A 57,671-nucleotide genomic window follows, 5' to 3' on the forward strand; every position below is an offset into this window, starting at 1 on the left:
ACCAAACTTGGGACATGGAGCGACGAGGAAGTTGAGTGCGTCAAAATCATGCCTTTTTCAGCAGCCTGCTAAAACGGGGACTTTTCACAATCGATGCGCGCACCACCGGCTGCGACATACAAGCAAGAATTTTAGTGGTGCGAATGCTTTTAGGAGACCTGGCGGCGGTATCAGGCCGATTAAAGATAAAAAACAACGTAGCTGTATTCACCGAGTCACAGTATGTAGAGGTATCCATCACGGAATGTCGATCTTTTCGTCTCTGAAAAACAATGTATTCATCTGCTTGGCGTAGAACCCATACTGTATATCTTGCATAAACTGCCCAATCGGACTTTCATTAAGGCGTTCCGGATCACAATTCAAGATCTCTGCCAGCACATATTTCGGCCGGTACTTGGACCAATCATTGGATTTGAGTACTTCAAGATCTAATCCCTCTACATCCACCGTAAGGAAATCGATTTCTATATCATTCAGGTGAGTTGCCAAAATATCAGCAAGTGGCTGAACTTTAATATTAATTACCTCTTTGATCCTGTACGAACTGTCTCCCTGGTCACGCTCCTGCGATAGCTCGGCGGAAAACCCATTGAGAGCGGGCTCATTGAATACATAGTAGCCAAGGGTTCCCGTCATCTGCGCAACACCCACTTCCAAATTGATGTCTCTTGGCCGCCATTTCTCGAAAAGGTCCATGCTACCCGGCATTGCATCAACGTTGATACCCGACCACCCCCTCCTATAGAAAAGATAAGTATTGGAGAAACGTTTAGGATGATGAGCTCCGACATCCACATAAAACCCCTTCTCCTTGTTGTCGAAGATGCGGCGCAACACCATATCCTCACCTTCCTGTGACCAAGAACGATTGGCCCACGGGTCCCAAGTCAAGCAATCGATCAGTCGCTGGATGAGGTTCTTGAGAGGCGCCGGCACACGGCCTTTGTACCTCATTAGTGTCTGCAATGGAAAGTTCATCGGCTTTTTCAACGATTACATCAATCTGGATATCGACTTAAATACGTTTAGAGAACTCGATTTCATCATGAAGGTCTCTTTGGTTTCTGCTTGCAAACAGTCCGAAAGGTACGCTGCCATTGCGTATGAAACGACAGTCGTAATTGCTGCCCCTCCTGGCCCATGAAGAGGAATGAGCCAACTATTCAGCCCAACATTAATAATCGCACCCAGAACCGTTCGTTGCATATTGAGCACTTGGCGGTTCTCGGCAAGAAACCATTTGCTACTGGCAACTCCAAGAAAGACAAATACTGACGCCCAGATATGAATAGCCAATACTGAGCCAGCGGGCGCGTATGCATCGCCAAACAATAATGTGACTACTGGTGTGGCGAGGAACGACATGGGCAGCGCCACTGAGACGCTTACTAAAACCATCAAGTCGTACAGCTTTTGCAGGCGCGCGTAATATTGTGCTTCGCTGTGCTTCTTTGCTTCCAGAATTGCCGGAAATACAGATGCAACAATCACCATTGGGATAAAGTACCAGACCTCACTGATCCGCACCGCCGCGCTATAGACGCCTACCGCTTCGTCGCCGAGCATCTGACCAAGCATAATCTGGTCGATCTTCATGTAGATGACAACGGCCATACTGGACATGATCAGTGGCCAGCTGTCGCGAAGCAGCGTCTTTCCACGGGAGAGGCTCACACCAAGCTGGATTAGGGGAACGCCACGAACACTCATCAGGACGAGTAGGCCCATTGAGGTCACTACCAATTCGCCTAGCATGGCCCACACAAAGGCAGTGAGCGGCGCGTCTTGCAAAATCAGCAGCACCTTGATTGCGGCAAATACGAGAAAGATGCTGTTTTGTACCCAGACAACGTATTTGGACTGCACTTGCGATTCGTACCAGTACACCGCGACTTCGCTGGCTTTGAAAAACATAATCGAACCCAGGATAGCCACGATACTACGTGCTAACGCGTCATCCGGGCGTAGAAGAGCAATTACCCATAGGATCAGCAGATAGGCCACGACTCCACCGACAAGTTGCAGCAGTGCAGCAGTGCCGAGAGTGAGCCTGGCGCTTTGGGGATCACGGACTATGTCGCGTACGACTATCCCCTGCAGGCCTAACGCGGCGATTGCACCGAACAACCCTGTGAATGCCAATGCGAAATTCAGCAGACCGAACTGCTCCGGCCCAAGGTAGCGCGCAATCCATACGCCTACAAACAGGCCGACCCCCAAACGCAGTATTTTGTCTAAGAATAGCCAGCCTATGTTATCGACGATCTTGACCAGATTCGGCCGGTGCGCGATGCGGCGGTGGATGACATTGGGGATGAGTTTCATTGATGTCTGGGCAGCGCCGGATTCATCTGATTAACCGTTCTGTGAGTTGCTGCGCTGCAGTTTCACCTAACCACCCTTGAACACATAAAACGGCACTTATGGCATCAAAAGTCTATCACATACCATTTGGTCCTTCCCGTGATTGGCCTTGGCCCATTTGACTTTTTCATTATTTCGTCATCCACTCTGGCCCGTGTAGGATGCGAGCTGCATCAGACCAAAAAACAGAGCCATCTATGCAGCACTAATCACCGGTGTCACCGGCCAGGACGGCTCCTACCTGGCCGAGTTCCTGCTGGAAAAAGGTTACGAAGTCCACGGCATCAAACGCCGTGCCTCGCTGTTCAACACTCAACGCGTGGACCACATCTACCAGGCCCCCCACATCGACAACCAGCGCTTCATGCTCCATTACGGCGACCTGACGGATTCCTCCAGCCTTACCCGCATCATCCAGCAGGTCCAGCCGGATGAGGTCTACAACCTGGGCGCCCAGAGCCATGTGACGGTCAGTTTTGAGTCACCGGAGTACACCGCGGATGTCGACGCCATGGACACGCTGCGTATCCTGGAAGCCATTCGGCTGCTGGGCCTGGACGCAAGACACGCTTCTACCAGGCTTCAACTTCCGAGCTTTATGGCCTGGTACAGGAACCCCCCCAGCGCGAAACCACTCACTTCTATCCCCGTTCGCCCTATGCCGTCGCCAAACTTTACGCCTACTGGATCACGGTAAACTACCGAGAAGCTTACGGCATGTACGCCTGCAACGGTATCCCGTTCAGTCACGAATCTCCCCGGCGCGGCGAGACCTTCGTAACCCGCAGGATCACCCGCCGCCTGGCCAATATCGCCCAGGGGCTGGAAGACTGCCTGTATATGGGCAATATGGACTCACTCCGCGATTGGGGCCACCCCCGGGACTACGTGCGCATGCAGTGGCTGATGCTGCAGCAAGAGGGGGCCGAAGACTTCGTGATCGCCACCGGCAAGCAGTATTCCGTGCGCGAATTCGTGCGCTGGAGCGCCGCTGAGATTGGTCTGCAACTTCGCTTTGAAGGCCAGGGCCTGGATGAGGTGGGCATTGTGGAGAGCATCGAGGGCGACAAGGCTCCCGCCCTGGCGATCGGAGATGCCATCGTGCGCGTAGACAGGCGCTACTTCCGCCCGGCAGAGGTCGCAAGCCTGATGGGGGACGCCACTCGCGCGCGGGAAGCACTGGGTTGGGAGCCTGAGATCACCGCCCGGCAGATGTGTGCGGAGATGGTTGCAGAGGATCTAAAGGAAGCCCGGAGGCATGCCTTATCTATGTTGCCGGGCATGCCGGCATGGTTGGTTGGCTCCGCCCTGTGCCGGCAATTGGAGAGCCGCGCAGACTGTACCCTGATTACCTCTCCCCATGCGGAGTTGAATCTGACCCGTCAAACCGCGGTGGAGGCCTTTTTCACGGATCACACTATCGACGAGGTTTACCTCGCGGCCGCAAAAGTCGGCGGCATTCACGCCATCAGCAGCTACCCAGTCGATTTCCTCTACGACAACCTGCTGATCCCGGCCAACGTGATCCACGCAGCGCATCGGGCGGGTGTACAGAAGCTGTTGTTCCTTGGCTCCTCCTGCATTTACCCCAGAATGGCGGCCCAGCCGATGGGTGAAGGCGCCCTGCTCACGGGTGTGCTGGAACCCACCAACGAACCCTATGCCATCGCCAAGATCGCCGGTATCAAGCTCCGCGAGAGCTACAACCGCCAGCACGGCCGCGATTACCGCTCAGTCATGCCGACGAATCTCTATGGCCCCGGCGACAATTACCACCCAGAGAACAGTCACGTCATCCCCGCACTTACTGGCTTTGGCGGCCGCTTGGTTTTCGATTCCAGCAAGCCCGATGGTGCGCCGCGCAAGCTGCTGGATGTGTCTAAACTTGCGGCAATGGGGTGGCAGGCAACCATGGGCCTGGAAGATGGGCTCAGAGAGGCCTATGCCTGGTTTCGGGAGCATGGACCGGACACTCGGTCCTGAACACGCCCGACGAATCCGTAACCATCGCAACTGTAATCATAATTTTGTGAACCATCAATCAACCAAATGCGCACTATAGAATAAATATACTACGCATTTCGCCAATATTTGAACTATCCTTGTTCCCTATACGCGGCCCCATTTACCCGACCGGGGACCGTTCGAATAATAGAGGCTTGCTGCACCATACCAAGGCGACAGTCCATGACCACTACCCGGCCCAGCATCTGCCGACTGTGTATCGCCCACTGTGGCATCCTCGCCACGGTCGAAGCGGGCAAGCTTACCCGGGTCACCGGTGATTCGGACAATCCCCTGTTCAAGGGCTATACCTGTCCCAAAGGGCGGGCCCTCCCGGAACTGCATAACCACCCCGATCGCCTGCTGCAAAGCCAGAAACGGAGCGAGGAAGGCGATTTGGAGCCTATCCCCAGCACACAGGCAGCGCGGGAAATTGCCGATCAACTGGGGGCACTTGTCGCCAAACACGGCCCCCGGTCAGTAGCGGTATACATAGGCACCAACTCCCTGCCCTATCCCGGCGGCCCCCTGGTGGCATATGCCCTGCTGCGCGCACTCGGTTCGCCGATGTTCTTCACCGCCAACACGATTGATCAGCCTAACAAGCAAATTGCCCAGGCCCTGCACGGCATCTGGCAGGGCGGTGATCAGGATTTCGAGCGAGCCGATACCTGGCTGCTTATCGGTGTCAACCCGGTAATCTCCAAAGCGGCCGGCATCCCTTGCCAGAACCCTGCCCAGAAGCTGAAGGACGCCGTTAAACGCGGCATGAAACTGATTGTGGTGGACCCCAGGACATCCGAGACCGCCAGCCGCGCCGCTATTCACCTGCAGCCGCGCCCAGGTGAGGATGCGACCATTCTCGCGGGTATGATCCGGGTCATTATCCGGGAGTCCCTCTACGATCAAGATTTCGTCGCCCAGCACTCTGAAGGTATGGATTCACTGGCCGCGCAGGTTGAACCGTTCACGCCCGAGGTGGTGGCGCAACGGGCTGGTATTGATGCAGAAACGCTGGCAAGGGCGGCCCGGCTGTTCGCCTCAGGTACATCGGGTGGCGTAAACACCGGTACTGGCGCCAGCTTTTCCATGAACAGTAATCTCACCGAGTACCTCGCGCTGGCCCTGACAACCCTGTGCGGGCGCTGGCCACGGGCCGATGAGCCCGTCACCCGCCCCAACGGACTGCTGCCACCCTGGCAGCCCAGGGCGCAGGCATGCGCGCCATTTCCGGCCTGGGGCTTTGGCGAGCAGATGCGCGTGCGCGGCCTCGGTGATTCGGTCGCGGGCATGCCCACGGCGGCACTGGCCGAGGACATTCTGTTGCCAGGGCCTGGCCAGGTGCGGGCGCTGATCTGTCTTGGCGGCAACCCCATGACCGCCTGGCCGGACCAGCGCAAGACCATGGCCGCCATGGAGTCACTGGAGTTGTTGGTGACCTTTGATCCGCAGCTGTCGGAGACCTCGCAACTGGCCAACTATGTCATCGCCCCCAGGCTGACGCTGGAGACGCCCGGGATGAGCCAGCCGGCGGAAACCGGCAAATACTATGGCCTAGGCATGGGGATACCGGGCAGCTACGGGCAGATCAGCCCGGCCATCGTTGATCCTCCCGCCAACGCGGACCTAGTGGAGGAATGGCAGTTTCTGTGGGATGTCGCCCGCCATCTGGACCTGGACCTCGATCTGGGAATGGCCTACGGCTTTGGTAGTTATGCTGAGTCGCGAATGAGCGGCTTCCAGCTCGGCCGCTACGAGGCACTGGACACGGAAGGACTCTATCGGCGCATGTGCGCCAACAGCCGGCTGGACTACGACGAGGTGGCAGCACATCCCCATGGCCTTCTGCGGCAGCAGGACGTGCTGATTGCGCCAGGGGAAGCTGACTGTACGGCGCGCCTGCGCCTGGATGACCCAACAATGATGGCGGAACTCCAGGTGTGGTCCACCAAGGCTTCCGCTGCCAGCGCTGATGACATCGCGTACCCCTTCCGACTGATACCCCGCCGCAGCAACAACTTCATGAATTCAACCGGAAGGAACATAGCGAAGCTCCGGGCGGGAAAGACCTGGAACCCTGCCTTTATGCATCCCGAAGATATCGCTCGCCTGGGGATCGAAACGGGGGCGACTGTTTGCCTGCGGTCTCCCTGGGATCACATCCAGGCAATCGCGGAGGCCGACCCAACGCTGCGACCGGGTGTAATAGCAATGACCCACGGCTTTGGCGGGCTGCCGGGGCAGGAGGCGCAGTTCCGGGAACTGGGCAGCAACACCGGCCGCCTGCTCAATACCGAGGTGGACTTCGATCCCTACACCGGCATGCCCAGAATGGGCAATGTTCCGATTGCCGTAACACCTAGTTCAGACCAATAACAATTCGCATTTCCACGGAGAGTCACAATGAAAAAGAAGTATCTCATAGCCGCCATTGCCGCACTGACCACTGGCCTGCCCGCAGCCACCCTGCCCCTGCCCGCCCTGGCCGCCACCCTCGAAGAGGTGGTCGTCACTGCCCGCAAGCGCGCGGAGAGCCTGCAGACCACGCCTGTATCCATCACCACCCTCAGTGGCGAAGCCCTGGCCCAGGCCGGCATAAACCAGCTGACCGCCATCGAGCGGCAAACCCCGAACCTCAACTTCACCGTGGGCACCGGCGGCGGCAGCTCCACCGTCAACGCCTTCCTGCGCGGGGTGGGGGAGTTCGATTTCATCCTCACTACGGACCCGGCAGTGGGCCTGTACCTGGATGGAATTTATCTGTCCCGGGCCTTCGGCGCCAACCTGGAGCTGTCTGATGTGGAGCGCATCGAGGTGCTGCGGGGCCCCCAGGGCACGCTGTTTGGCAAGAACAGCATCGGCGGCGCCATCAGCGTGATCACCCGCAAGCCCACGGGGGACACCGACGCGGAGGTCAAGCTGAGCGCGGGCTCCCGGGACCTGCGCGGCATCTCCGTGTACGGCCAGACCGCCATCAGCGATACGCTGGCAGTAAGTGGATCCTACCTCCAGCGCAAAGCGGATGGCTGGCAGAAGCGGCCAGGAGATGATGCCGGCGATGTGGACCTCGCCACCGCCCGGGTGATCCTGAACTGGACTCCCGGCGACAGTTTCGAGTCCACCCTGTCTGTGGACTGGCACGAGCAGGACCAGACCGGCTACCCCAATGTGATGCTCACCTGGCAGGACGGCACAACCTTTGGCGACCTCTGGAACCTGGTCAACCCGGGCAACCCCTGCTGCACACCCAATGTCGATATCGACCGCTCCGGTGCCGGTGGACCACTGCCCAATGACGATGTCGAGGGCCTGGGGGTGAACTGGACCAACACCTGGCAGGTCAGCGAGGCCCTGGAGCTGAAATCCATCACCGGCTACCGGGAAGTCGAAGCCCTGTTTGGCCGCGATGGCGACAACAGCCTGGTGAACTACAACGGCGACGTGCACGACCAGGACCACGAGCAGTTCAGCCAGGAATTCCAGTTGGTCGGCACCCACGGCCCACTGGAGTGGGTCGGGGGCCTGTACTACTTCGAGGAGGATACCCAGGACGACACCGACCTGATCATCATCCAGGGCCTGGGCACCTCGGTTTCCTTCGACAACCGCCAGAAAACAACCAGCTACGCTGCCTATGCCCACGCCAGCTATGCCGTGAGCGAGCAGCTGGATCTGTTCGCCGGCATTCGCTATACCCGCGAGGAGAAGGATTTTACCCAGCAGATCAGCAACTTCGATTTCGGGGTGCCACACGTGTTCTTTATCCCCGGCCTGCCGGTGGACAGCTGCGCATTCGATGAGCCCACGGCCTACTTCGACTGTTCCCAGGACTGGTCCAACACTTCACCCAAGGCGGGCCTCTCCTGGCAGTTCAATGACGATGTCATGGCCTTCGCCCACGTCAGCCGCGGTTTCCGCAGCGGTGGTTACAACGGCCGGGCCTTCGGCAGCGCGGCAGACCTGCAGGAATATGAGCCGGAGATCCTCACCGGCTACGAGATCGGCCTCAAGGCGGACCTGCTGCAACGCACCCTGCGTCTGAACGGGGCAATGTTTTACAACGACTACGAGGATATCCAGGTTCTGATCACCCGCGCAGGCTCGGTAGCGGTGGAGAACGCCTCCAAGGCAAGCATCGAGGGGGTGGAACTGGAGGCCACCTGGTTGCCTACGGACAGCTGGCAGATACAGGCCGGGCTGGGCTACCTCAGTGATGATTCCGATGGCTGGGTGGATGTAACCGGCGACTATACCGACACCGAGCTCAAGCATACGCCGGAAATGACCTTCAACCTGGGCCTGGACTACCTGTGGAATCTGGGTGACCGTGGCAACCTGCTGCTGCGCGGCGACATGCGCTACAGCGACAGCTACTACCTCAACGCGGTCAACAGCCCCACCCTGGAGGTGCCCGGGCACAGTCTGTTTGGCGTCGGGCTGATCTACAGCGCGCCACGCGAAAACTGGGAGCTGGCGCTGATCGGCACCAACCTCGGCGACAAGCGGGTGCTCAATTCTGGCTTTGACGGCAGCGGCTTCTTCGGCTACTTCGAGGGCAGCTACAACCGGCCCCGTACCGTGGAGCTGAGCCTGACCATGCGCCTGTGAAAGCGGCGTCGCGCGCGGTACCCTACCAGCCTGACGATCTGGATGCCGCCATCATGGCGGCCCTGGACGGGGGCCTGCGGCGCTCCACCCAGGACATTGCTGAGTGCGTGGATGCGACGCCGGTCACGGTCCGCCGCCGCATTGACCGGCTGTTGGACGCAGGCGCGATCGGCCTGGCACCGCTGGTGGACCTGTACGCGGCGGGCTACCAGTACCTGCTGCTGATTGGCATCAATGTGGAGCATTACTCGCCCTTTGAGGTAGCGGCGCAGATTGCGGCGCTACCCGCGGCGCTCACAGTCAATGTGGTGCTTGGGCGTTACGACATCGAGTTGGTGGCGGCGCTGGCCTCGCGGGAAGCGGTGAGCACCTTTCTTACCGAAACCCTGCCGGCACTGCCGGGGGTGGCCCGGCTTGCACCGGCGCTGGCCCTGGATGTATGGAAGTTCCGCCGCGGCTATCAACCCCACTCCGCCAGCGACACTCCGGAGCAGCGCAAACTGCTGGATGCACTGGACCATAAAATCGTCGCCAGCCTGCGCCAGAACGCCCGCAAGAGTAACCGCGCGGTTGCCGCCGAGATTGGCGCGTCGGAATCCGCGGTGCGCAACCGCATCCGGCGCATGCAGCAGGAAAAGCAGATCAGCTTTGCCTACCTGCAACTGCACCCGGGCGGGCCCATGAATGCGGCCTTCGTCGGCATTGACGTCCACGGCGGCAGCGGCCGCGCCGTCTGCAAGGCCCTGGCCGGAATCCCGGAAGTGAGCTTCGTTGCCACCACCCTGGGCCGTCACGACCTGATCTGCACCCTAAACGTCAACGAACTGGAGCAGCTGACCCACCTGCTGCATGAGCGGATTGTGCCGATCGAGGGCGTGAAGAGCACCGCGCCCTCGCACTGCCTGCGGCAGATTACCCACCAGTCGGAGTTGGGGTTTATTCTTTGAGGTCAACCTTGCCCGAATAGCTTTCCCACAGCCTCCCGCACCCTGCTCGCGTCTTCGGCATGCAGAGCGCCGGCCTTGCGGATCACCAAGCGTAGGTCCAGGGTAAACAGCTTCATCCGCACCAAAGAGGCCGCCGATAGCCCCGTGTTTTGCAGGTGCTTGATTTCGACATCCAGGGGCCAGCTTGAGTGACGGGCGCTGGTGATCATTGCCATCACTGCGTGGCCCGCAGCAACGTTGAAGCGCGCACCAGCGGAGAGCACCAGCGCCGGGCGCCGTTTTTCCGTCGACCGATCGGTAAACGGGAACGGCACCACAACTACATCGAAGCACTCAAAGGTCACGGTAGGCCGCTTGATCCTCGGCGGTATTCCACTCGCTCAGGGTCCCTTCCAGTGCCCGACAGTACTCCAGGTCAAGGGGAACGGCCTTGCGCAGACGGATCACGCCATCCTCAATATCGAAGGCAATGCGGTCGCCCGCCTGCAGGCCTATTGCCTTGCGTACCGCCTCCGGAATGGTCGCCTGATACTTGGAAGTCAGCTTGCTGGTCTCGGTTTCCATGGTTCCTCCTCTGAGGCACTTTGGTAATACCCGTATTACCATCAATCCCGTAGCGATACAATGCTTCGACACCCTTAATAACACGGCGGCCCCAATAGAGGCAGGAATATGCCCGCTTTTGATGTTTGCCCACACCGTGCTGCTCAGTATCATTACCCTCGCGGTGGTGATTCCGCTAGTCCAATCGACGGTCGCCGGCTCGGGGTAAAAGCGTCCGCGGAGACGCTTTTCGGTTATGAATGGCGCCCAGAGAAGAACCGTAAAGATCTAAGACACACTGCTGGGCCCAATGTCACGCTGGCGGTGGTGATTCCACTGGTGCAGTCGATGGCGGCGGGCTGAAAATCTGGCGTGTTTACCGGTCAGCGGTTTATCCGCCAACCCCCAACAATGCGGCACCCTTGCGCTGCACCGCTAAAGCGCCGCTCGGCCTTCCCATGGGCCAATACGGTGGTCCTGACCTCACCCAAAAGCGGGCCTCCCTGCTATAGTACTGCGCTCACGCGATTCAACTCAGCGAGACACCATGCCCAAGAAGCCCACCACCCCCACCTTCGCCGACACCCTGACCCAACTCGAGGCCCTCACCACGCGCCTGGAGGACTCGGAAACCAGCCTCGAACAGTCCCTCCAGGACTTCGAACAGGGGGTACAGCTTATCCGTCAGGCCCAGCAATCACTGCAGGAAGCGGAGCAAAAGGTGCAATTGCTGCTGGAGAAGGATGGCAAGCCTGTAGCCCAGGCCTTTGAGGACCCGGGCGCGGCGGAGAACGACGGGGAGTGAGCGACGCTCTTCTCGCGGAGTTCATGGCGCGGTGCCGGGAGCGCTGTGAGGCCGGCTTGCAGGCTCACGGGGGCCTCGGGGATCAGCCTGAATTGGCGCGCGGTCTGGCGGATTTCGAGCCCGCGGTGCGCTATGCCCTGGAAACCAGCGGCAAGTGCATCCGCCCCTGCCTGCTCTATGCGGCGGCCCGGGCCGCCGGTGCCGGGCCTGAGCTGGACAGCGCGCTAGACAATCCCGCCTGCGCCCTGGAGCTGATTCACACCTACTCCCTCATTCACGATGACCTACCGGCCATGGACGACGACGACCTGCGCCGGGGCCGCCCCACTCTGCACAAGGCCTTCGACGAGGCCACCGCGATTCTGGTCGGGGACGGCCTGCAGGCGCGGGCGTTCGAGCTCCTCGTCGATGCCCACGCTCTCTCGGCAGAGCAAAAAGTGAGCATGATCAAGGCCTTGGCCCAAGCTGCAGGATTGGGGGGCATGGTCGGCGGGCAGTTCGTGGACATCGCCAGTACCGGCCGGCCGCTGCAGCTTGAGGAGCTTCAGGGCATGCACGCCCTCAAGACCGGCGCCCTGATCCGCGCCGCGCTCAGCCTCGGGGCCATCGCCGCCAGCGCCTCCGCCAGCCAGCGGGCGGCGCTGGAACGGTATGGTGAGCATATCGGCCTGGCCTTCCAGGTGGTGGATGACATCCTCGATGTGGAGGGCAGCACCGCCACCCTGGGCAAGACCGGCGGCAAGGACGCAGCGGCCAACAAGACTACTTATGTCAGCCTGCTGGGCCTCGCCGGGGCGCGGGAGAGTGCTGAGCATCTATTGGACGGGGCCCTGGAGGCGCTGGAGGGGTTTGGGGATTCGGCGGATATGCTGCGGGGGTTGGCGCGGATTGTGGTGGACAGGAGGGTTTAGGGTTTGTCGCCCGGAGGACCGGGCTCCCACAAGCGAGGCTCCGCACACCTTCTGTGGGAGCCCGCCCCGCGGGCGATGGGGGGGGTTATCGCCCGGGGGACCGGGCTCCCACTGGGGGGCGTCTCCTACGGTTTTTCGGCGGCGAAATGGCCCATCTTGGCGCCCTTGGTCTGCAGGTACTTTTCGTTGTGCGGGTTGCTGTGGCAGTGTAGCGGCACGCGCTCGACCACCTCCACGCCGTTCTCTTCCATGGCGGTGACCTTGCGGGGGTTGTTGGTCATCAGCCGCACCCGGGTGATGTTCAGGTGGCGCAGCATGGGGCCGAGGATGCTGTAGTCGCGCATGTCGGCGCCGAAGCCCAGCTGTTCGTTGGCTTCCACCGTGTCGGCGCCGGCGTCCTGCAGTTTGTAGGCCTTGATCTTGTTGAGCAGGCCGATGCCGCGGCCTTCCTGGCGCAGGTAGAAAATCGCGCCGCGGCCTTCCGCGGAGACGGCTTTCAGGGCCGCTTCCAATTGATTGCCGCAATCGCAGCGCAGGCTGAACAGGGCGTCGCCAGTCAGGCACTCGGAATGGATGCGGGCCAGTACCGGCTCGCCGCTACCCACGTCGCCCATGGTCAGCACCACGTGCTCCTTGTTGGCGTCCGGATCCTCGAAGCCGTGGATATCGAATACCCCCCAGGCGGTGGGCAGGCGGGAGGATTCAACGTAGCGTACTGACACAGGAGCTGTCCGGCTGGAAAAGGGGGCGTAGTTTAGCACTTTTGGCGCGCCGGTGTGGTCGCCCGGTCACCAGGCCCGCGACAGGGACAGCACGCCATCGCTCTCGCGCATTTCCACGTGCTGCAGGTAGCTCATGCCCAGCAGGATGGTCGAGGGGTAGTCTCCTTCGGCCACCGTCGCGCGCACATTTTCCACCCGGATGCCGCCCACCTCCACGCTCTGCAGGTTCACCATCCAGGCGTCAATGATGCTGCTGGCGGTTTCCAGCTTCGAAGGTACCCCCGCCTTGTAATCGATTCCCAGCGCGTTCGCCTGGCGGGCGTTCATCGCCACCACGTTGGCGCCGGTATCGACCATCACCTGGATGTTGCGCCCGTTGAGCAAGGCGGTGGTGATGTACTGCATGCGGTCGTTGCGGGGAATGTCGAGCTGGCGCCGCTCAGGGGCCACATAGTTGGTGGTGATGGCGCGGTTAAGGCCCAGCCGCTGGCGCTCGCCGTTGATCTCCAGCACCGCGACGGAGGCGTCCGCGCTGAGCAGCTTCACGCCCTGGAAGCTGGCGCCGGCCTTCAGTGTCTTGCGCTGGCCATTGATCATCAGTACGGCCGTGTTGGGCAGCAGGGCTTCCACGGTGACGGATGCCGCCTGTGCCTGGGCAGCTGCTGGCCACAGCAGGGGGTTGGCCAGCAACAGCAGGAACATTAGGCCGATCCGGGGTGCTGCCCGAGCCTTACTGCCGGCATGTGCCATCCGCTGCACCTTGTGGGTTATATTGCGATGGAGTGTAGCAAGACCACCACCGACGAAGCCACATGGCTGTAATTCGTAAAGGTCCTGGTGCTGAAGTATGATAACGACAGTGCGCATGAGCCAACTTCTATGCCAGACACACACGAAGCCATCACCAGGCTCCTTGAAAGCAAGTCCCGGATTGATCTGGCTTACCTGTTCGGATCGCTGGCTCGCGGTTCCGCTCATTCCGGCAGCGACCTAGACCTCGCCGTGCTGGCCCGCCCCTCCCTGTCGGTCGAGGAACGCATTGCGCTGATCGAAAATCTGGCGGGGCTGTTGGGGCGACCGGTGGATCTTGTCGACCTGACCGTCTGTGGCGGGCCACTCCTCGGCGAAATCCTGCGCCATGGCATTCAGGTCAAAGGCAGCTCATCCGATCACGCGGAGTGGGTTAGCCGACATCTTGGCATGATGGAGGACTTCTACCCCTACGTTCAGCGCATGCTGAAAGAGCGCCGGGAATCATGGATCGGTTAATTGTAGAGAGAAAACTGGAATCTCTTCGTCGCAGCCTTGAGCGGGTCAGGAGCAAGTGTCCGGACGCGGTCGAGGAGTTTATGCGCGACATTGACGCCCAGGATATTGTTGTGCTCAACCTGAGTCGCGCTGTACAGCAGTGCGTGGACATCGGAACTCACCTTCTCAGCGACAGCAGACTACCTACGCCAGAAACCATGGGCAGCACTTTCGACCTGCTGGCTGCAGAAGGAATTATCGATGCGAATTTAGCAGCACGCATAAAGAAGTCCGTGGGCTTCCGCAACGTGGCCGTCCACAGCTACAGCGCGCTGGACATGGCAATCGTACACGCCATCGCCCGCGACCATCTTGAGGACTTCACCGCCTTTGCCCGCGCGGTAGCCAGGCGTTTGAAGTAGCGGGAGCCGGGATCGGGCGCCCGCGGTGGGCCCATGTCAGAGAATCTTCTTGAATTTCATTCGCCATTTTTGACGATTTGAAACCTTGGGAGTCTTGACCGCCGTGGCGGCAAGCTAAAATAAAGGCTTCAGCCCGCCGCCACCAGCCAAACTAAAACATGGACACAGATACAGGCCATCACTCCCGCCAGCACATCGTCGATCATGATCCCGAAGCCACCCTCGACCTTCCGGTCCAGCCACCCGATCGGCCACGGCTTGAGGATGTCGAAAATGCGGAACGCCACAAAGCCCGCCAATACCCAGACCCAACCCGCGGGCAGCGCCCACATGGTGATCCAGTAGCCGACGAATTCGTCCCAGACGATGCCCGGGTGGTCGTGTACCCCCAGCTGAGCGCTGGCGCGGTCGCAGATCCATACCCCGGCGACGGCGGTGACCACAATAAACAGGCTGTACCAGAGCAAGGGCGATGCGGTGTTGGCCAGCGCAGCGTTGACCAGCAGGAACAGAGGGATAGCGACCAGGGTGCCCGCAGTGCCGGGGGCTTTGGGTGACAGGCCGCTGCCGAAACCAAAGGCGAGCAACTGCACCGGGTGGCGCAGGATGCCTGGCGGTGGCGCGGCGGGGTTGGAGGCCATAGGGTGGTTCCCATCCTGGAGTGCAAACAGTGTACTGCGTACCGCGCCCGCCGTGTAGGAGCCCGCTGTGTGGGAGCCCGCCGTGTGGGAGCCCGCTGTGTGGGAGCCCGCTCCGCGGGCGATCTGTACGAGTGGGAGCCCGCTCTGCGGGCGATTGGTGGCTATCGCCCGCAGAGCGGGCTCCTACAGAGAGAGCGCGGGTTAGAGAAAGTGGTTGTAGCCCGCGGCGAGGCCATCGAAGCCGGGGCAAGACACGCCTTCGCCGGCCACCACCTCGCCAACGCGGGTGCAGTCTGCCGGCACGGCGGCGCCGGGGGACAGGCAGAAGCACAGCTCGTAATCGTCGCCGCCAGCCAGCGCCCAGCGTAAAACCTGGTCGCGGTCAGGGTGGGCCGCCAGGGCCGGCGACAGCGGCAGCCGTTCGGGGTCCAGCTGGATTCGCACCCCGCTGGCGGCGGCGATATGGCCGGCATCCGCCAGCAGGCCGTCGGAAATGTCGATGGCGGCGCTGGCCTCATTGAGCAGCAGCATGCCCAGCGCCAGCCGCGGCGATGGGCGGAAAAAGCGCTGCTCCAGGTATTCCGCCGCTGCCGGGTCCGGCCGGTAGCGGCCTTCCAGTAGCGCCAGCCCGCCCGCGGCGTCCCCCAGGGTGCCGGAGACATACACCGCATCGCCAAGCTGTGCGCCGCCCCGCAGCAGGGCCTTGCCCGCCGGCAGGGCGCCGAACACCTGCACGGTGATGGTGAGCGGCCCGCGGGTGGTGTCGCCGCCCACCAGGGGCAGCGCCAGATCCGTAGCCGCAGCGCCCACGCCCTGGCTGAAACTGTGCAGCCAGAGCTCGTCCGCGTCGGGCAGGGTCAGGGCCAGGGTCATGCCCAAGGGGCGCGCGCCCATGGCCGCGAGGTCGGAGGCCGCCGCCGCCACCGCGCGGTAGCCGACATCCTCGGGCAGGCTCTCCTCCAGAAAATGCACGCCCGCCACTACGGTATCGACGGAAGTGGCCAGGCGTTCACCCGGCTCCAATTTCAGGATGGCGCAATCATCGCCCACGCCCAGCGCCACGGCGGGGCCGGCACCGAAGGCGGAGAAGTAGCGGGCTATCAGGGAGAATTCGTCGGCCGGCATCAGGCGTCGGCTTCGGTTTCGGCCTTGCGCAGCTGGCGGGCGACCTTGTCGAGCACGCCGTTGATGTACTTGTGGCTGTCGGTGGCGCCGAACTTTTTCGCCAGGGAAACGGCCTCGTTGATCACCACTTTCCAGGGCACGTCGACACGGTGCAGCAGCTCCCAGGTGCCCATACGCAACAGGCTGCGCTCGACAGGACCGAGGTCATCCAGCTTGCGGTCCAGCAGGGGCTCAAAAACCGCTTCCAGCTCGGTGACGCTGGCGGGAACGCCGTGCAGCAGGGCCTGGAAGTACTCCAGGTCCACGTGGCTGAAGTCGTAGTCGGCGCGGAACTCGGCTTCGATCTGGTTCACCGGCGCCTCGGCCATGTGCCACTGGTACAGGGCTTGCATGGCGTAGTGGCGGGCCTTGTGGCGCTCGGCGGCGAGGGTATTGCGGGCCTGTTTGTTCACGCGCCCCGTCAGCTCCCGATCCGGCCCAGCAGGCTGACCATTTCCAGCGCCGACAGAGCAGCTTCCGCGCCCTTGTTACCGGCCTTGGTGCCGGAGCGCTCGACCGCCTGCTCGATGGAATCCACGGTGAGTACGCCGAAGGAGATGGGGATGCCGTGCTCCAGGCTCACCTGGGCGATACCCTTGGTGCACTCGCCGGCGACGTATTCAAAATGCGGGGTGCCGCCGCGGATGACCGCGCCCAGGGCAATAATGGCGTCGACGCCGCCTTTCTGGGCCACCCGCTGGCACACCAGCGGGATTTCGAAAGCGCCGGGGGCGCGCACGATGGTGAGCTGGGCATCCTTGACCCCGTGCCGGCGCAGGGCGTCGATGGCGCCCTCCAGCAGGTGCTCGACCACAAAGCTGTTCCAGCGCCCCACCACCAGCGCAAACTTGCCGCCGCTGCCGGTGAAATCCCCTTCGATTGTCTTGATGTTTGCCATTGCCTGTTCCTTGTCCGCTGGGCCCCGTGTCAGGGCGCCAGGTATTCGAGTACTTCCAGGTCGAAACCGGAAATCGCATTGTACTTGATGGGCGCGCCCATCAGGTGGATTTTTCCGACCCCGAGGTCCTTCAGGATCTGGGAGCCAAGGCCGACGGTGGTGTAGGTGTCGGGCAGTGCGCCGGTGCTGGAGGGCGCCTGGCCCAGGGCCATGTCGACGCTGTCCAGCAGTTGCCCGGCACTCTCCTGCCCCGCGAGCAGCACGATGACACCGCGGTCGGCGGCCGCCACCCTGGCCAGGCAGGCGCCGATGTTCCAGGAGGCCCGGCCCGGCACCTGGCTGGTGACCAGGTCGCGTAGAGTAGAGGCGACATGCACCCGCACCAGGGTCGGCTCGTCGGCGACAATCTCGCCCCGGGACAGCGCCAGATGCAGCCGGCCCCCGGTGTCGTCGCGGTACACGGTCAGGCGGAAGGGGCCGTGACTGGTCTCGATCTCGCCTTCCCGCACCCGCTCGATGGTGCGCTCATTGACCATGCGGAAGTGGATCAGGTCCGCGATGGTGCCGATCTTCAGGCCGTGCCGGGCGGCAAATTCCACCAGCGCCGGGCCGTCGGCCAGCACGCCGTCCGGGGTCAGGATATCGGCGATAACCGCCGCCGGCAGCAGTCCGGCCAGGCTGGCATAGTCGCTCGCGGCCTCGGTGTGGCCGGCGCGGGTGAGCACGCCACCCGGAGTGACCGTTAGCGGGAAAATATGCCCGGGCTGGACGATATCCGCGGGCACCGCATGGGGTGCGACCGCGGCCAACACCGTGCGCGCGCGATCGGCGGCGGAGATGCCGGTGTCTATGCCCACGGTGGCCTCGATGGACAGGGTAAAGTTGGACTTCTCGCTGCGGGCCGCGGGCACCATGGGCGGCAGGTCCAGCTGCCGGCAGCGCTCCTCGGTCAGGGTCAGGCACACCAGGCCCCGGGCCTGGCGGGCCATGAAGTTCACGTGCTGGGCGGTAACGTGCTCCGCCGCCACCAGCACCACGCCTTCGTTGTGGCTGTCGTCGTCATCGTCCACCAGCACCACCATGCGGCCCTGGCGGATGTCGCTGATCAGTTCGTCTACGCTGTTTACTTGCATGCCAATCGAATCCTTATGAGCGTTGCGACCTGGGCGGCCCCACCTGGGCGGCCCCACCTAGGCGGCCCCACCTAGCCGCGCAGATAGCCGTTGTCGGCCAGGGTGGCCAGGGAGATACCGCCCTGGTGACCGGGTTTGGCGGCGTCCTCACCCAGCACCAGGCGCTCCAGATAGCGGGCGATCACGTCCACTTCCAGGTTCACCCGGCTGCCGGGGCGGTACTCGGCGAACACCGTCTCGGCCCAGGTCTGGGGGATGATGTTGAGCTCGAACTCGGCGCCGTTGACCGCGTTCACAGTCAGGCTGGTGCCGTCGACGCAGATGCTGCCCTTGTGGGCGATGTACTTCGCCAGCCCGTCCGGCGCCCGCATGACGTAGCGCCAGGAGCGGCCGTCCGCCACCACGCTGACCACCTCGCCCACGCCGTCGACATGGCCGCTGACAATATGGCCACCGAGGCGGCTGGCGGGGGTGAGTGCCTTCTCCAGGTTGACCCGGCTACCGGATTTGAGCCCGCCGAGGGTGGTGAAATCCAGGGTTTCCCGCGACACATCCGCCCAGTAGCCATCGCCGGGGAGCTCGGTGACCGTGAGGCAGACGCCGTTGGTGGCGATGCTGTCGCCCAGACCGACGTCATCCAGCGGCAACTTGCCGCCGTGCACCCGCAGCCGCATATCCCCGCCGGAGGGCTCGAGCGCGGCAATCGTGCCGACGGCCTGGATAATTCCTGTGAACATGTTGTGGTCCTGTTTCTGGTGGGCTGCCGGTAAGCGGCGGCCCGGGCGGGAGAGCTTTAGCGCCGGGGGACGGCGGTAAAGCGCCAGTCCTCACCCACCCTGAGCACGTCGAGCAGCGTCAGCGGCACCTGCTCCACCATCTGCGCCAGCGGCAATTCCAGCAACGGCCGGGCCGAACTCCCCAGCAGGGTGGGCGCCATATATACGATCAATTCGTCCAACAGGCCCAGTTGCAGCAGGGCCCCCGCCAAACGGGGGCCAGATTCTACCAGAATTTCATTGCATTGCCGCCTGTTGAGCTCCGCCAGCAGGGCCTGCAGGTCCAGACCGTGGTCGCCGCGGTCCAGGGCCAGCAGCTCGGTGGTGGCGCCCGGCGGCGCGGCAGGCGGCGGCGTGTCCGCGCCGTGGCACCAGAGGGTCGCTGCATCCTCGCTGAAGACGCGGGCGTCCGCGGGCGCCTGCAACCTTGAATCCAGCACCACGCGCAGGGGCTGGCGGGCGCTGGCGCGGGCGGCATCCGCCGGCTCCATGCCCAGCTCCGCCGCGCGCACTGTGAGCGCGCAATTGTCCGCCAGCACGGTGCCGGCACCGGTGAGGATGGCACAGCTCATGGCCCGCAGCCGCTGCACATCCTGCCGTGCGGCGGGTCCGGTAATCCACTGGCTTTCGCCCGAGGCCATGGCAGTGCGCCCGTCCAGGGACATCGCCAGTTTGGCCCGCACCCGGCCGCGGCCCCGGCGCATGCGGGCAATAAAACCGGGAATGACCTGCTCCGCCTCCGCCGCAAGCAGGCCGCAGCTCACCTCCACCCCCGCCTCACGCAGCCGGGCCAGGCCGCTGCCGGCCACCTGGGGGTTGGGGTCCTCCAGCGCCGCGACCACCCGGCTCACCCCCGCGGCGAGCAGGGCTTCAGCACAGGGCCCGGTCTTGCCGTGGTGGCTGCAGGGTTCCAGGGTGACATAGGCGGTGGCGCCGCAGGCATCACCGGCAGCCGCGAGCGCCTCGATCTCAGCGTGGTTGCCCCCGGCGGGCTGGGTAAAGCCTTCGCCGATGATGTGGCCATCGCGCACCAGCACGCAGCCGACGTGGGGATTGGGCATGGCGGAATAGCGCCCGCGGCGGGCCAGCTGCAGGGCCCGGGCCATCATGCGCGTATCGAAGTGAGAGTCGGTCATTACGTGTCGGGCGAGGCCAAGGCAGCGGCCTCAGACGGCGCCGTTGCGCTCGCGCTTGGGCTCGGCTTCCAGGCGCTCGATGGCATCGCGGAATTCGGAGATGTCCTGGAAGCTGCGGTAGACGGAGGCGAAGCGCACGTAGGCCACCTGGTCCAGCTGCTTGAGATGGTCCATCACCAGCTCACCCAGCACCCGGGAACCCACCTCGCGCTCGCCGGTGGCGCGCAGGGCGTGCTTGATGTGATTGATGGTGGCCTCGATGTCCTCTACCGACACCGGGCGTTTCTCCAGCGCGCGCTGGAAGCCCGCCCGCAGCTTGTTTTCGTCGAAGGGCTCGCGGTTGCCGTTCTGCTTGATGACCCGCGGCATAACCAGTTCCGCCACCTCGTAGGTGGTGAAGCGTTCCTTGCAGCTGAGGCACTCGCGGCGGCGACGGATCTGGTCGCCCTCGGCGACCAGCCGCGAGTCAATCACCTTGGTGTCATCGGCGGCACAAAAGGGGCAATGCATGGGAGGCTACCCTGTGGACAAGTGCCTGAAGCGTAACATATTTTCAGGGTGGGAAGGGGTTCGCGGCGCGGAATGCCAGCAGCTGATCAGCGCCGCCGAAGCCCTGCCTGTCAGCGCAGCACCAGCGCCGACAGTTGCGGCACCAACACAGCGGCGGCGATGATCGCGAGCAGGGCGCTGTGCAGGCGCAGGGTGCCTTCAGCCTGGGCGAAGCGGGCATCAATGCAAGCGTCCTGCCGGGCGAAGCGGGCGTCCAGGGTCGCGTCGAGGTAGTCCCGGGTGACTGTTGTCTACGTAGAAACCGAATGCCTCAGCCATAAGTTCTGCCTGTACCTCCGCCTGGTCTCCCGCTACGCCCACATCTTTCAGCCGACGCGCATAGCGCAAGGTATCGAACTGCACTGCTGACAGAGTAGCCCTCCTCCAGCGATTTACCAATTCTCCCACAGCGGCAGACCTCGACCAGTCATCATATGCGTCCATTTTCAGTCATCAGCGCGCAAGTACCCCGAGCGCCCATCTTTGCTATGCTCTGCCCCTGACGTCAGGAGACAGCCATGATAAAACCCACGATTTCACGCCTGTTCCGCGGGGCCACTCTCGCCACGGTGATCTGTGCCCTCGCCCTGCCCGCCACCAGCCTGGCGCAGAAAACCGCGCGCCCGGTGCTGCTGGGTAAACACTGGGTGGCGGTGACCGGCAAACCCCAGGGTGCGACCGCCGGGGCGATGATGTTCCAGCAGGGCGGCAACGCCATCGACGCCGCGGCGGCCATGCTGGCGGTGACCTCGACCATGTGGGACGTGCTGGGTTGGGGCGGCGAAACCCAGGCTTTGATCTACAACCCGCATACCGGCGAAGTGAAAGGCATCAACGCGCTGGGGGTGGCACCCACCGGCGCCACCCCCGAATTCTTCCGCGAGCAGGGCATGCTGTACCCGCCGGAATACGGTCCGCTGGCCGCGGTCACTCCCGGCACACCCGGTGGGCTGATGGTGATGCTGGCGGAGTACGGCCGTCTCAGCCTCAAGCAGGTACTGGCGCCGGCCATGGAAATGGCCCGGGGTTATCCGATTGAGGAAACCCAGGCCCGCTATATCGAAAGCCGCCGCGACATCCTTGAGCAGTGGCCCGACTCGCGGCGGGTGTTCCTGCCCCACTACGACGCCGACCAGCCGGAACAGCGCGCGGCGCCGGCCCCCGGGGAAGTCTTCCGCCAGCCCGACCTGCTCGCAACCCTGGAAAAACTGGTAGCCGCCGAGGCCGAGGCACTGGCAGCGGGCAGCGACCGCAAGGCCGCGATCATGGCCGCCAACGAACGCTTCTACCGCGGTGATATCGCCGCCGAGATTGTCCGCGCCACCCAGGAACAGGGCGGGCTGATCACCGCCGGGGATCTGGCCGACTGGGAAGTGATCATCGAGGACCCGGTGAGCGTCAGCTATCGCGGCATCGACGTCTACAAGCTCACCACCTGGACCCAGGGGCCCGCCATGCTGCAGGCCCTGAACCTGCTGGAAGGGTTCGACCTCAAGGCCATGGGCTACAACAGCACCCGCTATATCCACACCCTGTATCAGGCGATGAACCTCGCCTTCGCCGACCGCGACTTCTACTACGGCGACCCTTACGTCGCGCCCGAGGAGCCCGTGGCAGGCCTGCTGTCGAAAAAGTACGCAGAGCAGCGACGCCAGCTGATGCCCAGCGACCACAACCTCACCGACCTCAAGCCGGGTGACCCCTACCCCTTCCAGGGCGGCAAAAACCCCTTCGAGGCGCTGCGCCAGGCCTGGTCCCCCATTCCCCCCGACGCGGAGGCCGAGGGCGCGGAAGGCTTCCAGCAGGCCAATACCATGACTGCCGATGAGGCTTTCCTCGCCGGCACCACCTCCATTCAGGCCGCGGACGCCGAGGGCTGGGTGGTCTCCGTCACCCCGTCAGGCGGGTGGATTCCGGCCTTCGTGGCGGGTAATACCGGCGTCGGCCTCAGCCAGCGGATGCAGAGCTTTGTGCTGGACGAAGCGCTGAATCCCTACAACGTGGTGCAGCCCGGCCAGCGCCCGCGGGTGACCCTGACCCCGAGCATGGCGCTGCAGGACGGCAAACCGCTGATGGCGTTTTCCGTACAGGGCGGCGACACCCAGGACCAGAACCTGCTGCAGTTTTTCCTCAATATGGTCGAGTTCGACATGAACGTGCAGCAGGCGGCGGAGGCCCACAACATCCTCAGCTACCAGATGCAGAGCTCCTTCGGCGCCCACCAGGCCGAGCCCGGACGGCTGCAGGTGACGCCCCTGGTGTCGCCTTTCACCCGCGCCGAGCTGTCCCGCATGGGCTATCAAGTCGAGGTGGTGGAGCGCACCTACAACCCGACTACGGCGATCTGGTTTGACCACGAACACGGCACCATGCAGGGCGGCGCCAGTGATTACGGGGATGACTACGGCATCGCGTGGTAACCCCGTAGGAGCCCGCTCCGCGGGCGATCGCGCACCGAGTGCGCTCCTACATAGCCGGATAAAATTGGCCACTTCTGACGTGGCTTCAACCCGACCATCGGGCGATTATCAGCCTCCATCCCCAGCGCGAGGCTCCCGAACATGCCCAGATCGCACGCCCTGCGCAAGGGGCGCTACTCCGGGGCGAATCTGATTTACGTCGTAACCACCGTATGCGCCGAACGCAGGCCGCTGTTTGCCAGTTTCCAGAACGCGCGCCTACTGGTTCAGAGCCTGCGGGAAGCCGAGGCTTCGGCCACCACACTCTGCTTCGTTGTCATGCCGGACCATGTGCACTGGATGTTCCAACTGAAGGCAGGTGCGGAGCTGTCGGCGACAGTACGCTTCGTAAAAGCACACACAACACGGAACCTGAGGGCACGCTGTCCTGACATTGGGTCGGTGTGGCAGCGTGGTTTCCACGACCACGCCGTGCGCCGGGAAGAGAACCTGCGGGCGCTGGCACGCTATATCATCGCCAATCCCCTGCGTGCAGGGCTGGCACGCTCTCCGGCTGAATACAGCTTCTGGGACTGCATTTGGTTGTGAACCGATGGGGGAGCCGGCTCTGCGGGCGATCGCGCAGAGACTGCGCTCCTACATGTAACCCGAACCCGTAGGAGCCCGCTCCGCGGGCGATCGCGCCGAGACTGCGCTCCGACAAGTAACCCGAACCCGGAGGAGCCCGCTCCCCGGGCGATCGCGCACGGCGGGCGCTCGCGCACGGCGGGCGCTCGCGCACGGCGGGCGCTCGCGCACGGCGGGCGAGCGCGCCCGGCGTGCGCGCCCACACCGACCCAACCCGAACCTGTAGGAGCCCGCTCCGCGGGCGATCGCGCAGAGACTGCGCTCCTACATGTAACCCGAACCTGTAGGAGCCCGCTCTGCGGGCGATCGCGCACGGCGGGCGATCGCGCACGGCGGGCGATCGCGCACGGAGTGCGCTCCCACACCTACCCAACCAGATCCCGTAGGAGCCCGCTCCGCGGGCGATCGCGCACGGAGTGCGCTCCCACACCTACCCAACCCGAACCTGTAGGAGCCCGCTCCGCGGGCGATCGCGCACGGAGTGCAATCCCACAGCGATCAGCTCAGCGGTAAACCGGGAACCGCTTGCAGATCTCCAGCACCTTGCCCTTTACCTCGGCGATCGCCGTGTCGGCATTGCCCTGCTCCAGGGCTTCCAGCACGTCGCACATCCAGCCCGCCAGCTCGACGGTTTCGGCCTCGCCGAAGCCGCGGGTGGTGATGGCCGGGGTGCCGACCCGCAGGCCCGAGGTAATGAAGGGCGAGCGCGGGTCGTTGGGGACCGCGTTCTTGTTCACGGTGATGTTGGCCAGGCCCAGGGCCTCGTCCGCATCCTTGCCGGTATAGGGCTTGCCGATCAGGTCCACCAGCATCAGGTGGTTGTCGGTGCCGCCGGAGACAATATTGATGCCGCGCTCGATGAAGGTTTTGGCCATGGCCCGGGCGTTGGCGACCACCTGCTTCTGGTAGTCCACGAATTCGGGGCTGGCGGCCTCCTTGAAGCTCACCGCCTTGGCGGCGATCACGTGCATCAACGGGCCGCCCTGGCCGCCCGGGAACACCGCGGACTGGAACTTCTTCTCCAGCGCCTCATTGGCGCGGGCCAGGATGATGCCACCGCGGGGGCCGCGCAGGGTCTTGTGGGTGGTGGAGGTCACCACATCCGCGTGGGGCACCGGATTGGGATAGACCCCCGCCGCCACCAGGCCGGCCACGTGGGCCATGTCCACCAGCAGGTAGGCGCCCACCTGGTCGGCAATGGTGCGGAAGCGGGCCCAGTCCATGACCCGGGAATAGGCAGAAAAGCCGGCCACGATCATTTTCGGCTTGTGCTCCAGGGCCAGCGCTTCCACCTGGTCGTAGTCGACTTCGCCGGTGTCCGCCTTCAGGCCGTACTGGATGGCGTTATACATCTTGCCGGAAAAGTTGGGCTTGGCGCCGTGGGTCAGGTGGCCGCCGTCCGCCAGGCTCATGCCCAGCACGGTGTCGCCGGCGTTGCACAGGGCCTGGTAGACCGCGGAGTTGGCCTGGGACCCGGAGTGGGGCTGGACGTTGGCATAGTCCGCGCCGAACAGGGCCTTGACCCGGTCGATAGCCAGCTGCTCGGCCTTGTCGACGAACTCGCAGCCGCCGTAATAGCGTTTGCCGGGGTAGCCTTCCGCGTATTTGTTGGTAAGCACCGTGCCCTGGGCCTCCATGACCCGGGGGCTGGCATAGTTCTCCGAGGCGATAAGCTCGATATGTTCTTCCTGGCGACGCTCTTCCTCCTTGATGGCGGTATAGATCTCGTCGTCGAAGCCTGCAATGGTCATGCTCTGGTCAAACATCGGTATCCCCTGGCTGGCGGCGGGCAGGAACGCCCGGCTGGATAAAGCGCTGCATTTTACCCAAATTCACCCCGCCATATAAGTAGCGGGCCACAGCCGCCCCAATCCTGTATTATTTCTGTCATCTTTGTGACATACAGTAAGCTGCTAAATCTTGCCACAGCGACACAGGAATCCCTGACAAGCCATGAATATCAGCATTTTCGGCAGCGGCTACGTGGGCCTGGTACAGGCCGCGATTTTTGCGGATGTAGGCCACCGGGTCATCTGCATGGATATCGACGCCGCCCGCGTTGACCGCCTGCGGGACGGCGATGTCCCCTTCTTTGAACCCGGCCTGTCCCAGCTTATCCGCAACGGCATCGCCAGCGGCCTGCTGTCTTTCACCACGGATACCAAGGCGGCGGTGCAGGCCAGTGACTATCTGTTCATTTGCGTCGGCACCCCCGCCGGCAGCGATGGCTCGGCCGACATGAGCTATGTATTGCAGGTGGCGACGTCCATTGCCCGCTACATGACCAGCCGCAAGGTGGTGATTACCAAGTCCACGGTGCCCGTGGGTACCGCCGACAAGGTACGCCAGCACATTGCCGATGCACTTGAGTCCCAGGGTCGCAACATCCCCATCGAAGTCGCCTCCAACCCGGAGTTCCTCAAGGAAGGCTCCGCGGTGGCGGACTGCCAGAGCCCCGACCGCATCATCATCGGCACCGACTCCGGCAAAGTGCTGGAAGAGTTGCGGCGCATGTACCAGGCGTTCAACCGTAACCACGAAAAAATCATGCACATGGATCCGCGCAGCGCAGAAATGACCAAGCTCGCGGCCAACGCCATGCTCGCCACCAAAATCAGCTTCATGAACGAGATGGCCACCATCGCCGAGGCGGTACGCGCGGACATCGAGCTGGTGCGCCGGGGCATGGGCGCGGACCCGCGCATCGGCTACCACTTCATCTACCCCGGCTGCGGCTACGGCGGCTCCTGCTTCCCCAAGGACGTGCGTGCGCTCAAGCACCTGGCCGAGCAGCACGGCCACCGCGCCAACATCCTCACCTCGGTACACGACACCAACCAGCGGCAAAAGAACAAGCTGGCGGAGCGGGTCATGGCGCGGCTGGGCTCCGACCTGTCCGGCAAGACCATCGCCGTCTGGGGCCTGTCCTTCAAACCCAACACCGACGACATGCGTGAGGCGCCCAGCCGCTATCTGCTGGAGGGCATCTGGTCCTACGGCGGCAAGGTGCGGGCGTTTGACCCCCAGGCCATGGCAGCCTGCCGGGAAATCTACGGCGAGCGCGACGACCTGATTCTTTGCGAGCACAAGGAAGACGCCCTCGAGGGCGCCGACGCCCTGGTCATCTGCACCGAGTGGAAGGCCTTCTGGTCACCGGATTTCGAGCTGATCAAGCGCGAACTCAGTCAGCCGCTGATTTTTGATGGCCGCAACCTGTACAACCCGGCGCAGATGGAGGAATTGGGCATCGAGTACTACGGCATCGGCCGCGGCCGCTCCCTGGTGGCGGCGGCATGAGTACGGAAATAACCCTGGGCTGGCGGGAATGGTTGGGCCTGCCCGACCTCGGCATTGACCGGATCAAGGCCAAGGTGGACACCGGCGCCCGCACCAGTGCCCTGCACGCCTTCTACGTTGAACCCTTCGAGCGCGACGGCGAGCCCTGGGTCCGCTTCGGCATCCACCCGCAACAGGGCAACACCACCCGGGCAGTGGACTGCGAAGCCCGGGTGCTGGACCAGCGCCAGGTCACAGACTCCGGCGGCCATCGGGAAACCCGGTATGTCATCAACACCACCGTCGCCCTGGGCAGCGAGAGCTTTGAGGCGGAAATGACCCTCACCGACCGCGAAACCATGCGTTTCCGGATGCTGCTGGGCCGCACCGCCATGCGCGGCCGTTGCCTGGTCGATCCGGGGCGCTCCTACCTGCTGGGCAAGCAAGCACGTTGAGCGATACCGATACTCCAAAGCAGGCAAACAGCAAGAAGCTCGTGATTGGGGGCCAGGAAATCCTGCCCGGCGAACGCAAGGTGATCGACATCCCCGTCGCCCCCACCTACACCCATGACAACCTGTCCATCAGCCTCCAGGTGGTGCGCGGCAAGCGCCCGGGCCCGATCATTTTTGTGTGCGCGGCGATCCACGGCGATGAGATCAACGGCGTGGAGATCATCCGCCGCCTGCTCAAGGACCCGCACCTGGAGCGCATCCGCGGTACCGTGATCGCCATTCCCATCGTCAATATCTACGGCTTCATCAACCACACCCGCTACCTGCCCGACGGCCGCGACCTCAACCGCTCCTTCCCCGGCTCCACCCGCGGCTCCCTCACCGGGCGCATCGCGCACACGTTCCTGCAGGAAGTTGTGGTCAAGTGCAGCCACGGTATCGACCTGCACACCGGCGCCCGCCATCGCAGCAACTTCCCCCAGATCCGCGCCAACCTGGAAGACCCGCAGGTGCTGGGAATGACCGAGGCCTTCGGCGCCCCCATCGCCATCGACGCCAAGCTCCGCGACGGTTCCCTGCGCCAGGCTGCCGGCGACCTCGGGGTGCCGGTGCTGTTGTACGAGTCCTGCGAGGCCCTGCGCTTCGACGAGATCTACATCCGCGCCGGGGTCAAGGGCGTGCTCAACGTGATGCGCCATATCGGCATGCTGCGCCGCAGCCGCGCCCGGGTGAAACCCCCGATCATCAGCCGCAACACCCACTGGATCCGCGCCCCGGAAAGCGGCATCCTGCGGGTGCTGGTGCCGCTGGGGGCGGAGGTCTACAAGGACCAGACCATTGCCTTGATCGCCGACCCGATGGGCACCAGCGAAACCGATGTCATCGCCGACAGCCACGGCATCGTCGTCGGGCGCACCAATCTGCCGCTGGCCTACGAGGGCGATGCCCTGTTCCATCTCGCGGAGATCGGGTCCAAGGCCAACTGGGAGGTGGACGAGTTCCACGAGTCCCATGAGCCGGATGCTTCGGAGCTGGATCCGGATGATTTGAGTTCGGCGCCGATAGCGATTTGACGGGATGCCGGTGCCGTTGGTGCTTCGATCGGGGCGCCGCCAGGGCCGTGGACTTTTACGGTGCTTCGGTCGAGGCGCGGGCGCGGCCGCGGTTAGGGCCTGTCAGGACCCGCTCAAGCCTTCCATGGTCGCTTGTGCCTCGACTTCCTGTCTCGGACAGTCCTGACAGGCCCTAACCGCGTCCCCACCCTCCCTGCCAGCGAATGGCTGCTTACCCGTCAACACCCGCCGACCACGGCTTGCCGTGAACTCCTTCGTACCGCTCCGAGGTGCCAACACAATGTCCTCGCTGCAAGCTCCCCATCGGAGTCTGCATTTCCACCGCCGAAAAAGATCCTGAAGCCAGATCGTTCCCAGGGAGGTGCCAGTCCCTGAAGCCCTCCCGGGACTGTCCGAGACATGGATGTCGAGGCACAAGCGACCATGGAGAGCCCACCCCGCTTTATCGGGTGTGGCTAGAGCGGGTCCCGGGAGGGCTTCAGGGACTGCCACCGGAACTCGAAAGAAGCCCCCGTTCAAAGCCGCCGATCGAAGTCAACCGGAGGAACTGGGGGAACAGCAGCCGCTGAAGCTCAGCGGTATTCCTGCTAGAATCCGCCCACATTTTCACCACCACGGACACGAATTCCTAATGGCACAGTACGTCTACACCATGAACCGCGTCGGCAAGGTCGTGCCGCCGAAGAAGAAAATCCTCGAGGACATCTCCCTGTCGTTTTTCCCCGGCGCCAAGATCGGCGTGCTGGGGCTGAACGGCTCGGGCAAGTCCACCCTGCTGCGGATCATGGCGGGAATTGACACCGACATCCTCGGCGAGGCGCGGCCGCAGCCGGGGATCAAGATCGGCTACCTGCCGCAGGAGCCGCAGCTGAATCCGGACAAGGATGTGCGCGGCAATGTCGAGGAGGGGCTGCAGGACGCGATTGATGCGCTGGCGGGGCTGGACCAGGTCTATGCCGCCTATGCCGAGCCGGATGCGGACTTTGACGCCCTGGCCAAGGAGCAGGCGCGGCTGGAGGACGTTATCCAGGCCACGGACGCCCACAACCTGGAGCACAAGCTGGAAGTGGCGGCGGATGCGCTGCGGCTGCCGCCCTGGGAAGCGGACGTGAATACCCTGTCCGGGGGCGAGCTGCGCCGGGTGGCGCTGTGCCGGCTGCTGCTGTCGGCGCCGGACATGCTGTTGCTGGACGAGCCCACCAACCACCTGGACGCGGAAAGCGTGGCCTGGCTGGAGACCTTCCTGCACGATTTCCCGGGTACGGTGGTGGCGATCACCCACGACCGCTACTTCCTCGACAACGCTGCCGGCTGGATCCTGGAACTGGATCGGGGCCGCGGCATTCCCTACGAGGGCAACTACTCGGACTGGCTGGAGGCCAAGGAAGCGCGCCTGGAACAGGAAAAGCGCTCGGAGGCTTCGCACCAGAAGGCGATCAAGTCGGAACTGGAGTGGGTGCGCAGCAATCCCAAGGGCCGCCAGGCCAAGAGCAAGGCCCGCCTGCAGCGCTTTGACGAGCTGCAGTCGCAGGAATTCCAGGCCCGCAACGAGACCAACGAGATCTACATTCCGCCGGGGCCGCGGCTGGGGGACAAGGTCATCGAGGTGCACAACCTGAAAAAGACCTTTGGCGACCGGCTGCTGTTCGACAATGTCAGCTTCACCGTGCCCAAGGGCAGCATTGTCGGCATCATTGGCGCCAACGGCATGGGCAAGTCCACCCTGTTCAAGATCCTGATGGGGAAAGAGCAGGCCGATGGTGGTGAGGTAGTGGTCGGCGAAACCGTGCAGCTGGGCTACGTGGACCAGTCCCGGGATGACCTGGATGGCAGCAAGACGGTCTGGGAAGAAGTCTCCGGCGGCCACGATATCCTCCGCATCGGCAACTATGAGGTGAACTCGCGCTCCTATGTCGGGCGCTTCAACTTCAAGGGCTCGGACCAGCAGAAGTTCGTCAAGGACCTGTCCGGCGGCGAGCGCAACCGCCTGCACCTGGCCAAATTGCTGCAGCAGGGCGCCAATGTGCTGCTGCTGGACGAGCCGACCAATGACCTGGACGTGGAAACCCTGCGCGCGCTGGAAGAGGCCCTGCTGACTTTCCCGGGCAGCGCCATGGTCATCTCCCACGATCGATGGTTCCTGGACCGCATCGCCACCCATATCCTCGCCTATGAAGATGACGGCAGCGTGGTCTTCCACGAGGGCAACTTCAGCGACTACGAGGAAGACCGCAAGGCACGCCTCGGCGCGGCGGCGGCCCAGCCCCACCGGGTGAAATACCGCAAGCTGAAAACCTGAAGGCAAAACTGTAGGAGCGCGGTCCCCGCGCGATGGGTTTTCGCCCGCGGAGCGGGCTCCCACGTGGAATTGGCAATTTTCACCCGTAGGAGCGCGGTCTCCGCGCGATGGGTTTTCGCCCGCGGAGCGGGCTCCCACGTGGAATTGGCAATTTTCGCCCGTAGGAGCGCGGTCCCCGCGCGATGGGTTTTCGCCCGCGGAGCGGGCTCCCACGTGGAATTGGCAATTTTCACCCGTAGGAGCGCGGTCTCCGCGCGATGGGTTTTCGCCCGCGGAGCGGGCTCCCACGTGGAATTGGCAATTTTCGCCCGTAGGAGCGCGGTCCCCGCGCGATGGGTTTTCGCCCGCGGAGCGGGCTCCCACGTGGAATTGGCAATTTTCACCCGTAGGAGCGCGGTCTCCGCGCGATGGGTTTTCGCCCGCGGAGCGGGCTCCCACGTGGAATTGGCAATTTTCGCCCGTAGGAGCGCGGTCCCCGCGCGATGGGTTTTCGCCCGCGGAGCGGGCTCCCACGTGGAATTGGCAATTTTCACCCGTAGGAGCGCGGTCTCCGCGCGATGGGTTTTCGCCCGCGGAGCGGGCTCCCACAAGTAGCGGAGCGGGCTCCCACAAGTAGCGGAGCGGGCTCCCGGGCTCCCACATGGAATTGGCAGCGGGGCGGCGCTATTATGCACTGTGGAATAACCGAAAGAGTAAACCGATGCCCGAATCCCGCAGCGAACATCAGGATTTCACCCATGTCCGCATCGACCTGCCGGTGGAAGTGCAGCAGGGTGGCAGTGTCTGGCACCAGCGCCTGGTCGATATTTCCCTGGGCGGCGCCGCCACCGATCAGCCCGATGTCTGGGACGCCCAGTACAACGAACCCTTCACCCTGCTGATCGACACCGGCGCGCCGGAGCCGCTGGAACTGCACGCCTGGCTGCAGAGTGTCGACAACAAACGCCTCGGGTTTACCGTCGAACACGTGGACCGGGAAAATATCGCGCCCCTGCTGGCCCTGTTGCAGGCCCACATGGACAACCCGGATGTCCTCGACGCGGAGATGAAGCGGCTGGAATAGCGACGGGCGCGCTTCGCGCCCCCGGCCACCGCCAAGCGTCTACAGCAGGAAGTAGGCAGCGGCGGCAGCGATCACCACCACTGCGCCAATGAGCAGCGGCAGCCTGGAACCGCTCGCCTTGGCAGCACTGGCTTTGGCACCACCCGCGGCGCTGTTGCCGCCCTTGGCGGGTGCGCTGCCGGAGGCCGGCGCGTTGGCGCTGCCCCGGAACACCAGGTTGACGTTGCCCAGGCGTATCTGGTCGCCGTCGCCGAGATAGGCGGTCAGGCGTTTTTCCCCATTCACGAAGATGCCGTTGGCAGACACCAGGTTGACCAGGCGCCAGCGACCGCCCTGGTGGATCAGCTGGGCGTGGCGGGCGGAGACACTGGGCTCGTCGAGCATGATCTCGCAGCTGTCCTCGCGGCCGATTTCCCACACGTCCGGGTCGCCGCTCGCACCCGGCTCCAGCTCCATGACATCCGCCGCCGCGCCGTCGCGCACAACAATAAGATGAGGCAGATCGGAGGAGCGCCCCACATCCGCCGCAGCCGTCTCTGCCACAGAATCCATGGACAGGAACTGGGTGTGCTCGCCGGTGCCGCCCTCAGTCCAGCTTCCCGGAAGATCGGGACTAACCGACGCGGGCCTGGGCGGCGGCTCTGGGGCGGGAGCCGCAGCAGGAGCCGGTGCGGGCTCGGGGGCGGGTGCTGGAGCGGGCGGTGGCGCAGCTTCGGCTGCAAGCGGCGTGACCACGGTAGCGTCATCGCCCAGCGGGGCAACCACTGTGGCGTCGCCGTCAGCCGCTGCCGGTGCCGCCCCTTCCACCACAACCCGGAATTTGTATTTGTCGAACTGGATATCGTCGCTGTGCTTGAGTTCTACCGACCCGACCAGGCGCAGCCCGTTGACCAGGGTGCCATTGGCGGAGCCCATGTCCTCAAGCAGCAGCTTGTTATCCTCGACCCGCAGCACCGCGTGGTTGCGGGATACCCGAGGGTCTGCAATTGTAATCTCGCAATCGTCGGTGCGCCCGACCCGCATTTCACCCGCCAGGGCGTGCTCCGTGCCGTCCTGCGCCACCAGTGTGGCAGTGAATTCAGCCGTCATACCTAACTCCCCCAGGCCCCGACAAAGGGACCGAATACAAACCATGCCGCTGCGGCGGACACCGCCAGCAGGGCAATCAGCGCCAGAGTCAAAATGCGCCGGCGCCGTTTTTTCGCTGGCAGTTCCAGCGCGACCCGACGCAGCTCGGACATTTCATCTGCCGACATCATCTGGGTGGCCTCGGGCGCCCTGGGGGCGACCCGCGCCCTCCTCGGTGCCGGCGCCGCGGCGGCTGGCGCATCATCCGCCACCGGCAAACCTGGCTGCACCAGCTCCGGCAGACCATGGTAATCGCCGGTGGCGGGATCATACCGCCAGACCACGTTGGGCTCCATAGCCGTGTCGTCCCCGGCCTCGGGTTCAGGCTGAGACCCGTTGCCGGCCCACTGCACCAGAACAACCGTGACGTTGTCGCGGCCACCGTTGCTCACCGCCGTCTGCACCAGTTGCTGACAGCGCTGCTCCAGGGGCTGGTCCTGAGCCAGGATTGCCGCCAGGCGGTCACAGTCAATGACGTCGCTGAGGCCGTCGCTACAGAGGACCAGAATATCATCCGCCTGGAGCTGGCCCCTGTTGCTGCCAACCCGCAGCTTGTCCTCGTCCTGCAGACCAATCGCCTGCACGATGACATTCTTGCGCGGGTGGTGGCGCGCCTCGGCGAAGGTGATCTGCCCCTTCTCCAGCAGTGCTTCCACATAGGAGTGGTCGCGGGTCAGCAATTTCAGCTGCCCGTCCCAGAGGTAGGCGCGGCTGTCACCTACCCAGGCCAGTTCATAGCGTGGCCCGTCGAATTGGGCCGCGACCACGGTGGTAGCCATGCCCGCCTTGCCGCGGCCGGCGGCGACCGCGTCGCGCACCTCCAGATTGGCGCTGCGAATGGCGCCCTCGAGATCGCCAATGCCGTGCACATCCCGCGCCAGTACCTCGCAGGTTACCAGGCTGGCGACCTCACCTGCCTGATGGCCGCCGACACCGTCAGCCACCACCATCAGACCCAGCGCATCGTCGACAAAGAATGCGTCTTCGTTGTGCTCGCGCCGACCGACGTCGGTAGCGCCGCAAGTCAGCCAGCGGGCATCCGCCTGTTGCTTCATAGGGCTCCCATCAACTGCCTTGCCAGTACCGCGAACTGCTGCGGTACAAAGCGATTTTCATCCTCCACTGAAGCATACAGGGCATCGAGACGTGGCTTCAGCCGTTCCGCATCACCCAGCGACAGGGACAGGGTCTCGACCGCCAGGAACGCCTGCTCGGCGGCGGTGAAATGGCGGAAGCGCTCGGCGGCAGACTGGGCCAGCAATTCCCGGCGCAGTTGCCGCTGCTGCTCTGGACCGTACTCGCCCTTGCTGAGTTGATCCACCAGCGGCTCCAGACGCGCGTGCAGGGCGCGGGCAGCGCTCACCACCCGCTCCCGGGACTGCAGCGAGGCCTGGTGCAGGGCATTGAGATCACTGCGCAGGCCCGCAACGTCGCCCGGGGAGAGAGTTTCCAGCACCGCCAGCAACAGCACCAGGCTGGCGTCATTGAGTCGCGCGGTTCCCGGCGGCAGCCGGTCGGGCTCCTGCGACCAGCGCAGGTCATCCATGGGATGGTGGCACGCGTGGCACTGGAAGAACGACAGCTCGGGCACCAGGCTGGGCTGTGTGAACCATTCTTCCTGCAGCAGCTCCAGGGTGTGCATGCCGGTGACCGCGAGCCCCGCCAGCCACATGTTGACCGAGGCGATGTAGGGCTTGCGCTCACGGTAGTCCGCGTCCGCCTCATAGTGGGCGGGCTGGTTGACGGTGAAGGTCTCCAGCTCGAAGGCCAGCCGCGGGTGGCCGGCGCCCATGATCTCGTGGGTGGCAAACTTGTCCCTGGTTCCCAGGTGGCAGGACAGGCACAGCCGCGCCCGGGCCATCGGGTCCTCGGTGGGGTACATCCCCTGGGCGATGTTGTCGGCGTGGCTGGTGGTGGTCTCGGCATGGGACTCCAGCCAGCGTCCGCCGCCGCCGTGACAGGCCTCGCAGCCGACGCCGTCGGAAATCTGGAAGCGGCGGCCGCGGCTGTCGGCGGGCACGTTGTCCGCGTGGCAGTCCAGGCAGATTTTCGCCCCCTGGGCGCTGGGCAGGCCGAGTTTGTCGGCGATGGCCTGGGACTGGGCAGTCTGCAGGGTTCGGTAGGCCCGGGAGTGGTAATCCTGGCGCAGCCAGACCCGGTACTCATTGAGCCAGACATTGGATTCCGGATCGGCACTCACCTTGCCGTGACAGACACTGGTGGCACAGCTGGCGACACCCTGGTGGATGTCGGCGCCCTCCTCCGGCAACGGCTGGGCGTGGGCAGTGCCTGCGGCAATACCCAGCAGCAGCGCCAGTGCGGTCAGTTTTCTACGAACCATGGCTTGCCATCTTTGTCAGTGAAGAGTTTGCGCATTTCGTCCAGGTTCAGCGGCCGCGCGCCAATACGGCCGAATACTGCCACCTGGCCACCGGTTTCGTCCACGCCGCGATCGCGCTCCAGGCCCCGGCTCAGGGACAGCGCCGGAGAACTGGTCGGGTAGCTGGCGATCAACTGCGGCGCGGGCTGCGGCGAGAAACCGTAGAACTTGGGCTGGCTCGACGGCGAGAACAGCTGGACAACCTTGAGCCCGCCGGCACCATCCGCGACATAGGCGAACAGCGAGGCGTTGGTGGCGCCGACCGCCACGTCATGGGCGTCGACCAGGCCCTCACTGAAGGTCTGCAGCAGGCGTATCCGGTCGGGCCGCGTGATATCGACAATGGCCATGCCCTCGCGGCCCGCCGCGACATAGGCATAGGTGCGCGCCAGGTGCAGGCGCCGCGCCTGATCCAGGGGAATGGTGTTGTCCGCGACCAGTACCGGCGCCTCGGGGTTGGTGACGTCGATGGTCTTGAGGCCGTCGGCATCGGTGACGAACAGGTAGCGGAACTGCAGGGCCACGGAGTGACCGCGGTGCAGCGGGACGACATCCACCAGCCGCGGCTGCAGGGGCTGGTCCAGGTTCACCACCACCAGGCCTGCGTCGGCGACGATATAGGCGTAGTAGCCCCCCAGCACCATGTGCCGGGCGCCGTCGAGCACGCCGTTCTCGTTCCAGGTGAGGTCGCGTTCCAGGAAGTTGTTGCGCGGCTCGCCGTCGGACAGGGTGTTGACGTCGGTGAGTATCAGGCCCTCCTCGGTATCGGTGATCAGCACGTAGTTGTAGATCGGATGGAAGGGCTGCTCCAGGTTGACATCCCGCATCAGCTCACCCTCGTTGCGATCGGGGTGGATGGGCTGGTTGGTCGGCAGCACCACACAGGTCGCGTTGCTGCTGGGGATGCGGGTGTCGTGGCCCAGGGCGCTGAAGGGCGCGGTGATGACCCGCTGGGAAATACCCTTGTTGGCGATGCCGGCGATGTCGTATACGCGCATGCCCCTGTCGCCCTCGGCGACAAACAGGTACTCGCCGCGATGCTGGACACAGGACGCCGGGCCGGTGCTGTGCGGATAGCCGTGCAGCAGTTGCCGGTCATTGCCCTGATGCTCGGCAAACCAGTCCGGGTAGGCGTAGCGGTGCAGGTAGGAGCCTATGACCGCCTGGGGCTCATCCCACTCGGTCACCTGCACCCCGGTGACGTGCTCTTCCCCGCCGACCCAGGCGTAGTAACCCACCAGGTTGACGAAGCCGGTGCCGTACATCAGCAGCTGCGCCATGATCGCGTTGTTGTCGTTGTTCTTCGACAGGTGGCAGTCCTCGCAGTCCTTGGTCTCGGTCTTGCGCACGGTGTGGGCGAAGTGCGGGTTGAAGGCCTGGGAGCTGTAGCCACTGGCGGCGATGGGCGGCTGCTGGATGTAGATCTTCTCGCGGTTGGCGTTGGTGGAGGACAGCACCAGCGCCGAGGTGGAGCGCACCGGCGCGATCTTGCCGCCCTTGGCGGCCTCGCGGCGACCCAGCAGGAACATCTGGTCCCTGGACACCTGCGGGTTGTAGGTGGCCCAGTTGCGCGAGTAGCCACCCTCGTAGTGCTTGCGCTCGGTCTTGTAGTTGGCCTCGATCGGCAGGTGGCAGCCGGCGCAGCTGGTAGTCCAGGAGGTGTGGCAGGTATAGCACTCCATGTCCTCGTTGCTGTGGGCCAGGTTGTCGCTGTCGACATCCAGGCCGAAATCCTGCTCCGCCGTGTCCCTGCTCATCAGCTTGGCCCGGGCAGCTTTCTCGTTGTAGCCGGTGTGGGCCGGGTCCACCGTATCCTTCACCAGGCTCATCTCCCACTCCAGGTCGGGGTCGAGCACCGAGCGCTGGACTAGGGTGTTGCCGTTCCACTCGAAGCGCAGGCGCCCGTCCGGATTGCGGATGGCGCCGAGGTCGGTGCCGCCATCGAGGGCGGCGGGGCCGGAAGTGAACAGGTTGGGATAGGCCGTGGCGGAGCCGTGGCAATCCTTGCAGTCGATCTCCACCGCGGCGGCCACTTCACCGTAGATGTGGCCGTTGCCGTGGTTGTCCTGGGCAAAGTGGCAGTCGACGCAGTGCATGCCCTTGTCCAGGTGAATGGAGGACATGTGCACGGCTTTCTGGAACTTGTCAGGATCGGTGTCCTCGACCACGTCCCCCTCCGCATCCAGCAGGTTGCCGGTGCGGTCCCGCTTGAACACGGCGCGGAAGTTCCAGCCGTGGCCGTGATAGTCGGCAAACTGGGTGTCGGTCAGGGTCGGGTTCAGCTCGGACACCTTTTCCAGAAAGTCCACGTCCGCCCACTTGCCCCGCGGTGCGGCGCCCTCCGGGTTGCGTTCCAGCACCGAGACCTGCTCTTCATGGGTCGGGTACACCTGCTCCTCCGGCCACATGGACGGCGCGTCGGACTCGTAGTCCCACATGGTGTAGCCGAGGAAGCTGTTGACGAACATATTGGGCTGGTGCATGTGGCAGGACATGCACTGGGCGGTGGGGATGGCACGGGTGAAGGCGTGCTTCAGCGGGTGCCCCTTGCGATCCTTGGGGATGGTCGGGTCCACGGTCCGGGATTTGCCGGTATGACCAAACTCGGCGTACTGGCCGGAGTGGCGCGGGTCACGATCGTTGGCGTAGATCACGTGGCAGGCGGCGCAGCCCGACTGGCGGTAGTCCCCGGGCTGGTCATTGGTGCCGAGAAACCAGGTGTGGGGGTCATTCAGGCGGGTCTTGGTGATGTTGATCACCGGCACCGAGATCCGCGCACCGGTACCGGGGCCGCGGTTGGACTGGCGGAAATCGGGCCGGCCGGGTTCCTCGAGCCGCTGCAGCTGGCCCAGGGCATTGGGCAGGCCGGTCTCCGGGAACAGGTTGGTGATATTGCGGCCGCCGCGCTCGAACACGCGGAAGATATCCCCGGGCTTGATGGTCTCCCAGGCTGGCAGCGGGTACAGCTCGGGCAGAATGCTGGCCATGGTCATTTCGGCGGTAGGTTGCACCGGGCCGGGGATCATCGCCGGCTCCCCTTCGCGGGTGTAGGCCTCGCCGAGGATATAGCGCTTGTAGGGCAGGATGCCGTTGTTGTAGGCGGCGCCGCCCCAGAGCATGGCCGAGGTCGCCATCAGGCTGCGCTCCGCCGCCTCGATGATCGGCAGGTGACAGGCGCCGCAGGCCTCGCGGGCAATGCGGTAGTCCGACGGATTGACAAAGCGGGTGAACTCCGGGCTCTCCCGGTTCAGCAGGGTGTAGGTACGCTCGGGGTTGGCGCTGGAGGGGTAGTGCCAGGACTCCGGGTAGCGCGGCAGCACGTGGGCCTGCTCCATGACCGCCAGGTAGGCCGGATCCTCAATCCCGTCGCCGCTGGTGCGCCGTACCTTGGCGTCGCCGCCATGGCAATCGGTGCAACCCAGCTTGACCGCCGGGTTCGCGTGCATGGTTTTCTCATCGGTTTGCGTATGGCAGGTGACGCAGCCCGCGGATTTCGCCTCCATCTGCGCATTGCTCTGGCTGGCCGGGGCGTCGGGCGCCGTCACATGGTCACGTTCCACCGCTTCTTCGCCGGCAGCCCCCAGGGCCAGGCTCACGGGTAGCACCAGCAGTGCCGCCAGCAGGCCCGCCGCCCAGCAGTGAATGGGCTTGTGGAAAGGTCGAGTGTGATCAGATGTGCTCATAACGGCCACTCAGAATGTCAGTATTACGTTGCACAAAAGGGAGTACGGGTCTTCATCGCCAAACAGGTCCTGGTAGCCTTCGCCGGACAGCAGCTGGGCATAGGACAGGCGCACCACCACGTTCTGGCTCATGAACGGACGCCAGATCACCGCCGCGGAGAGATCGATGCCAATTTCGTTGTCGACATTGGGCTGCTGCCGCGCCAGTTCCAGCACTTCGGTTTCGGCGAAGGCCAGGTAGTTGGCGTTGAAGGACAGGCGCAGCTCGGGCAGCAGGTCCATGTCCACCCCGCCGCCGAGCAAAAACACGCCCGGGTTGGTGAAGTTGGACTGGCCGTGTTCCTTGGAGGAGCGCAGGGAGTTCAGCACTCCGTTGCGCTGGGACAGGGCCACCCGGCCGCCACCGATCAGCGGCAGACCCTGGCGAATGTAGTAGCTGGTATCGGCGCCGGCGAACTGCGGGTTCTCGAAGATGGCGTCGAAGCCGGTGCTCTTGCCGTCAAAGGGGTCGTCGTCGCCGCTGCCATAGAGGAAGGACAGGCGCGCGCGAATCCAGTCGAAGTCCATGGACGGTTCCGCGGCGATGAAGAAGGCCTCGATATCCGACTTACGGCCACTGAATACCGCGTCCTTCTCCTCGCCCAGGGCGACATAGAAGGACGTGGTCAGGTTCACGCGGCCGAAGTGGCCGTCGCCGTTATAGCCCAGGTAGTACACATCGTATTCCCGCAGCCGCTCCTCACCGATCGAGGCCGGACGCTGGATAAACTCATTGGTGTCGTAGAACACCTCGTCTTCACGGTTGCGGTTGTAGATCAGGCTGGCCTGGGAGAAGAAACCCAGTTTCGGGAAGTCCTGCCAGTACACGTTGGCAACGAACACGTCGTCGTCGCGCAGGCTCTCGCTGACGTCGTTGAGGCCGCTGTTGGTATCCTTCTCCATGCGCCGGAACCAGGCCAGGTTGTACTGGAACTGGTTGTTGTCGCGGGTGCCGAACAGGCGCACGCCGAAGGGCGCGTCCTGGAACAGGAAGCCGCGGAAGTCGCTGGAGAAGGGCTGGATCCCGACCCGTATCGAGTCGAAGTCGTAGCGGTCCGACACGTCCCGCAGGTGTTTGTCGACAAACGCGGCCTGGATGCCGACATGGTTGTCGTTGCGGGTGCGACCTTCGCCGGGGTCCGCGTTTACACCCAGGATTTCATCGAGCTCGGTGTAGTTGTAGTTGAACACCGGGGTAAAGCGGTATTCCCAGTCCGGCGGGCGGAACACGGTATCGCCCTTGTAGTAGACCAGCTCCACCGCCAGGTTCTGGTTGAACAGATACTGATCGGTGGCTCCCAGCACATCCAGAGACCCCGGGCCACCGGTGCCCTGGCCACCGACCGGGGTCGGCACCTGGCGCAGTTCCAGCACCGAGTCGGAAATGGCGGTAACGTTGAAAAACCAGTCATCGTGGATGGGCTTGTCGCCCTTGATCGTATTCTGGTTGTAGGGGTCCCACCACTTGTCTTCGTAGCCGAGGCTGTCGACGATGCGCCAGCGGTCGGGAATGGGCACCAGCTCCACATACTGCTCGGCGGTGGGCCGCGGAATGGAGGAGTAGCGGCGCGGCAGTACCGTGCGCGGGGCCGCTGCCACCGGCACTTCGCGCAGCACCTCACCGGTCTCCTCGTCGACGGTCACTTCCCGGTAGGTACAGTCACGGTTGGAGCCACCGGCGCGGCGCCGGGTGCTGCGGCCGCGGTCGCGCGGATCCAGGTCGTCACAGTAGACCAGGTCGGGCTCGGGCGCCTGGGCCCAGGCGACTCCGGGAGACACCGTGACTCCCAGCAACAGCACCAGGCCCAGGGCGGAGCAGCCCGCCGTAGCGGGCACAGTCAGTGATGGATGCTTGGCCATAGCGCTCACTTCCCTGCACACACTTGCTGTGCGTCGCTGTTGATGAACGGCGTCTGCGGGCACTGGATATAGCGCAGGCGCCCCCCCCCGGGCGTCAGCTGGTCGGCGCGAATCTCCGGCGGTGCGTTGTTGATGCTGCCGCCGAGGGCCTCCCCGGCCTCGTGCACGCCGAGGAAGGAGATCATGTCGTCCTGTTCGATGCCGTCACCGGACACGCCGATGCCGCCGATGAGCGTGTCGCCGCGGTACACCGGCACGCTGCCGGGAAATATCTGGATGCCGTTGGCTATCCGCGGCTGGGCCGACTGGGCGCAGTTGGCGCCGACGTCGGTGTCGCTCAGGCCCGCGACAAAGGCAATGTGGTCGACAATACTGTTGAAGGACAGGTCCAGCTGCAGCCCGGTGGAGAACACGCTCCACTCGCTGTCGTAGGGCTTGCTGAAGGGGCCGTGGGGATTGCCGATGATGCCGTCCGGGTAGAACGGCCGCGACAGGTTGCCGCCGGAGCGGTCGGCAAAGGCGGTGCCGTCGGTGAGCGCCTGGGGGCCGATAAACAGCTGGGCGGCATCCACATAGTCGCCGATATTCACCGTGGCCGCGGGGCTCAGGTCCGGGTTCCGGTACTGGGTCTGGGTGGTGATGCCGCGGAGGAAATCCGCCGCATCCCGGGACGAGAACAGCACTGCGGTGCGGGCCTTCTGCAGGGACACGTCGGCGCCGAATACGGGGGCATCGCGGGTGCGCAGTATGCCGAGGATGACGCCGCGGCTGTCGACCACGGACACGGTGACCCGCGCCGGGGTCCCCACCGGCCGGCGGATCTGGGCGCGGGCGCGGTTGGCGACGCCAATCGCGCTGGTCAGCAGCTGCCGCACTTCCGCTGCGCTGAAAGCCCCCTCGCCGAGTGCAGCGCCATCGGTGCCGGCCCGGGGCGGGAAGCGGTTGTTGTTGCCGCCGTCGACAAACACGAAGGCGTCCAGACCGGGGAAATCGGTGGCCGGGCGCACGCCGGACCCGGGCTGGCCAAAGGCGGTGCCGCGGCGGACCTCGCCACTGCTGTAGCCACGCACCGCCAGCAACTCACCCGCCGCCACCAGGCTGGCAAAGCCGGGAGCCTGGGCCGGATCCGCCGGCAGGTCTGCCAGGTCCACATCACTGAAGCGGAATACCTTGCCCTCCACGGTAATGCGCTCGGCCCGGCGATCCGGCGGTGCGATAAAGCCGAAGCTGGCGGCCAGCGCGATCTGCTCGTCGACGTCCACATCGCTGTCCAGCAGGCTCTTGTCGATGCTGTAGCGGCCGTCGGCGATCACCCCGACCCCGCCCACTGGCGTGCCGCCCTTGTACAGGGGGAAGCCGCCGGGATCCGCCGCCAGGCCCAGGGGCGAGCGGCGCGGGCCGACGCCGGTGGCGACGCCGCCGAGGGTAAAGTCGGAGCAGGCCAGCTGGCTGAACTGCACGCCAAACAGCGGCCCCCCCGGCTGGTTGCGCTCGCCGGGGTTGAAGTGCTCCTGCACGATCTGGTTCGCGGTGCGGGTAGTAAAGGCGTTGCCTTCGCTGGACAGATAGGCGCCGGTGATCGCCTTGGCAATCGCTGCCAGCGCATCTCCACCCACCGCCACCGGCAGAATTACCCCCTCAAGGCCGGCGCTGACCTGCACCGGGAAGTCGGTCGCCAGCTGCACGTCATTGGCGGCGCCGACACCCGCCATCCGGTATACCGCCAGCACGTTGCCCACGCGGTCGACCACCGCGATGGTGGCGGCGGCCCCCAGGGCCTCGGCCTGGTGCACGCCCTGGGCCAGCACCCGGCGCACCTCGTCCGCCGCGAGAAAGCTGCTGGCGCTGGCGCACTGGCCCTCGCAGGGCGCATCGTCCGGCGCGCGATCCGGTGAACTGCCCTCGGTGCTGCCACCGCCGCCACCGCCGCCGCAGGCCGCAACCGCGGCGATACCAAAAATACAGATCAGCTGCCGCATCATGGCGCTCCCCCCTGCAGTAGTGCGCTATCGCGCGCCAGCCGGGACAGGGTGCCCCCGTCCGGATGGAAGGCGTGGCAGCTCACACAATCCAGAGTCGCCGCGCCCTGGTCGTCGGCGTGACAGGCAAGACAGTTGTCCTGGTTGGGCATGAGAATATCCTCCGCCGCATTCGACGTTGAGGCTTCGTGACAGGTCTCACAGACCTGGTCCGGGTTGTCCGCTGCCTGGCTCTGGTGGCTGTGGTGATCAAACCGGGCCTGGGGATACCAGTCGCCGGTCAGGCGGATAGGCTGTACAAACCAGCGGTCATTGATGTCAGCGAGCCCCGTCTCCAGCACTTCGTGGCAGGTGATGCAGCCGGTGTTGGCAAACTGGTACTCCGCTTCCTTGAGCGCCTCGGCGCGACCGCATTCGAGGCCGCTGCCCTCGCAGCTGGCGGCGGAGTCACGCTTGCCGGGCACCCGCCGCGGTTTCTCCGCCGCGCGCTGGCGGCGCAGTTCCGGGTCGGTGAATTCGCGGATGAAGTGCGCCTCCATGGCGACGATCGCCGCCCGCAGGTCGCCGTGGGGCAGCTCCAGCTCGGGCTCGAAAATATCGAAGCTCAGGCCGTGACAACTGCGGCAGTGGGCGTCCATGGTGATCGGTTCAAAGTGCTCGCCGTCATCCTTCAGGGTGTGGCAGCTGGCACATTCCAGCGCTGCTCCGGTGCCCTCGTGCTGCACCTTGGCCGGGTCCAGGTGCACTTCGTGGGTAAACTTGAGATTGGACGCTTCCTGCAGCGGTTCGGCGCCCGGACGCTCCCGGCGCACCTCCCAGCCGTGGGCGGCGCCGATACCCTGCGGTTCCAGCAGGGCCAGACGGAAGGTCGGGTGACCGGCGGCGGTAAAGCCGGTCACCGCGTCCATGGGTGCCTTGCCCGCCACTTCCCAGTCACCGGGGCCGGCGTGGCAGTCCACGCACAGGCCCTTGTCGCGGCGGGAAACCATGGCCGGCTCATTGTGCTCGCGGTGGCAGGAGGCACAGCGCACGCCGGTAAAGGCATGGGCGTCGTGGACCGCGATGTCGACGTGCTCGCTCATGCCGCGGTGGCAGTCGAGGCAGGCGCCGTCCTGCACCATCACGAAGGGTTTCTGGTGGCAGGCCTCGCACTCCTGGGCGATGCCGGAAGCCTGGTGGGCCGCTACCAGTGGCCCACTGGACCAGAGGTTGTCGTCCGGCAGCGGCGTGCTGCGCAGGGTGTCGGCGACGTCGCTGCGCCAGAGCCCGGCCGCGGGCACCACCAGCCCCAGCAGGAGCACCGCCAGCGCCAGCAACCAGCTGGTCCTGCGGATACTCCAGGCGTGGCGCTCCAGACTGACATCGCCGGCAAAGCTGCTGGCGGGTTTGCCCCGGGTCTGCAACTGCAGGGCAAAATCAAAGCCCTGGGGCGCAGCGATGACCTCCAGTGCGTAGCCTGGCAACTCGAAGCTGTCGCCCACCGCCAGCGTCGCCTTGCTGCTGGCAACGCCGTCAACCGTGATCACCGGGCGCCGGGCGGTAATACGCCCGCCGCCATCACCGCTGGCCTGAATGGTGACATCGCCGCCGACGCCCGGCAGGGGCACCATGGCGCCGGGCTCCCCACCCAGGGTGAGCTTGTCGCCCTGGTATTCGGTTTCCAGCGCTTCGCCGCTAGCGCGACCGGTCAGTTTGCGAACCAGAAAATACATCGGGCTACCAGTAGATGAAGACTGTGAGGATGTGGACCACCAGTGCCACCAGCAGGCCCATCGTCAGGGGAATATGGAAATACAGCCAGATCTTCATCAGGCCTCGCAGTTGGACCTCGCGCCGCAGCTGGTGCAACAGCACCTGGCGGCGACCAAACAGGCCCAGCAGCTCGTTGAGCACCTCCGCCTCGGATTGTTTGCGGGCGTCGGGGATGCGCCCGGCCAGATGGCTGACAACCACCTCCTGCTCCACATTGGCCACGGCCTGGGCCTTCTGGGTGTCGCTGCCCGGGACCATGACCCGCGACCGGTCCCGGGCCAGCAGTTGCTGCCAGGCCGAGCCGCCAACGCGGGTCAGCTCCAGGGCGCTGATCATCAGCGACTGCAGGTTCGCATCGCAGCGCTCGGAGGTATCGCGGACGCGGGCATCGATCCTGGCCAGCTCGTCCAGACGCCCGTCCTCGCCGCTGCCGGACTGGATGGAGGCCAGGCGGCCGGGGAGGTGCATATAGGCGTAGAGGCCATAGAAACCGGAGACCACAACCAGGCACATCAGGACGTAGGCCAGGGTGTGCACGTTGAAGCCGAACTGCAGCGCACAGTGCAGCGTCGCCACCACCAGCAGGACGGTGCCCAGATACACATGCGCCGAGGCCCAGCCCTGGACCGTGCCGGCGGTGGATTTGTAGCTGCGCTTGCGCACGCCCAGCAGGCTCAGCCAGACGATGAGCAGAGCGCCCAGGGTACCCAGGACATACCCCTGCCAGGTGCCGCCGTTGGGCGGTTGCGCGGCGTTGCTGCCGCCCTGGGTCACATACAGGGCGACACTCAGCAGCAACAGCACCAGCCCCCATTTCAGGTAGCGGTACTGTTGCCAGCCAAGCAGGCTCTCGCGCATTCTCAGCGTGCCTCGACCAGGGCGACGAACTGCTCCGGGGACAGGCGCATGGCAGCGCCGGTGGGGCAGGCTCGCACGCAGGCCGGGCCGCCGGCCTGGCCCATGCAGGCGTCACATTTCACCGCTTTCTTGCCGCGTTCCTTGTCGGCCGCGGCCGGGGTAAAGCTTTGCGGCTGGCCCGGGCCCGAGCCGCGCCCGAACAGCAGCCAGGACAGCAGCCCCGGCTTGGGCGGCGCGGCATAGCTCAGCTTGATGGCGTTGTACGGGCAGTTGGTTTCGCAGTTGCCGCAGCCGATGCAGCTATCGGTGATAAACACCTCGCCGTCGGCAGAGCGGCGGATCGCATCCGGCGGGCAATCCTTCATGCAGTGCGGCAACTCGCAGTGGCGACAGGAAATGGGCACATGCAGGTTGGCGAAGGACGGGCCAGCGGCGCGGTTCAGCCGGGTCAATCCGCCGTGGGTTTCGGCACAGGCGCGCTCGCAGTTGTCGCAGCCCACGCAGAGGGATTCGTCGATGACCAGGGCGTTGGTGGCTTCCCCCAGGCCCTGCTCCATGAGGAAACCGATGGAGCGGGCCGCCTCGGGCTGGGACGCCATGGCGTTGGTCTTTTCCAGCAGCGAGCTCAAGCGCCCCTGCAGAGTGGCGACGTGCTCCGGCTGGCTGTTGACCAGGGTCAGGAATTCCGCGCGTTTGACCTTGATGGTCTCGGTGCGCACGGCGGCGACGGCGGTGTCCCGCCGCAGAGGTGCGCCCATCAGCGCCATCTGCCCCACGAGGTCGCCGGAGTGGTGCTGGGCCACCACCATGTTGGCGCTGCCCCGGGAAAGCACCACGGTGCCGCTGCGGATCAGGTGCAGGCAATCGCCTTCCTCGCCCTCGGAAAACAGGGCCTGGCCGGCATTGAAGCGGCAGGTCTCCACCTGGCCCGCCACCGCGGACAGCTCCGCCAGCGGCAGGTCGGGGCGGAACGCGGCCTGCAGCGCGCGCACGATGAAGATGCGATCGATGCCCTTGCGCACCTCGTCGTTGGAGTTCATCAGCTTGACCATGATCCGGCGCGGCGTCTCGATCAGGATCGCGTCCTCGCTGACCACCGCGTCGCCCTGCCGCGGGCGACCCGAGATCAGGCTCATTTCGCCGAAGAACTGGCCCGGCTTGAGCGTGTGCCAGGGCCCGTCCTGCTCCAGCTGCAGCTTCACTTCCCCTTCCACCAGGGTGTAGAACGTGGTGCTGAATTCGCCGTTGCGATAGACCGGCTCCCCCGCCGGAATGAATACGGTGGAGCGCTCGCCCTTCTGTTCCGTGTGGGCGAGATCAGCCGGCGGCAGGCTGACCAGGATCCGGCTCTCGATAATCAGCTCGCGGAAGGCCAGCGGGTTCATCCGCCGGAACATCGGAATGCGCTGCTGGTACAGCTCCAGAACATCCTCCGCGTCCATCACATAGGGCAGGCCCGAGAACTGGTCCTGCAGCAGCGGGTAGTCGGCGGGCTTGGTGTTCTTGCCGTGGATGAACTCGATGACGTCGTAGCCCTGGTTCATGGCCTGCTTGATCAGCGGGTACCCACCCAGGGCGCCGATGACGTAGAGGCCGGGCACGTTGCTCTGGTAGTGGCGGTCCACGTCCGGCACCGCATCGGCGCTGGGACTGCTGATCTCGATGCCGCAGGACTCGACGAAGCTGCGCGGGGGGATGGTGCCGAGACGGGCAATAATGCGATGGCAGGCCAGGCGCTCTTCGCCCGCAGGCGTATTGAGCACAATGGCGCCCATCTCGCCGGGGCTGGCGGGCAGTTCGACACCGGCTACGCCGGCTTCGTAGCGGCAGTGGAAAGGCCTGCTCTTGTCGTTGATCGCCGCCAGCACGGCATTCAGGTTGCCGTCCTTGGCGCGGCTGAATTCATTGCGCCGGTTGATGATATAGACGTTGTTGTAGTCGGACAGGGCGATGGCGTTTTCGATGGCGGCGTCACCGGCGCCCACCACGGCAATGGTCTCTTTCTTGAAGTCCTCGGGATCGTCGAGGGTATAGCGGACGAAGTCCGATTCGGCGTCATTCTTCACTCCCAGGCTGCGGGGGTTGCCCTGGGTACCGATGGACAGCACCACATGCTCGGCTTCAATTTCATCCCCGGATTGCAGCTGGAGCACAAACTGGCCGCGGCTGCCGCTGATGCCGGTTACATCGCTGTCGTAGCGGACATTCAGGCCGCTATCGATACTGTCCTGCCAGGCGCCGAGGATCTCTTCCCGCCTGCCGGCGACAAAGGGCACCGGGCTGCGCAGGGCGAGGAACCCGGGCTCGTCCATGACGTGCTTGCCCTTCTGGTACTTCTGGATGGTCTTGGCAAAAATTGAAAAGCCTTCCAGCAGGACGTAGCTGGGGCTGGTGGCACCGGCTTCACGATCGTACTCCGCCGCCCTGCCCGCGGCACTCAGACCCGCGGGACCCGCGCCCACAACGGCAATGTGATATCTCTCCCCCAAGAGCAGACCCTTCCCTTATTTATTATTAACACCTGCGAACCTCATAGAGTCCGCTGCTCTTACTATAGACGCCGAACCCCGGATTGCCCAAGTTTTTCTTGTGAACCGGGTCGCAACAGCGGGGCTTACTCCACCGCGGCCAGTGCTTCCGCAAGCCTGGATACGGCGAGTACCTGCATGCCCTTGATTGCACCGCGCGGCGCATTGGCCCGGGGCACAATGGCGCGCCGGAAACCGTGCTTGGCGGCTTCCGCCAGCCGCTCCTGACCGCTGGGTACCGGCCGGATTTCCCCCGACAGCCCCACTTCACCAAAGATCACCATGTCCCGGGGCAGCTGCCGGTCGCGGAAGCTGGAGACGATGGCCAACAGCAGGGCCAGGTCTGCGCTGGTCTCCAGCACCTTGACCCCGCCCACCACGTTGGCGAAGACGTCCTGGTCACCGACCTGCAGGCCGCCGTGGCGGTGCAGCACCGCCAGCAGCATGGCGAGCCGGTTCTGTTCCAGGCCCACCGCTACCCGGCGCGGATTGCCCAGCGCGCTTTCGTCCACCAGCGCCTGGATTTCCACCAGCAGCGGCCGGGTACCCTCCCAGACCACCATCACCGCGCTGCCGGAGGCGGGTTCGCTGCTGCGGTCGAGGAAGATGGCAGAGGGGTTCCTCACCTCACGCATGCCCTGTTCGGTCATGGCAAAAACGCCCAGTTCGTTGACCGCGCCGAAGCGATTTTTCTGCCCCCGCAGGGTGCGGAAGCGGGAGTCGTGGTCGCCCTCGAGCAGGATGGAGCAGTCGATCATGTGCTCCAGCACCTTGGGGCCCGCGAGGGAGCCGTCCTTGGTGACGTGGCCGACCAGGAATACGACCGTGCCGGTCTGTTTGGCAAAGCGGGTCAGGAAGGCGGCGCACTCCCGCACCTGGGAGACACTGCCGGGCGCCGAGTTGAGGTCGTCCGAGTGCACCACCTGGATGGAGTCCACCACCAGCACCCGCGGCCGGTACTTTTCCGCCGCGGCGATGACAGCTTCAACATTGGTCTCCGCCATCAGGCGCAGCTTGTCCGTGGCCAGCCCCAGGCGCCGGGCGCGCATCGCCACCTGCTGCAGGGATTCCTCGCCGGTGATGTACAGCGCTTCCATGCCCGCAGCCAGGTGGCACATGGTCTGCAGCAGCAGGGTGCTCTTGCCGGCGCCGGGATTGCCCCCCACGAGAATGGTCGAGCCCGGCACCAGGCCTCCGCCCAGCACCCGGTCGAATTCTTCGGCGCCGCTGGAGAAGCGCGGCAGATCCTCGAGGTCGATCTCGCCCAGCAGCCTGGCCTCCGCCAGGGTGCCGGTGTAGCCGCCGCGGCTGCCACCGGCGCGAGCCGTTGCGCTGCTGCGGGCACCGGCCGTGGCCGGGCCCAGGCGCACCTCCGACAGGGTGTTCCAGGCACCGCAGTCGTTGCACTGGCCCTGCCATTTGGCGTAATCCGAGCCACAGTCGTTGCACACGAATGCGGTTTTGCTTCTGGCCATGCCCTGTCCTGCTCCTGTGATCGGGGGAAAAAAACCTGTGCCCGGCTATCGGTTGCCGGGTGAGCTGGGTATCCTAGTACCCTGCCTCATGAATATCGACACATTCTGCGGCCGCCTGAGTGCGCTTGCCCAACACTGCCGGATTGCCCATGACAAATGCCTCCATCGTTCCCGAACAGCCGCTGGTGTTTTCACCCGGGCTGGCGGCGACGATAGGGCTGGAGGAGGCCATCCTGCTGCAACAGCTCGGCGCCCTGTTTGCGCACCGCCAGCCCCGGCACAGCGATGGCTTTGCCTGGCTCACGGTCGAGCGCGAACTCCTGCTGCGTCAGCTGCCGTTCTGGGCGCCCGCCGACCTGCACCGCATCAGCCGCAGCCTGGCCGACAAGGGCGTGATCCTGGTGCAGTCGCCGCCGCTGCACAGCCACGGGGAGCTGGTATTTGCCTTGAACGAGCCCCTGCGCAAGCCGCAGCCGCCGCGCCACCCCCTGGACCCGCCCCCCGCCGCGCCGCGGCGCGGCGCCGGCCCGTTGCCGCCCAACTGGTCCCCCAGCGAGGACATGCTGCAGCTATTGGCGCTGAACCACAACATACCGCGGCAGTTCGCCCTCGACCAGCTGGAGGATTTCATCTTTTACTGGCGCGAGCGCGGCGAGCCCAGCCACGCCTGGGAGAACAAGTACCGCCAGCACGTGATCAGCAGCTGGCGCCGGCAGCAGCAGCTGGAAGCGGAGGCCTTCCGCATCGACCACACTCCCGAGCTGGACAACCACTGGCGCCCCAGCCCGGATGCGCTGGAGATCATGCTGCGCAGCGGTGTGGAGCGGGAATTCATCGACGAGGCGATCCCGGAATTCATCCTCTACTGGCGCGAGCGGGGCACGGCGCCCAAGGAGCTGAACTCGAAGTTCATCCAGCACATTCGCATCCAGTGGGCCAAGTACACTTCCAGCATGACCCACAGCACCGAGCCCCGGCGAATCGCCGAGGACTGGCAGCCGGACGCCGATGTCTTTGATATCCTGCGCCTGTCCCACATTGACGAGGACTTCGCCCGGGCCCTGCTGCCGGAATTCATCATTTACTGGCGCGACAGCAACCAGGCGCAAACCTCCTGGAACAGCAAGTTCCTGCAGCATGTGAAGTTCCACTGGGCCAAACAGCACCGCATCGAACAGGCAGGGCAGAGCCATGAGCAAGGACAAGGATCTCATCGAACGGGTCGCACGCGGGATCGCAGCCTCGCCGACGACCTCAGCGACACCTCCTGGGCAGACTAAGGAGCGCCGCCAGACCACGGAGGCCCATGTCGAGGCCATCAACCAGGTCTTTGCCCTGTTCCGGCTGAACTACCACAACCAGTACTACGCCGCCTACCCGGACGCCGAACAGCTCAAGCAGATCAAGAAGCTGTGGCTGGAATCCCTGGGCGAATACCCGGTAGAGCAGATTCTGCGCGGAGCCCGCCACGCAATCGAGAACAGTGAGTATTTACCAACCCTGCACCGTATGCTGGAATGCTGCCGCGAGGGTATCGCCGGGCTGGGGCTGCCCGCGCCCTACGATGCCTACCGCGAAGCCTGCGGCGCCCGCAGCCCGCGCTCGGCCCAGGACTGGAGCCACCCGGCGGTGTATCTGGCAGGGCGCGACAGCGACTGGTACTTTCTCGCCAACAACCCGGAGCGCCTGACCTGGCCGGTGTTTCGCCAGCACTACCAGACCTGGTGCACCCGGGTACTGCGCGGGGAGACCCTGGCAATCCCCGAAGAACCCGCGCTGGAACAGCACCACTCCGAGCCCCTGAGCGCGGAAGAGCAGCTTGCCGAGCTGAAAAAACTGCGGGAAGCTGCCGACCTGTAACACATGGAGTTATCGCCCATGAACGCACCCTCCCACGAAGACCAGCACACGCGCTTCCTGGCCGAGACCCACGCGGTCGAAAATGTTTCCCGCGAGCTGGCGGACTACAACCTCTACGCGGAGGATCGCGCCCTGCGCGACGCGGTACAGCGCGAGGGCGCGGCCTGGGCCGAGGCGGATCTGCAAGCCTTCGGCAGCAAGGTCGGCGCCGCCGACTACCTCCAGCTGGGCTTTGCCGCCAACCGCTACCCCCCCGAGTTCGACACCCACGACCGTTTCGGCAACCGGGTGGACCTGGTCAGCTACCATCCGGCCTACCACAGCCTGATGGACACGGCGCTCAGCCACGGCCTGCACTCCTCCCCCTGGACCGACCCGCGCCCGGGTGCCCACGTGGCCCGGGCCGCCCACAGCTATCTGCACGGCCAGGTGGAAGCCGGCCACGGCTGCCCCATTACCATGACCTTTGCCTGCATACCCTCGATTCGCAGCACCCCGGCCATCGCCGCGCTCTGGGAGCCGAAAATCACCGCACGTGAGTACGACCCGCGCAATGTGCCGGACCGGGACAAGGGCAGCGTCACCATCGGCATGGGCATGACCGAAAAACAGGGCGGCTCCGACGTGCGCAGCAACAGCACCCGGGCCTACCCCGTGGGCCAGCGCGGGCCCGGCGAGCTGTATGAACTGGTGGGACACAAATTCTTTCTCTCGGCCCCCATGTGCGACGCCTTCCTGGTGCTGGCCCAGACCGAGGCCGGGCCGGGCTGCTTCCTGGTGCCGCGCTGGCGCCCCGATGGCAGCAAGAACCCGCTGCAGGTACTGCGCCTGAAGAAGAAACTGAGCAACGCCTCCAATGCCTCCAGCGAGATCGAACTGCGCGGCGCAATGGGCTGGCTGCTGGGGGAAGAGGGCCGCGGCGTGCGCACCATCGTCGAGATGGTCAGCCTGACCCGCTTCGACTGCATGATCGGCTCCGCCGCCGGCATGCGCATGGCCGTGTCCCAGGCCCTGCACCACTGCAGCATCCGCGAAGCCTTCGGCGCGGTGCTGAACCGGCAGCCGCTGATGCAGAACGTGCTCGCCGACCTCGCCATCGAGAGCGAAGCCGCCCTGGTCACCGGCATGCGCATGGCCCGGGCGCTGGACAACCCCGAGGACGAGCAGGAAGCCCTGCTGATGCGCCTCGGCGTCGCCGTCGGCAAGTACTGGATCTGCAAACGCACCCCCAACCACGCCTACGAAGCCATGGAGTGCATCGGCGGCAGCGGCCTGATGGAAGACAGCATCATGCCGCGCCTGTACCGCGAAGCCCCGGTCAACGCCATCTGGGAAGGCAGCGGCAACGTCCAGTGCCTGGACGTCCTGCGGGCCCTGCAAAAGTCACCGCAGGTAGTCGAAGCCTTCTTCAACGAGACCGGCAAGGCCCGCGGCGCCAATACCGCCCTGGACCGCCAGCTGGACACCCTGGCCCACGAGCTCAACGACCCCACAGACATGGAATACCGCGCCCGCAGCGTAGTCGACCGCCTGGCGACCTCCCTGCAGGCTGCTCTGCTCCTGCAGCACTCTCCCAGCGAAGTTGCCGACGCCTACTGCGCGTCGCGACTCGAAGCAGCCGGCCACCACAACTGCGGGGCGCTCCCCCGGGGCATCGACTGCGCCTCTATTATTGAGCGGGCGACACCTCAAGCCTGACTATTGCGCTTCGTTCCGGGAGCGCGGTAGGCCGGGAGTGCCGGGCAGGACTCGCCGTGAATACATCCATGTAGGCTCGTATCGCGCATCCATGCGCTCAACGGTCCTGCCCGGCACTCCCGCCCCACCGCTCAGCGGGTGCCCCCTACAGCAGCGAAATACCATCGAACGGGCGGCACCGAAAGCCTGACTTCACTGCCCTTAGTCGGGGACACGATGTCTGGGNCTCCCGCCCCACCGCTCAGCGGGTGCCCCCTACAGCAGCGAAATACCATCGAACGGGCGGCACCGAAAGCCTGACTTCACTGCCCTTAGTCGGGGACACGATGTCTGGGGGTTGCCGGGCGGGACCGTCGACGGCATGGATGCCGTCGAAGAGCTTACAGGGAAGTATTAACAGCGTGTCCCGGCCGGCAACCGCCAGACAGCGGGGCCGCGGACCTTGGCGCCAATAGCCAGGCACCGGGGCCGCGGACACCCGCGCCAGTAGCCAGACATCGGGACTGCGGACAAAACGGGGGTAGTCAGTCGTCGTAATTCCCGCGAGCGAGGTTCTCGAAGCGTGTGAACTGCCCGATAAACGCCAGCCGACAACTCCCGATCGGCCCATTCCGCTGCTTGCCGAGAATGATCTCCGCCGTCCCCTTGTCCGGCGAATCCTCGTTGTACACCTCGTCCCGGTAGATGAACATGATCACGTCGGCGTCCTGCTCAATGGCGCCGGATTCGCGCAGGTCGGAGTTCACCGGGCGTTTGTTCGGGCGCTGCTCGAGTGAGCGGTTGAGCTGGGACAGGGCCACCATCGGGCACTGGAACTCCTTGGCGATGGCCTTGAGGCTGCGGGAAATCTCGGAGATCTCGGCGGTACGCCCCTCGGAGGAACCGGCGATCTGCATCAGCTGGATATAGTCGACCATGATCATGCCGATCTGGCCGTGCTCGCGGGTGACGCGGCGGGCGCGGCTGCGCACTTCGGTCGGGGTCAGGGCCGGAGTGTCGTCGATGAACAGGGGCCGGTCCTTGAGTTTGGAGACCGCGGTGCTGAGTTTGGGCCAGTCCTCCTGCTCCAGCTTGCCGTTGCGGATCCGGGTCTGGTCGATGCGCCCGACGGAGGACAGCATCCGGATGATGAGCTGCTCCGCGGGCATCTCCATGCTGAACACCAGGACCGGCTTGTCCTGGCCCAGCACGGCATTCTCCACCAGGTTCATGGCAAAGCTGGTCTTCCCCATTGAGGGCCGGCCGGCGATGATCACCAGGTCCGAGGGCTGCAGGCCGGAAGTCATGCGGTTGAGGTCGAGAAAGCCGGAGTCGAGGCCGGTGATATCGCCGCCCGAGTGGAACAGCTCCTCGATCCGGTTCAGGGCTGACTGCAGCAGCGGATTCACTTCCCGCGGGCCGCCGGCCTTGGGTCCCTGCTCGGAGATCTGCATGATCAGGCGCTCGGCCTCATCGATCAACTCGTCCGAGGTGCGCCCCTCGGGGCTGAAGCCGCTCTCGGCAATGGCCTGCGCCGCCTCGATCAGCTTGCGCAGGCTGGCGCGCTCGCTGACCACCTGGGCGTAGGCGCGGATGTTGGAGGCGCTGGGAGTATTGCTGGCAAGCTCCGCCAGATAGCCCAGGCCGCCGGCTGCGTCCAGCTCGCCATTGGCGGTCAGGCGGTCGGCCACGGTAATCACATCGACGGGCTGCGCGGCCTCGGCGAGTTTCGCAATCTGCCTAAAAATCAGGCGGTGATCGGGCCGGTAGAAATCCACCGCAGTGACCGCCTCCGCCACCGCATCCCAGCCGTCCGCGGACAGCAACAGGCCGCCGAGCACCGACTGTTCGGCCTCGATCGAGTGTGGCTGCATCTTGATGCGGGCAATATCCCGGTCACTGCCACCGCGCCCGCTGCTGTAGGGGGGCTCGGAAATAACGTCGGGGTAGTCGGTATCAGGCATGCAGGTCTGCTGTGACGGTCGCGGCCGGACAGGTTAGCGGATTTTGCCGGGCATGGAAAAGGGCACGCCAGATTTATTCAATCTGGCGCACGCTATGGAGCGGGGAGACGCCCGGGCCGTAGCCCGGGCAGGGTATTTACTCGGCGATGACTGAGATGACGACCATGGCGGTCACATCGCCGTGCACCTGGATGTCCACTTCGAATTCGCCCAGCTCGCGCAGGGGGCCTTCGGGGAGGCGCACTTCAGACTTGTCCACTTCGCAACCGGCCGCGGCCAGGGCCTCGGCGATGTCGCGGGTACCCACTGAACCGAACAATTTGCCCTCTTCCCCGGCATTGGCGCCGATGGAGATGGGCGCCAGCGCATTCAGGGCTTCCGCGCGCTTCTCGGCGGCCGCCAGGGTCTCAGCGGCAGCAGCTTCCAGCTCGGCACGGCGAGTTTCAAACTGGGCAACAGCGTCCTTGGTTGCGGGCACAGCCTTGCCCTGGGGGATGAGGAAGTTACGGCCATAGCCGGCTTTCACGTCCACCTTGTCACCCAGGCTACCCAGGTTGCCGATGTTTTCCAGCAGTATGACTTCCATCTCGATTTCCTCTTTCAGGGGAGTCGCCTCCCGCTTTATTTAAACCGTTAATCGCGGTCTTCGCTGTCGTCGCGCCGGGACACATCGGTCCCGGCACTGGCCGGCCAGCGCTGGCGAAAGCCCAGCCAGCTGTCGGCCACGGCCGCGATCACCACCATAATCTTCACCAGGTCAAACAGGACCCAGGCGACATAAAAACCCGCCAGCAAACCCGAACCCCGCCCGCGCAGTGCAACACGCGCATGCAGTAGTGCGAGGCCGGCAGCGGTCAAGGGCACCACGCAAATCGAGGCCCAGGACCGGTATTCCAGCCCGAGGCTGGCCAAACCCAGCGCCGCCACCAGCAGCAGGGTGCTGACAGCGGGCGGGTAATACAGGGCGCGAAACTCGCTGCCAAACCCGCCCGGGTTGTACAGGGCGGCCTGCCACCAGCGCGCCAGCAACAGGCAGAGCACGCTGAATACCGCATTGGCGGCGCCCAGCATGCCGGCGACCTGCAGTGCCGTCGGCCGCGCCAACTCCACCGCCGCCGCGCCCTCGGCAGCCATCTGCTGCTCCAGGTTGCCCAGAAACTGGTCGAAAAACACCAGCATCTGCTCCAGCACCGGGCCGCCGAACGCGGCCACCGCCCACCCGGTCACCAGACCGACAGGCACACTGGCCAACAGCGCCAGCGGCAGGCTCACAGTGAGCCTGAGCACCAGCGCCAGAGTGCCGGTCCCCAGCAGCAGCGCCAGGGGCCCGCTGTCGCCAAAGGCCAACATCAGGGCCCCGGCCGGCAGCACTGCCCAGAGCAACAACCATGCACCCTGCCCTGCACCGCGGCGCAGGGTTACCAGGGCGATGGCAGCCGCACTGATCCAGCAAAACAACAGGCTGCCAGCACCGGCAACGGCCACCACCAGCGCCTGCAGGCGGCCGCGCATGACGAACTTGGCCAGTCCTTTCAACGCGAACCTCCCAGGGTCGGGTCACAACCAGCGGCTGCGGCCCAAGACCGGGAATACTTACTGATGCGAATCCGAGTACGGCAGCAGGGCCAGGAAGCGCGCGCGCTTGACTGCGGTGCCCAGCTGGCGCTGGTACCTGGCCTTGGTGCCGGTGATCCGGCTGGGTACGATCTTGCCGGTTTCTGAAATATACGCCTTCAGCGTTTCCAGATCCTTGTAGTCGATTTCCTTCGTGCCTTCGGCAGTGAAGCGACAGAACTTGCGGCGACGGAAAAAACGTGCCATTTGCTACTCCTTATAAACCTTGATAATCGTTACTGGCTGCGAGCGGCTTATTCGCCGGCCTCGTCATCGCCTGCGTCGTCGTTGCTGCTGGTTTCGCGGGGCGTGCGCTCGGCTTCTGCCGACTGACGCTCCTCGTAGCGGGTCTTGCGCTCGCGGCTTTCCTTCTCGGCCTTCATGATGAATGACTCATCAGTAACGGCTTCATCGCGGCGAATTACCAGGTTGCGCAGCACGGCGTCGTTGTAACGGAAAGTGGTGGTCAGTTCTTCCATCGCTTCGTTGGAAGCTTCAACATTCATCAGGATATAGTGCGCCTTGTGAATCTTGTTGATGGGGTAGGCCAGCTGGCGGCGCCCCCAGTCTTCCAGACGGTGCACGGAACCGCCGTCTTTCTGGATGGTATTGGAGTAGCGCTCGATCATGCCGGGCACCTGTTCGGACTGGTCCGGGTGGACCATAAATACAACTTCGTAATGACGCATCGTGGCTCCTTACGGGTTAATGCTACCCATCAACGTGGTGTAGCAAGGAGGATCGGCTACCGGAACAGCCGGGCAAAATTCAGGCCGCGGATTCTATA

At 64.6% G+C, this 57,671-nt stretch carries 48 protein-coding genes and 1 pseudogene; 19 read left to right on the forward strand and 30 right to left on the reverse strand.

Annotated features, from left to right (window positions below; translation table 11 throughout):
- Positions 1 to 237: 237 nt before the first annotated feature.
- Complete coding sequence (locus Q6D67_RS17385) at positions 238 to 981, reverse strand: FkbM family methyltransferase (protein WP_304706942.1); 744 nt, start codon at positions 979 to 981, stop codon at positions 238 to 240.
- A 15-nt stretch (positions 982 to 996) separates the two neighbouring features.
- Positions 997 to 2,328, reverse strand: a complete 1,332-nt coding sequence (locus tag Q6D67_RS17390; RefSeq protein WP_304706943.1) for a flippase — start codon at positions 2,326 to 2,328, stop codon at positions 997 to 999.
- Positions 2,329 to 2,560: 232 nt separating this feature from the next.
- Here Q6D67_RS17390 and gmd point away from each other — a divergent pair.
- The 5 genes and pseudogenes from gmd to Q6D67_RS17415 all read left to right on the forward strand — a co-directional run.
- Positions 2,561 to 3,633, forward strand: a pseudogene (gene gmd / locus Q6D67_RS17395) (GDP-mannose 4,6-dehydratase); the annotation flags it as partial.
- Between the two features lie 15 nt (positions 3,634 to 3,648).
- Positions 3,649 to 4,350, forward strand: a complete 702-nt coding sequence (locus Q6D67_RS17400; RefSeq protein ID WP_370551984.1) for an NAD-dependent epimerase/dehydratase family protein — start codon at positions 3,649 to 3,651, stop codon at positions 4,348 to 4,350.
- A gap of 204 nt (positions 4,351 to 4,554) precedes the next feature.
- Entirely contained in the window at positions 4,555 to 6,747 is a 2,193-nt protein-coding gene (locus Q6D67_RS17405) for a molybdopterin-dependent oxidoreductase (RefSeq protein WP_304706944.1), read from the forward strand.
- Positions 6,748 to 6,774: 27 nt separating this feature from the next.
- The gene (locus Q6D67_RS17410) at positions 6,775 to 8,979 is read left to right on the forward strand and encodes a TonB-dependent receptor (protein WP_304706945.1); all 2,205 of its coding nucleotides are present in this window, start codon (positions 6,775 to 6,777) and stop codon (positions 8,977 to 8,979) included.
- Positions 8,976 to 9,926, forward strand: a complete 951-nt coding sequence (locus Q6D67_RS17415) for an Lrp/AsnC family transcriptional regulator (RefSeq protein ID WP_304706946.1) — start codon at positions 8,976 to 8,978, stop codon at positions 9,924 to 9,926. The genes Q6D67_RS17410 and Q6D67_RS17415 overlap by 4 nt, the downstream gene beginning before the upstream one ends.
- Positions 9,927 to 9,928: 2 nt before the next feature.
- Here the strand turns inward: Q6D67_RS17415 and Q6D67_RS17420 are convergent, their stop codons facing one another.
- Together Q6D67_RS17420 and Q6D67_RS17425 are read right to left on the reverse strand one after the other, a co-directional pair.
- On the reverse strand, positions 9,929 to 10,270 hold the full coding sequence (locus Q6D67_RS17420) for a type II toxin-antitoxin system PemK/MazF family toxin (RefSeq protein ID WP_304706947.1): 342 nt from the start codon (positions 10,268 to 10,270) through the stop codon (positions 9,929 to 9,931).
- Positions 10,260 to 10,490, reverse strand: a complete 231-nt coding sequence (locus tag Q6D67_RS17425; protein ID WP_304706948.1) for a type II toxin-antitoxin system PrlF family antitoxin — start codon at positions 10,488 to 10,490, stop codon at positions 10,260 to 10,262. Before Q6D67_RS17425 ends, Q6D67_RS17420 begins: the two co-directional genes overlap by 11 nt.
- 526 nt (positions 10,491 to 11,016) lie before the next feature.
- Between Q6D67_RS17425 and Q6D67_RS17430 the strand changes: the two genes are divergently transcribed.
- Positions 11,017 to 11,274 (forward strand): exodeoxyribonuclease VII small subunit, encoded by a 258-nt coding sequence (locus Q6D67_RS17430; protein WP_304706949.1) that lies wholly within the window; start codon positions 11,017 to 11,019, stop codon positions 11,272 to 11,274.
- Entirely contained in the window at positions 11,271 to 12,185 is a 915-nt protein-coding gene (locus Q6D67_RS17435) for a polyprenyl synthetase family protein (protein WP_304706950.1), read from the forward strand. Before Q6D67_RS17430 ends, Q6D67_RS17435 begins: the two co-directional genes overlap by 4 nt.
- Before the next feature lie 125 nt (positions 12,186 to 12,310).
- Here Q6D67_RS17435 and ribA read toward each other — a convergent pair whose 3' ends face one another.
- Together ribA and Q6D67_RS17445 are read right to left on the reverse strand one after the other, a co-directional pair.
- A complete protein-coding gene (ribA, locus tag Q6D67_RS17440; RefSeq protein WP_304706951.1) occupies positions 12,311 to 12,907 on the reverse strand; it encodes a GTP cyclohydrolase II in 597 nt (198 codons plus the stop codon).
- Between the two features lie 66 nt (positions 12,908 to 12,973).
- A complete protein-coding gene (locus Q6D67_RS17445) occupies positions 12,974 to 13,609 on the reverse strand; it encodes a TIGR02281 family clan AA aspartic protease (protein WP_304706952.1) in 636 nt (211 codons plus the stop codon).
- A 177-nt stretch (positions 13,610 to 13,786) separates the two neighbouring features.
- On the opposite strand from Q6D67_RS17445, the gene Q6D67_RS17450 reads away from it, so the two are divergent.
- Both Q6D67_RS17450 and Q6D67_RS17455 read left to right on the forward strand, forming a co-directional pair.
- A complete protein-coding gene (locus Q6D67_RS17450) occupies positions 13,787 to 14,176 on the forward strand; it encodes a nucleotidyltransferase domain-containing protein (RefSeq protein ID WP_304706953.1) in 390 nt (129 codons plus the stop codon).
- Positions 14,164 to 14,577 (forward strand): DUF86 domain-containing protein, encoded by a 414-nt coding sequence (locus Q6D67_RS17455; protein WP_304706954.1) that lies wholly within the window; start codon positions 14,164 to 14,166, stop codon positions 14,575 to 14,577. Before Q6D67_RS17450 ends, Q6D67_RS17455 begins: the two co-directional genes overlap by 13 nt.
- A 128-nt stretch (positions 14,578 to 14,705) precedes the next feature.
- Here Q6D67_RS17455 and Q6D67_RS17460 read toward each other — a convergent pair whose 3' ends face one another.
- From Q6D67_RS17460 to nrdR, 8 genes are all read right to left on the reverse strand, one after another.
- The gene (locus Q6D67_RS17460) at positions 14,706 to 15,218 is read right to left on the reverse strand and encodes a phosphatidylglycerophosphatase A (protein WP_304706955.1); all 513 of its coding nucleotides are present in this window, start codon (positions 15,216 to 15,218) and stop codon (positions 14,706 to 14,708) included.
- Positions 15,219 to 15,419: 201 nt separating this feature from the next.
- On the reverse strand, positions 15,420 to 16,343 hold the full coding sequence (gene thiL, locus Q6D67_RS17465) for a thiamine-phosphate kinase (protein ID WP_304706956.1): 924 nt from the start codon (positions 16,341 to 16,343) through the stop codon (positions 15,420 to 15,422).
- Positions 16,343 to 16,795, reverse strand: a complete 453-nt coding sequence (gene nusB, locus Q6D67_RS17470; protein WP_304706957.1) for a transcription antitermination factor NusB — start codon at positions 16,793 to 16,795, stop codon at positions 16,343 to 16,345. Before nusB ends, thiL begins: the two co-directional genes overlap by 1 nt.
- Positions 16,796 to 16,803: 8 nt before the next feature.
- Positions 16,804 to 17,280: a 6,7-dimethyl-8-ribityllumazine synthase gene (ribE, locus tag Q6D67_RS17475; RefSeq protein WP_304706958.1), complete on the reverse strand. Its 477-nt coding sequence runs from the start codon at positions 17,278 to 17,280 to the stop codon at positions 16,804 to 16,806.
- A gap of 29 nt (positions 17,281 to 17,309) precedes the next feature.
- Entirely contained in the window at positions 17,310 to 18,413 is a 1,104-nt protein-coding gene (gene ribB, locus Q6D67_RS17480; protein WP_304706959.1) for a 3,4-dihydroxy-2-butanone-4-phosphate synthase, read from the reverse strand.
- A gap of 71 nt (positions 18,414 to 18,484) precedes the next feature.
- Positions 18,485 to 19,150, reverse strand: a complete 666-nt coding sequence (locus tag Q6D67_RS17485) for a riboflavin synthase (protein WP_304706960.1) — start codon at positions 19,148 to 19,150, stop codon at positions 18,485 to 18,487.
- Positions 19,151 to 19,206: 56 nt separating this feature from the next.
- A complete protein-coding gene (gene ribD / locus Q6D67_RS17490; protein ID WP_304706961.1) occupies positions 19,207 to 20,325 on the reverse strand; it encodes a bifunctional diaminohydroxyphosphoribosylaminopyrimidine deaminase/5-amino-6-(5-phosphoribosylamino)uracil reductase RibD in 1,119 nt (372 codons plus the stop codon).
- A 30-nt stretch (positions 20,326 to 20,355) separates the two neighbouring features.
- Positions 20,356 to 20,835: a transcriptional regulator NrdR gene (nrdR, locus tag Q6D67_RS17495; protein ID WP_304706962.1), complete on the reverse strand. Its 480-nt coding sequence runs from the start codon at positions 20,833 to 20,835 to the stop codon at positions 20,356 to 20,358.
- Between the two features lie 557 nt (positions 20,836 to 21,392).
- Here nrdR and Q6D67_RS17500 point away from each other — a divergent pair.
- Positions 21,393 to 23,294 carry a gamma-glutamyltransferase family protein gene (locus Q6D67_RS17500; protein WP_304706963.1) on the forward strand — a complete coding sequence of 634 codons (1,902 nt, stop codon included), beginning with the start codon at positions 21,393 to 21,395 and terminating at the stop codon, positions 23,292 to 23,294.
- 141 nt (positions 23,295 to 23,435) lie between these two features.
- Positions 23,436 to 23,882, forward strand: a complete 447-nt coding sequence (locus tag Q6D67_RS17505) for a transposase (RefSeq protein ID WP_304706964.1) — start codon at positions 23,436 to 23,438, stop codon at positions 23,880 to 23,882.
- 542 nt (positions 23,883 to 24,424) lie between these two features.
- On the opposite strand, the gene glyA is transcribed toward Q6D67_RS17505, so the two are convergent.
- Positions 24,425 to 25,687, reverse strand: coding sequence for a serine hydroxymethyltransferase (glyA, locus tag Q6D67_RS17510; RefSeq protein WP_304706965.1), 1,263 nt, complete (start codon positions 25,685 to 25,687; stop codon positions 24,425 to 24,427).
- A gap of 187 nt (positions 25,688 to 25,874) precedes the next feature.
- On the opposite strand from glyA, the gene Q6D67_RS17515 reads away from it, so the two are divergent.
- The 5 genes from Q6D67_RS17515 to Q6D67_RS17535 all read left to right on the forward strand — a co-directional run bounded on the left by Q6D67_RS17515 (position 25,875) and on the right by Q6D67_RS17535 (position 32,087).
- Positions 25,875 to 27,218 (forward strand): UDP-glucose/GDP-mannose dehydrogenase family protein, encoded by a 1,344-nt coding sequence (locus Q6D67_RS17515; RefSeq protein ID WP_304706966.1) that lies wholly within the window; start codon positions 25,875 to 25,877, stop codon positions 27,216 to 27,218.
- Complete coding sequence (locus tag Q6D67_RS17520) at positions 27,215 to 27,652, forward strand: ATP-dependent zinc protease (protein ID WP_304706967.1); 438 nt, start codon at positions 27,215 to 27,217, stop codon at positions 27,650 to 27,652. The genes Q6D67_RS17515 and Q6D67_RS17520 overlap by 4 nt, the downstream gene beginning before the upstream one ends.
- Positions 27,649 to 28,725: a succinylglutamate desuccinylase/aspartoacylase family protein gene (locus Q6D67_RS17525; RefSeq protein WP_304706968.1), complete on the forward strand. Its 1,077-nt coding sequence runs from the start codon at positions 27,649 to 27,651 to the stop codon at positions 28,723 to 28,725. The genes Q6D67_RS17520 and Q6D67_RS17525 overlap by 4 nt, the downstream gene beginning before the upstream one ends.
- 631 nt (positions 28,726 to 29,356) lie before the next feature.
- On the forward strand, positions 29,357 to 31,024 hold the full coding sequence (gene ettA, locus Q6D67_RS17530; protein ID WP_304706969.1) for an energy-dependent translational throttle protein EttA: 1,668 nt from the start codon (positions 29,357 to 29,359) through the stop codon (positions 31,022 to 31,024).
- Between the two features lie 700 nt (positions 31,025 to 31,724).
- Complete coding sequence (locus Q6D67_RS17535) at positions 31,725 to 32,087, forward strand: PilZ domain-containing protein (protein WP_304706970.1); 363 nt, start codon at positions 31,725 to 31,727, stop codon at positions 32,085 to 32,087.
- 39 nt (positions 32,088 to 32,126) lie between these two features.
- Here Q6D67_RS17535 and Q6D67_RS17540 read toward each other — a convergent pair whose 3' ends face one another.
- From Q6D67_RS17540 to radA, 10 genes are all read right to left on the reverse strand, one after another.
- On the reverse strand, positions 32,127 to 33,176 hold the full coding sequence (locus Q6D67_RS17540) for an FHA domain-containing protein (protein ID WP_304706971.1): 1,050 nt from the start codon (positions 33,174 to 33,176) through the stop codon (positions 32,127 to 32,129).
- 2 nt (positions 33,177 to 33,178) lie between these two features.
- Complete coding sequence (locus tag Q6D67_RS17545) at positions 33,179 to 34,270, reverse strand: PP2C family serine/threonine-protein phosphatase (RefSeq protein ID WP_304706972.1); 1,092 nt, start codon at positions 34,268 to 34,270, stop codon at positions 33,179 to 33,181.
- Complete coding sequence (locus Q6D67_RS17550; RefSeq protein WP_304706973.1) at positions 34,267 to 35,556, reverse strand: multiheme c-type cytochrome; 1,290 nt, start codon at positions 35,554 to 35,556, stop codon at positions 34,267 to 34,269. Before Q6D67_RS17550 ends, Q6D67_RS17545 begins: the two co-directional genes overlap by 4 nt.
- A complete protein-coding gene (locus tag Q6D67_RS17555) occupies positions 35,538 to 39,278 on the reverse strand; it encodes a hypothetical protein (protein WP_304706974.1) in 3,741 nt (1,246 codons plus the stop codon). The genes Q6D67_RS17550 and Q6D67_RS17555 overlap by 19 nt, the downstream gene beginning before the upstream one ends.
- Before the next feature lie 9 nt (positions 39,279 to 39,287).
- On the reverse strand, positions 39,288 to 41,177 hold the full coding sequence (locus Q6D67_RS17560) for a hypothetical protein (RefSeq protein WP_304706975.1): 1,890 nt from the start codon (positions 41,175 to 41,177) through the stop codon (positions 39,288 to 39,290).
- Between the two features lie 5 nt (positions 41,178 to 41,182).
- Complete coding sequence (locus tag Q6D67_RS17565; RefSeq protein ID WP_304706976.1) at positions 41,183 to 43,159, reverse strand: heme-binding protein; 1,977 nt, start codon at positions 43,157 to 43,159, stop codon at positions 41,183 to 41,185.
- Positions 43,156 to 44,868 carry a cytochrome c3 family protein gene (locus tag Q6D67_RS17570; RefSeq protein WP_304706977.1) on the reverse strand — a complete coding sequence of 571 codons (1,713 nt, stop codon included), beginning with the start codon at positions 44,866 to 44,868 and terminating at the stop codon, positions 43,156 to 43,158. Before Q6D67_RS17570 ends, Q6D67_RS17565 begins: the two co-directional genes overlap by 4 nt.
- A gap of 4 nt (positions 44,869 to 44,872) precedes the next feature.
- Positions 44,873 to 45,766, reverse strand: a complete 894-nt coding sequence (locus tag Q6D67_RS17575) for a hypothetical protein (protein WP_304706978.1) — start codon at positions 45,764 to 45,766, stop codon at positions 44,873 to 44,875.
- 2 nt (positions 45,767 to 45,768) lie between these two features.
- A complete protein-coding gene (locus tag Q6D67_RS17580; RefSeq protein WP_304706979.1) occupies positions 45,769 to 48,255 on the reverse strand; it encodes a cyclic nucleotide-binding domain-containing protein in 2,487 nt (828 codons plus the stop codon).
- Between the two features lie 125 nt (positions 48,256 to 48,380).
- A complete protein-coding gene (radA, locus tag Q6D67_RS17585) occupies positions 48,381 to 49,769 on the reverse strand; it encodes a DNA repair protein RadA (RefSeq protein ID WP_304706980.1) in 1,389 nt (462 codons plus the stop codon).
- A gap of 149 nt (positions 49,770 to 49,918) precedes the next feature.
- On the opposite strand from radA, the gene Q6D67_RS17590 reads away from it, so the two are divergent.
- Genes Q6D67_RS17590 through Q6D67_RS17600 form a run of 3 tightly spaced genes read left to right on the forward strand, consistent with a single transcriptional unit; the run spans position 49,919 to position 53,327 of the window.
- Positions 49,919 to 51,049, forward strand: coding sequence for a DnaT-like ssDNA-binding domain-containing protein (locus Q6D67_RS17590; protein ID WP_304706981.1), 1,131 nt, complete (start codon positions 49,919 to 49,921; stop codon positions 51,047 to 51,049).
- Positions 50,961 to 51,629 (forward strand): replication protein P, encoded by a 669-nt coding sequence (locus Q6D67_RS17595; protein WP_304706982.1) that lies wholly within the window; start codon positions 50,961 to 50,963, stop codon positions 51,627 to 51,629. Before Q6D67_RS17590 ends, Q6D67_RS17595 begins: the two co-directional genes overlap by 89 nt.
- Before the next feature lie 18 nt (positions 51,630 to 51,647).
- On the forward strand, positions 51,648 to 53,327 hold the full coding sequence (locus Q6D67_RS17600) for an acyl-CoA dehydrogenase family protein (RefSeq protein WP_304706983.1): 1,680 nt from the start codon (positions 51,648 to 51,650) through the stop codon (positions 53,325 to 53,327).
- Positions 53,328 to 53,851: 524 nt separating this feature from the next.
- Here the strand turns inward: Q6D67_RS17600 and dnaB are convergent.
- The 5 genes from dnaB to rpsF form a co-directional block, all read right to left on the reverse strand.
- Positions 53,852 to 55,270 carry a replicative DNA helicase gene (gene dnaB, locus Q6D67_RS17605; RefSeq protein WP_304706984.1) on the reverse strand — a complete coding sequence of 473 codons (1,419 nt, stop codon included), beginning with the start codon at positions 55,268 to 55,270 and terminating at the stop codon, positions 53,852 to 53,854.
- 136 nt (positions 55,271 to 55,406) lie between these two features.
- Entirely contained in the window at positions 55,407 to 55,856 is a 450-nt protein-coding gene (gene rplI / locus Q6D67_RS17610; RefSeq protein WP_304706985.1) for a 50S ribosomal protein L9, read from the reverse strand.
- A gap of 47 nt (positions 55,857 to 55,903) precedes the next feature.
- Positions 55,904 to 56,806 (reverse strand): hypothetical protein, encoded by a 903-nt coding sequence (locus Q6D67_RS17615; RefSeq protein ID WP_304706986.1) that lies wholly within the window; start codon positions 56,804 to 56,806, stop codon positions 55,904 to 55,906.
- 57 nt (positions 56,807 to 56,863) lie between these two features.
- Positions 56,864 to 57,091, reverse strand: coding sequence for a 30S ribosomal protein S18 (gene rpsR, locus Q6D67_RS17620; RefSeq protein WP_304706987.1), 228 nt, complete (start codon positions 57,089 to 57,091; stop codon positions 56,864 to 56,866).
- A 47-nt stretch (positions 57,092 to 57,138) separates the two neighbouring features.
- Positions 57,139 to 57,573, reverse strand: coding sequence for a 30S ribosomal protein S6 (rpsF, locus tag Q6D67_RS17625; protein ID WP_304706988.1), 435 nt, complete (start codon positions 57,571 to 57,573; stop codon positions 57,139 to 57,141).
- Positions 57,574 to 57,671: the final 98 nt, after the last annotated feature.

Origin of the sequence: Haliea sp. E1-2-M8 (assembly GCF_030649675.1) — a bacterium.
Lineage (GTDB): Bacteria > Pseudomonadota > Gammaproteobacteria > Pseudomonadales > Halieaceae > Haliea.

What these genes read in the sequence shown, in the direction of transcription:
- Q6D67_RS17505 (WP_304706964.1), top strand. Translation starts at nt 23,436, where the DNA reads ATGCCCAGATCGCACGCCCTGCGCAAGGGGCGCTACTCCGGGGCGAAT.
- dnaB (WP_304706984.1), bottom strand. Translation starts at nt 55,270, where the DNA reads ATGCCTGATACCGACTACCCCGACGTTATTTCCGAGCCCCCCTACAGC.
- Q6D67_RS17405 (WP_304706944.1), top strand. Translation starts at nt 4,555, where the DNA reads ATGACCACTACCCGGCCCAGCATCTGCCGACTGTGTATCGCCCACTGT.
- Q6D67_RS17595 (WP_304706982.1), top strand. Translation starts at nt 50,961, where the DNA reads ATGAGCAAGGACAAGGATCTCATCGAACGGGTCGCACGCGGGATCGCA.
- Q6D67_RS17575 (WP_304706978.1), bottom strand. Translation starts at nt 45,766, where the DNA reads ATGCGCGAGAGCCTGCTTGGCTGGCAACAGTACCGCTACCTGAAATGG.
- radA (WP_304706980.1), bottom strand. Translation starts at nt 49,769, where the DNA reads ATGGCCAGAAGCAAAACCGCATTCGTGTGCAACGACTGTGGCTCGGAT.
- Q6D67_RS17385 (WP_304706942.1), bottom strand. Translation starts at nt 981, where the DNA reads ATGAACTTTCCATTGCAGACACTAATGAGGTACAAAGGCCGTGTGCCG.
- ribD (WP_304706961.1), bottom strand. Translation starts at nt 20,325, where the DNA reads ATGACCGACTCTCACTTCGATACGCGCATGATGGCCCGGGCCCTGCAG.
- Q6D67_RS17545 (WP_304706972.1), bottom strand. Translation starts at nt 34,270, where the DNA reads ATGAAGCAACAGGCGGATGCCCGCTGGCTGACTTGCGGCGCTACCGAC.
- Q6D67_RS17390 (WP_304706943.1), bottom strand. Translation starts at nt 2,328, where the DNA reads ATGAAACTCATCCCCAATGTCATCCACCGCCGCATCGCGCACCGGCCG.
- rpsF (WP_304706988.1), bottom strand. Translation starts at nt 57,573, where the DNA reads ATGCGTCATTACGAAGTTGTATTTATGGTCCACCCGGACCAGTCCGAA.
- Q6D67_RS17600 (WP_304706983.1), top strand. Translation starts at nt 51,648, where the DNA reads ATGAACGCACCCTCCCACGAAGACCAGCACACGCGCTTCCTGGCCGAG.
- Q6D67_RS17535 (WP_304706970.1), top strand. Translation starts at nt 31,725, where the DNA reads ATGCCCGAATCCCGCAGCGAACATCAGGATTTCACCCATGTCCGCATC.
- thiL (WP_304706956.1), bottom strand. Translation starts at nt 16,343, where the DNA reads ATGCCGGCCGACGAATTCTCCCTGATAGCCCGCTACTTCTCCGCCTTC.
- Q6D67_RS17460 (WP_304706955.1), bottom strand. Translation starts at nt 15,218, where the DNA reads ATGGCCTCCAACCCCGCCGCGCCACCGCCAGGCATCCTGCGCCACCCG.
- nrdR (WP_304706962.1), bottom strand. Translation starts at nt 20,835, where the DNA reads ATGCATTGCCCCTTTTGTGCCGCCGATGACACCAAGGTGATTGACTCG.
- Q6D67_RS17570 (WP_304706977.1), bottom strand. Translation starts at nt 44,868, where the DNA reads ATGTATTTTCTGGTTCGCAAACTGACCGGTCGCGCTAGCGGCGAAGCG.
- ettA (WP_304706969.1), top strand. Translation starts at nt 29,357, where the DNA reads ATGGCACAGTACGTCTACACCATGAACCGCGTCGGCAAGGTCGTGCCG.
- Q6D67_RS17555 (WP_304706974.1), bottom strand. Translation starts at nt 39,278, where the DNA reads ATGAGCACATCTGATCACACTCGACCTTTCCACAAGCCCATTCACTGC.
- Q6D67_RS17485 (WP_304706960.1), bottom strand. Translation starts at nt 19,150, where the DNA reads ATGTTCACAGGAATTATCCAGGCCGTCGGCACGATTGCCGCGCTCGAG.
- Q6D67_RS17445 (WP_304706952.1), bottom strand. Translation starts at nt 13,609, where the DNA reads ATGTTCCTGCTGTTGCTGGCCAACCCCCTGCTGTGGCCAGCAGCTGCC.
- Q6D67_RS17515 (WP_304706966.1), top strand. Translation starts at nt 25,875, where the DNA reads ATGAATATCAGCATTTTCGGCAGCGGCTACGTGGGCCTGGTACAGGCC.
- Q6D67_RS17425 (WP_304706948.1), bottom strand. Translation starts at nt 10,490, where the DNA reads ATGGAAACCGAGACCAGCAAGCTGACTTCCAAGTATCAGGCGACCATT.
- Q6D67_RS17455 (WP_304706954.1), top strand. Translation starts at nt 14,164, where the DNA reads ATGGATCGGTTAATTGTAGAGAGAAAACTGGAATCTCTTCGTCGCAGC.
- ribE (WP_304706958.1), bottom strand. Translation starts at nt 17,280, where the DNA reads ATGGCAAACATCAAGACAATCGAAGGGGATTTCACCGGCAGCGGCGGC.
- Q6D67_RS17590 (WP_304706981.1), top strand. Translation starts at nt 49,919, where the DNA reads ATGACAAATGCCTCCATCGTTCCCGAACAGCCGCTGGTGTTTTCACCC.
- Q6D67_RS17400 (WP_370551984.1), top strand. Translation starts at nt 3,649, where the DNA reads ATGCCGGCATGGTTGGTTGGCTCCGCCCTGTGCCGGCAATTGGAGAGC.
- Q6D67_RS17520 (WP_304706967.1), top strand. Translation starts at nt 27,215, where the DNA reads ATGAGTACGGAAATAACCCTGGGCTGGCGGGAATGGTTGGGCCTGCCC.
- Q6D67_RS17540 (WP_304706971.1), bottom strand. Translation starts at nt 33,176, where the DNA reads ATGACGGCTGAATTCACTGCCACACTGGTGGCGCAGGACGGCACGGAG.
- Q6D67_RS17430 (WP_304706949.1), top strand. Translation starts at nt 11,017, where the DNA reads ATGCCCAAGAAGCCCACCACCCCCACCTTCGCCGACACCCTGACCCAA.
- Q6D67_RS17410 (WP_304706945.1), top strand. Translation starts at nt 6,775, where the DNA reads ATGAAAAAGAAGTATCTCATAGCCGCCATTGCCGCACTGACCACTGGC.
- Q6D67_RS17560 (WP_304706975.1), bottom strand. Translation starts at nt 41,177, where the DNA reads ATGGCCAAGCATCCATCACTGACTGTGCCCGCTACGGCGGGCTGCTCC.
- Q6D67_RS17450 (WP_304706953.1), top strand. Translation starts at nt 13,787, where the DNA reads ATGCCAGACACACACGAAGCCATCACCAGGCTCCTTGAAAGCAAGTCC.
- rpsR (WP_304706987.1), bottom strand. Translation starts at nt 57,091, where the DNA reads ATGGCACGTTTTTTCCGTCGCCGCAAGTTCTGTCGCTTCACTGCCGAA.
- glyA (WP_304706965.1), bottom strand. Translation starts at nt 25,687, where the DNA reads ATGTTTGACCAGAGCATGACCATTGCAGGCTTCGACGACGAGATCTAT.
- ribB (WP_304706959.1), bottom strand. Translation starts at nt 18,413, where the DNA reads ATGCAAGTAAACAGCGTAGACGAACTGATCAGCGACATCCGCCAGGGC.
- rplI (WP_304706985.1), bottom strand. Translation starts at nt 55,856, where the DNA reads ATGGAAGTCATACTGCTGGAAAACATCGGCAACCTGGGTAGCCTGGGT.
- Q6D67_RS17500 (WP_304706963.1), top strand. Translation starts at nt 21,393, where the DNA reads ATGATAAAACCCACGATTTCACGCCTGTTCCGCGGGGCCACTCTCGCC.
- Q6D67_RS17550 (WP_304706973.1), bottom strand. Translation starts at nt 35,556, where the DNA reads ATGGTTCGTAGAAAACTGACCGCACTGGCGCTGCTGCTGGGTATTGCC.
- Q6D67_RS17565 (WP_304706976.1), bottom strand. Translation starts at nt 43,159, where the DNA reads ATGATGCGGCAGCTGATCTGTATTTTTGGTATCGCCGCGGTTGCGGCC.